The sequence below is a fragment of the Corynebacterium choanae genome (assembly GCF_003813965.1).
GTDB classification, from domain to species: domain Bacteria; phylum Actinomycetota; class Actinomycetes; order Mycobacteriales; family Mycobacteriaceae; genus Corynebacterium; species Corynebacterium choanae.
On sequence record NZ_CP033896.1, the window covers coordinates 230,687 to 288,357 of the forward strand.

General features: G+C 57.9%; 38 protein-coding genes, 1 tRNA gene and 1 pseudogene (1 of these 40 cut by a window edge). 19 read left to right on the top strand and 21 right to left on the bottom strand.

Annotated features, from left to right (window positions below):
- Positions 1-1,186, top strand: the 3' portion of a protein-coding gene (locus CCHOA_RS00815; RefSeq protein ID WP_123925804.1) for a VanW family protein. Its footprint begins 809 nt before the window's first position; only the last 1,186 of its 1,995 coding nucleotides appear in the window; its start codon lies off the left edge, out of view; its stop codon occupies positions 1,184-1,186.
- A gap of 245 nt (positions 1,187-1,431) precedes the next feature.
- Here the strand turns inward: CCHOA_RS00815 and CCHOA_RS00820 are convergent, their stop codons facing one another.
- From CCHOA_RS00820 to CCHOA_RS00835, 4 genes are all read right to left on the bottom strand, one after another.
- Complete coding sequence (locus tag CCHOA_RS00820) at positions 1,432-1,752, bottom strand: helix-turn-helix domain-containing protein (RefSeq protein WP_123925806.1); 321 nt, start codon at positions 1,750-1,752, stop codon at positions 1,432-1,434.
- A 1,364-nt stretch (positions 1,753-3,116) separates the two neighbouring features.
- Positions 3,117-3,190: transfer RNA gene (locus CCHOA_RS00825), tRNA-Gly, on the bottom strand.
- A 291-nt stretch (positions 3,191-3,481) separates the two neighbouring features.
- The gene (locus tag CCHOA_RS00830) at positions 3,482-5,545 is read right to left on the bottom strand and encodes a YhgE/Pip domain-containing protein (protein ID WP_123925808.1); all 2,064 of its coding nucleotides are present in this window, start codon (positions 5,543-5,545) and stop codon (positions 3,482-3,484) included.
- A 4-nt stretch (positions 5,546-5,549) separates the two neighbouring features.
- Positions 5,550-6,851, bottom strand: a complete 1,302-nt coding sequence (locus tag CCHOA_RS00835) for an ATP-binding cassette domain-containing protein (RefSeq protein ID WP_123925810.1) — start codon at positions 6,849-6,851, stop codon at positions 5,550-5,552.
- Positions 6,852-7,564: 713 nt separating this feature from the next.
- Here CCHOA_RS00835 and dcd point away from each other — a divergent pair.
- Complete coding sequence (dcd, locus tag CCHOA_RS00840; RefSeq protein ID WP_123925812.1) at positions 7,565-8,161, top strand: dCTP deaminase; 597 nt, start codon at positions 7,565-7,567, stop codon at positions 8,159-8,161.
- A 144-nt stretch (positions 8,162-8,305) separates the two neighbouring features.
- Positions 8,306-9,406, top strand: a complete 1,101-nt coding sequence (locus CCHOA_RS00845; RefSeq protein ID WP_123925814.1) for a glycine betaine ABC transporter substrate-binding protein — start codon at positions 8,306-8,308, stop codon at positions 9,404-9,406.
- 83 nt (positions 9,407-9,489) lie between these two features.
- Here the strand turns inward: CCHOA_RS00845 and CCHOA_RS00850 are convergent, their stop codons facing one another.
- The 5 genes and pseudogenes from CCHOA_RS00850 to CCHOA_RS00870 form a co-directional block, all read right to left on the bottom strand.
- Positions 9,490-10,965 (bottom strand): YibE/F family protein, encoded by a 1,476-nt coding sequence (locus tag CCHOA_RS00850; protein ID WP_245992157.1) that lies wholly within the window; start codon positions 10,963-10,965, stop codon positions 9,490-9,492.
- Positions 10,966-11,268: 303 nt separating this feature from the next.
- Positions 11,269-12,372: a DUF8175 domain-containg protein gene (locus tag CCHOA_RS00855; protein ID WP_123925816.1), complete on the bottom strand. Its 1,104-nt coding sequence runs from the start codon at positions 12,370-12,372 to the stop codon at positions 11,269-11,271.
- Between the two features lie 121 nt (positions 12,373-12,493).
- The gene (locus CCHOA_RS00860; RefSeq protein ID WP_123925818.1) at positions 12,494-13,387 is read right to left on the bottom strand and encodes a helix-turn-helix transcriptional regulator; all 894 of its coding nucleotides are present in this window, start codon (positions 13,385-13,387) and stop codon (positions 12,494-12,496) included.
- A gap of 6 nt (positions 13,388-13,393) precedes the next feature.
- Entirely contained in the window at positions 13,394-14,596 is a 1,203-nt protein-coding gene (locus CCHOA_RS00865) for a pyridoxal phosphate-dependent aminotransferase (RefSeq protein WP_245992209.1), read from the bottom strand.
- A gap of 1,055 nt (positions 14,597-15,651) precedes the next feature.
- Positions 15,652-18,225: pseudogene (locus tag CCHOA_RS00870) on the bottom strand ((Fe-S)-binding protein); the annotation flags it as partial.
- A 309-nt stretch (positions 18,226-18,534) separates the two neighbouring features.
- Here CCHOA_RS00870 and CCHOA_RS00875 point away from each other — a divergent pair.
- A complete protein-coding gene (locus tag CCHOA_RS00875; RefSeq protein ID WP_123925824.1) occupies positions 18,535-19,185 on the top strand; it encodes a nucleosidase in 651 nt (216 codons plus the stop codon).
- A 125-nt stretch (positions 19,186-19,310) separates the two neighbouring features.
- Positions 19,311-19,727: an iron chaperone gene (locus CCHOA_RS00880; protein ID WP_281273294.1), complete on the top strand. Its 417-nt coding sequence runs from the start codon at positions 19,311-19,313 to the stop codon at positions 19,725-19,727.
- A 44-nt stretch (positions 19,728-19,771) separates the two neighbouring features.
- On the opposite strand, the gene CCHOA_RS00885 is transcribed toward CCHOA_RS00880, so the two are convergent.
- The 3 genes from CCHOA_RS00885 to CCHOA_RS00895 form a co-directional block, all read right to left on the bottom strand.
- Positions 19,772-21,562, bottom strand: coding sequence for a helicase HerA-like domain-containing protein (locus CCHOA_RS00885; protein ID WP_123925826.1), 1,791 nt, complete (start codon positions 21,560-21,562; stop codon positions 19,772-19,774).
- 249 nt (positions 21,563-21,811) lie between these two features.
- Positions 21,812-23,185, bottom strand: a complete 1,374-nt coding sequence (locus CCHOA_RS00890; RefSeq protein ID WP_123925828.1) for an AI-2E family transporter — start codon at positions 23,183-23,185, stop codon at positions 21,812-21,814.
- A gap of 444 nt (positions 23,186-23,629) precedes the next feature.
- Positions 23,630-27,115, bottom strand: a complete 3,486-nt coding sequence (locus tag CCHOA_RS00895) for a proline dehydrogenase family protein (RefSeq protein WP_123925830.1) — start codon at positions 27,113-27,115, stop codon at positions 23,630-23,632.
- A 906-nt stretch (positions 27,116-28,021) separates the two neighbouring features.
- Here CCHOA_RS00895 and CCHOA_RS00900 point away from each other — a divergent pair.
- The 6 genes from CCHOA_RS00900 (at position 28,022) to CCHOA_RS00925 (ending at position 34,743) form a co-directional block, all read left to right on the top strand.
- Positions 28,022-28,522 carry a hypothetical protein gene (locus CCHOA_RS00900; protein ID WP_123925832.1) on the top strand — a complete coding sequence of 167 codons (501 nt, stop codon included), beginning with the start codon at positions 28,022-28,024 and terminating at the stop codon, positions 28,520-28,522.
- Positions 28,523-28,991: 469 nt separating this feature from the next.
- On the top strand, positions 28,992-29,531 hold the full coding sequence (locus CCHOA_RS00905; protein ID WP_123925834.1) for a hypothetical protein: 540 nt from the start codon (positions 28,992-28,994) through the stop codon (positions 29,529-29,531).
- 724 nt (positions 29,532-30,255) lie between these two features.
- A complete protein-coding gene (gene dnaK / locus CCHOA_RS00910) occupies positions 30,256-32,088 on the top strand; it encodes a molecular chaperone DnaK (protein WP_123925836.1) in 1,833 nt (610 codons plus the stop codon).
- Positions 32,089-32,091: 3 nt separating this feature from the next.
- Positions 32,092-32,799: a nucleotide exchange factor GrpE gene (gene grpE / locus CCHOA_RS00915; protein ID WP_123925838.1), complete on the top strand. Its 708-nt coding sequence runs from the start codon at positions 32,092-32,094 to the stop codon at positions 32,797-32,799.
- A gap of 196 nt (positions 32,800-32,995) precedes the next feature.
- Positions 32,996-34,189, top strand: a complete 1,194-nt coding sequence (locus CCHOA_RS00920) for a DnaJ C-terminal domain-containing protein (RefSeq protein WP_123925839.1) — start codon at positions 32,996-32,998, stop codon at positions 34,187-34,189.
- A gap of 140 nt (positions 34,190-34,329) precedes the next feature.
- On the top strand, positions 34,330-34,743 hold the full coding sequence (locus CCHOA_RS00925) for a heat shock protein transcriptional repressor HspR (protein ID WP_123925841.1): 414 nt from the start codon (positions 34,330-34,332) through the stop codon (positions 34,741-34,743).
- A 168-nt stretch (positions 34,744-34,911) separates the two neighbouring features.
- Here the strand turns inward: CCHOA_RS00925 and CCHOA_RS00930 are convergent, their stop codons facing one another.
- The gene (locus CCHOA_RS00930) at positions 34,912-36,336 is read right to left on the bottom strand and encodes an alpha/beta hydrolase (RefSeq protein ID WP_123925843.1); all 1,425 of its coding nucleotides are present in this window, start codon (positions 36,334-36,336) and stop codon (positions 34,912-34,914) included.
- A 2-nt stretch (positions 36,337-36,338) separates the two neighbouring features.
- Positions 36,339-36,755 (bottom strand): hypothetical protein, encoded by a 417-nt coding sequence (locus CCHOA_RS00935; RefSeq protein ID WP_123925845.1) that lies wholly within the window; start codon positions 36,753-36,755, stop codon positions 36,339-36,341.
- Positions 36,756-37,117: 362 nt separating this feature from the next.
- Between CCHOA_RS00935 and CCHOA_RS00940 the strand changes: the two genes are divergently transcribed.
- Complete coding sequence (locus tag CCHOA_RS00940; protein ID WP_123925847.1) at positions 37,118-37,990, top strand: carbon-nitrogen hydrolase family protein; 873 nt, start codon at positions 37,118-37,120, stop codon at positions 37,988-37,990.
- 60 nt (positions 37,991-38,050) lie between these two features.
- Here the strand turns inward: CCHOA_RS00940 and CCHOA_RS00945 are convergent, their stop codons facing one another.
- Entirely contained in the window at positions 38,051-39,211 is a 1,161-nt protein-coding gene (locus tag CCHOA_RS00945) for a ferredoxin reductase domain-containing protein (protein ID WP_123925849.1), read from the bottom strand.
- A gap of 343 nt (positions 39,212-39,554) precedes the next feature.
- Entirely contained in the window at positions 39,555-40,334 is a 780-nt protein-coding gene (locus tag CCHOA_RS00950) for an L-threonylcarbamoyladenylate synthase (RefSeq protein ID WP_123925851.1), read from the bottom strand.
- A 429-nt stretch (positions 40,335-40,763) separates the two neighbouring features.
- Here CCHOA_RS00950 and clpB point away from each other — a divergent pair, with 429 nt between their 5' ends.
- Positions 40,764-43,316 (top strand): ATP-dependent chaperone ClpB, encoded by a 2,553-nt coding sequence (gene clpB, locus CCHOA_RS00955; protein WP_123925853.1) that lies wholly within the window; start codon positions 40,764-40,766, stop codon positions 43,314-43,316.
- A 234-nt stretch (positions 43,317-43,550) separates the two neighbouring features.
- Here clpB and CCHOA_RS00960 read toward each other — a convergent pair whose 3' ends face one another.
- The gene (locus CCHOA_RS00960; RefSeq protein ID WP_123925855.1) at positions 43,551-44,612 is read right to left on the bottom strand and encodes a hypothetical protein; all 1,062 of its coding nucleotides are present in this window, start codon (positions 44,610-44,612) and stop codon (positions 43,551-43,553) included.
- Between the two features lie 101 nt (positions 44,613-44,713).
- The gene (locus CCHOA_RS00965; protein ID WP_123925856.1) at positions 44,714-45,676 is read right to left on the bottom strand and encodes a DUF3824 domain-containing protein; all 963 of its coding nucleotides are present in this window, start codon (positions 45,674-45,676) and stop codon (positions 44,714-44,716) included.
- 503 nt (positions 45,677-46,179) lie between these two features.
- Between CCHOA_RS00965 and CCHOA_RS00970 the strand changes: the two genes are divergently transcribed.
- The 5 genes from CCHOA_RS00970 (at position 46,180) to CCHOA_RS00990 (ending at position 53,533) form a co-directional block, all read left to right on the top strand.
- A complete protein-coding gene (locus CCHOA_RS00970; RefSeq protein WP_123925858.1) occupies positions 46,180-47,016 on the top strand; it encodes a sulfurtransferase in 837 nt (278 codons plus the stop codon).
- Positions 47,017-47,239: 223 nt separating this feature from the next.
- A complete protein-coding gene (locus CCHOA_RS00975) occupies positions 47,240-49,495 on the top strand; it encodes a hypothetical protein (protein WP_123925860.1) in 2,256 nt (751 codons plus the stop codon).
- A 561-nt stretch (positions 49,496-50,056) separates the two neighbouring features.
- Positions 50,057-50,614, top strand: a complete 558-nt coding sequence (gene pyrE / locus CCHOA_RS00980; RefSeq protein ID WP_123925862.1) for an orotate phosphoribosyltransferase — start codon at positions 50,057-50,059, stop codon at positions 50,612-50,614.
- A 193-nt stretch (positions 50,615-50,807) separates the two neighbouring features.
- Positions 50,808-51,518, top strand: coding sequence for a TrmH family RNA methyltransferase (locus CCHOA_RS00985; RefSeq protein WP_123925864.1), 711 nt, complete (start codon positions 50,808-50,810; stop codon positions 51,516-51,518).
- A gap of 647 nt (positions 51,519-52,165) precedes the next feature.
- A complete protein-coding gene (locus CCHOA_RS00990) occupies positions 52,166-53,533 on the top strand; it encodes a glycoside hydrolase family 76 protein (protein WP_123925866.1) in 1,368 nt (455 codons plus the stop codon).
- Between the two features lie 397 nt (positions 53,534-53,930).
- On the opposite strand, the gene CCHOA_RS00995 is transcribed toward CCHOA_RS00990, so the two are convergent.
- From CCHOA_RS00995 to CCHOA_RS01005, 3 genes are all read right to left on the bottom strand, one after another.
- Positions 53,931-54,254, bottom strand: a complete 324-nt coding sequence (locus CCHOA_RS00995; protein WP_123925868.1) for a zinc ribbon domain-containing protein YjdM — start codon at positions 54,252-54,254, stop codon at positions 53,931-53,933.
- Positions 54,255-54,341: 87 nt separating this feature from the next.
- Complete coding sequence (locus CCHOA_RS11145) at positions 54,342-54,683, bottom strand: integrase core domain-containing protein (RefSeq protein ID WP_123925870.1); 342 nt, start codon at positions 54,681-54,683, stop codon at positions 54,342-54,344.
- Positions 54,684-54,808: 125 nt separating this feature from the next.
- Positions 54,809-55,459, bottom strand: a complete 651-nt coding sequence (locus tag CCHOA_RS01005; protein ID WP_206425831.1) for a VTT domain-containing protein — start codon at positions 55,457-55,459, stop codon at positions 54,809-54,811.
- A 971-nt stretch (positions 55,460-56,430) separates the two neighbouring features.
- Here CCHOA_RS01005 and fbaA point away from each other — a divergent pair.
- Positions 56,431-57,465: a class II fructose-bisphosphate aldolase gene (fbaA, locus tag CCHOA_RS01010; RefSeq protein WP_123925872.1), complete on the top strand. Its 1,035-nt coding sequence runs from the start codon at positions 56,431-56,433 to the stop codon at positions 57,463-57,465.
- Positions 57,466-57,671: the final 206 nt, after the last annotated feature.

Sequence of the window (57,671 nt, forward strand, 5' to 3'; positions counted from 1 at the left end):
GTTACGCACGCAATGGCTGGCCGATCCGGCTGCCCCGCAGGAAGTAACTATTGATGCGGCAATTACCCAGCCGGCGATCGCCGAAGATCAAGTTGATACGGCTTATCAGCTTGCAACTGCTGCAACCAGCGGGGAACTTGTTGCCCACGGCCAAGGTGCCGATGGCACAATCACCCCAGTGGAAGTGGGGGATATTTTGTCCTTTACCGCTACTGGTAACCGGCTTGATCCAGTGATTGACTTGCAGCTCGCCGGTGCGATTTTGGGTCAAGGGTTAGACGCCACCGCCCAGCCGCCGGTGGATGCCCACTTTGCCACGGTCGATAGTCGTCTCACCACGGTGGCTTCCGCACCGGGGCGGCGGATCGACTGGGAGGAGGTGTTTCACGATTTTGATAAACGACTCTTCGCTGAAGCGCCCCGTGAATGGGAAGTGACCTATCAGGAGGAAGAACCGGCGATTACCGACGAAGCGATCGCCGATATTGATGCAAGCAAAGTGTTGGCGCAGGCAAGTATTCGTCTTCCCGACGAGCCGATGGTCGCCCAGGCGAATCTTTTAGTCGCCGAGTTAGATGGCAGGATTTTGCGGTCAGGGGAGAAATTTTCGCTGGAAGCTGCTGCGGGTGATTCAGCCGTGCAGGCACCGGCCTCCCATCAGTCCGCTGGCCAGAATGCGTGGAATAGTGTGGCGTCGGCATTGTTTAATGCAGCGCTAGCTGGGGGGATGCAGGATATTCAGCGGACAGCGAATATTTATGCCTTCGATGGCCTGCCGCTGGGTAAGGATGCTGACTGGGTGCCGGGAAGTGTGGATTTTGGGTTCTCTAACCCGTATCCGTATCCGGTGGTGGTGTCTTTGAGTGTTGAAGGTGGTCGTCTGCGGGCGGGACTATTCGCACAGGAAAAAGTGGATACCACTGTGAAAGTCGTGAAACGTTCTCGGACTGATCGTGCCCCTCGCATCGTGGAACGAGATGAGCAGTGCGTTCCGGCTGCTGGGCAGGATGGGATGCGGATTGTTGTTGAGCGGCGAACCAGGAATCGTGCCGGTGATCTGATAGCAAATGACAAGTTCGAGTCGGTGTATGCTGCCCGCCCGGTTGTGACCTGTATTGCCCCTGAGCCGGTAGAGCCGGATGAAACCCCGTCAGATCCCCTCGATGAGCTGCTGCAGCGCCGCTAGCGGTGCCAGGCAAATTGGCGAAGGACAACAAGTAAGGATTGGAAAAAACAACGCCGACAGCGGGTCGCTGTCGGCGTTGCCAAGCATCCTTTGGTGTTACTGATCCAGTTTCCATCAGGTGAAGTACTGTGTCCCCGGTAGTAACGATGGGTGCTTTATATTTTCGTTTCGTAAGGTTTGGCCGATAGATACAAGCTCTTGATCGCCTAACTACCAGCGTCAATGCGCGGAACAATGATCGATAGTTACGACCGGCCAGTCATCATCCGCTGCGTTGCGCCATAGGCTTCCACGCCAGGAATCTGGCGGTGACGGGCGGCCACCGTTTCAATAGCTTTTGTGAAGACCTCCTGTGGGGGGATGTCCATCGCGATACAGATTTCGATGAACTCGTCCACCGTTGGCGACTTCTCACCGCGGAAATATTGACTTAACTGGCTTGTCGAAATCGACGTGAGTTCCGCAACGCGACGCTGGCGCAGATTGTGCGCAGCGAGAACGCTGCGCATTTGTGCGGCGATCTCGAGCCCATATGTATCGGGTTTGCGTCTTGGATGTCCAGCCATGACTCTTATTCTACCGATTAGCTAACTGAACCAAACCATCATAAGTGGCCTTGAACTCAATTGAGGATTGCAGATGGTAATGATAATTTCATTTGCTTTGCTGTTGTGGCCACACCCGTTGGGTGTGAGCGAACCAATGGTGACCAGGAATGATAGCCGCGCGGCAAGATGGAATGGTCATTCTTTACTTAAAGGGATGATGTTTTGTGATGGCTTGGCTGATCATTGCGTAAACACTGTGTTGGTGAAGCCTCGTTTTTATTGTTTTGGGCGAGTATTTACCAGATATATTCGTAGTACTTTTCCCTGGGGTTTGGTGTAATGCATTGAGCCTGACTTGCTGAATAGTCGCACCTTTAACAACTGTTTCCCATGTTTTACGACGTGGGTAATCTTGTTTTTTCGCAGGACAGCCGGATGGTTGTATCAATCGCCCGTTTCTTACAGGGGATATCCAATTTTTATTTACGGATCGACTGGGGGTAGGGCAGTCCTTTTCTACGGCCAGCGGCGCTGTGCCGGTGGTGGAGTCGGCGTTGGAGTGTTTCGTATAGAAATGATCAAAGCCGCTGTGAAGGATTTTCTGCGAACTCTTTCGTCGACGCGTCATCGGGGGTGACTCGCGGCGGCAAGGGGAGTGCTGAGGGGCGAAATGGTGGCCTTATTTAGGGAATGGCGGGGGTGGTGACTGGGGGTAGTAATTGCGTATATTTCTGACGCTGGGAAGGCAAATTTGCTAGGGATTGCCGCCCGATGCAGCCGCCGGAATGGGAACTCCCGCGCAGGGACGTGGCGGATGCGAACCACCTGTCCATGCGACGCCAATCGGTATTGCTTGGGATATGCGGTGAGCTCGCACGGGAGAGACATCAGCATAAAGACTGCCTGTTCCCGTCATCCTGTGATCACTGGTGGGGTGTGGCGATGGCAAGAATATCGGCATGGATTCACCGCCGTGCAACACACAAGGCTGCTCTGATTGTTGGGATTACGCGCGCAAGGTTCACCCCCGGTGAAACATAGCTGTTTACAAAGGTTTGGCAGCGCGCCCCTGCCGGGCGATCTCGGCGTTATGCGGCGACGTCACGGGTCGGCCAAGCCGCTAGGCTGCGATGGTAGACCTGGTTGTCGATGATGTAGGGAGTTCACCCCTTTGGCGAAGCCCAGGGGCTGCGATATTGGGGCGCCGGCTACCGCAACCGCTCGTTTTACCCCGATGTGTGAAACATCCTCACGAGGCTGCTGGATGTTTTGTCCATGGTGGTTGCGCACTGCTTTACGCAACGTGCACATGATTTCCCTCGGGTTCTGCGAGTGAAAACGCAGAGAAACCAAAAAACGCCGTATTACATACGGCGTCGAATTGGAGCCGATGACGGGAATCGAACCCGCGCCGTCTGCTTGGGAAGCAGAAGTTCTACCATTGAACTACATCGGCAGTGTGCTTTGCACTCGATCGATTATAGCAAGCGTCTTTTGGATACACAACCGATTTTTTCCTCGCCTAGTTACCGCAATGTTGCACGGGTGCCTAGTTCCTGGGGAGTACGAAGGTGACTCGGTGTCGCTGCGTTCTTGCAGCTTGCTGAGCTGATTCGTCGCTAGCTGTCCGTGTAGATGGTGGCAAAAAGGGAGCAATGCCAAAGCCCCACCGGCACCTCCCTGGTTGCAGGGTTTGTGCCGATGGGGCCTCGAGTGTGATGGTGTGTGGTGTTGGCCGGGTGCAGTATTAGAGCTTGATTGGCGGATGGAGCCGTTTCATCGTCCAGGTGCGGTCACGCCACGCACCAAAAGCGGTGAGCGTGAGCGACAGGGCGATGATGATCAGTACTGCGGTGATCGACTGCGGGGCGCGATGGTCGAGATTGCCGTAGATGAATTGGCGGAAGCCATCGACCGAATAGGTCATCGGATTGATCGGATGGAGCCACTGGAACAGCGCTGGTTCGGTCTCTACGGGGTAGAGGCCGCCAGAGGCGAGAATCTGCAACATGAGCAGTGCCATTGCAGCCACCTTGCCAGGTCCTGGGCCAAGCAGGACGTTGAGGAACTGGTTGACAGCCACAAACATCACACTGACCAGCACAGAGAAGCACCACAATCCTAGGGGGTAGGCGGCATTGAGCCCGACCCCGTAGAGGGTGACTGCAACAATGATGGTCGCCTGCAGGGTGCCGATCAGCGCACCAGGCAGGAATCCGTCAATGGCGGCACGCAGCGGGCTTGCCCCGCTGGCAACTGCCCGGTTTTGCATGGGTTGCAGCAGCAGGAAGATGATCAGTCCGCCGATAAACATTGCCAAGGAGAAGAAGAACGGGGCAAGACCGGCGCCGAAGGTGTTCTCCCCGGCCTCGTTGGTAGTTTCGAGTTTCACTGGTGCACCGATGGTTTGGGCGAGATGTTCGCGCATCTCAGTGTCCATGGCGGGCACCTTGTCGGCACCTTCACCGAGTTTCGTAGCCAGCTCGTCGAGGCCGATAACCAGCTCCCCAGATCCGGAATATAGTTTGCCGATGCCGTCGTCGAGATCGTTGGCGCCGGTGGTTAACTGGGCGGTGCCTTCGCTCTTTAACTGGCTAGCACCGGCAGCAAGCGTTTGGGCGCCACTGTTGAGCTGATTGACGCCGTCGACAAGTTGCCCAAGCTGGCCGGGCAGTTGACCAGTTCCTTGCTGAAGCTGGTTAAACCCGCCGCGGAAGGGGGCGTTCGGGTCGGCGAGTTGATACGCCAGTTGGCTGGTACCGCCAGCAAGCCGATTCACCTGGTTTGTGAGCGGGGAAGCAGGTCCTAATGCGGTGGTTTCCATATTGGTGGCGGCCTGCTCAACTTGGGCAGCCAGATTGTGTGCCCCCGGGTCGGGGATAGCGCGCAGCTGGGCGGCGATTTGCCGCAGGTTTCGGGCCATATCCGCTTGCGTGGCGGTGATTTGATCACTGGTGGACTTCAGCTGCTGAACCCCGTTGTTCAACTCGGTGGCACCCTGTCCTAGCTGGTCAAGGCCACTGCCGAGCTGGTTGACTCCGCGGGTTAAGTCGGTGAGTTTGCCGGTGGCGGTATCGACTTTGGTGGCCAGCAGGCTGGTGCCGTCAGCTAACTGTTGTGCGCCTTGAGAAAGTTCCCCCATTTTTTCGTCGAGGGTTTGGGCGCCCGTGGCGAGTTTGTCGGAGCCATCTTTCGCGCTGCCGAGCCCGTCTTGCAGGGTGTGTCCACCGTCGGCGAGCTGTTGCGCACCGTCGGCGGCCTGGTGCAGTCCTTGGCCGGCGTCTTGCACCCCGACGAGGACTTTATCGACGGCTTGAATGCCGATCTTGTTGGAGATCACCGGCACCATGGTGCGCATCACGTTCTGTCCGATGAGGGTGGACAGGTAGCCGTTGGTGTCGTTGTAGGTGGTGTGAATCACCGCCTTGTGAGGGCTGTCAGTAGTCGGGGAGGTCACCGCTTGGGAGAAGTCTTCCGGCAGCGACACCACAAAGTAGTAGGTGCCGTCTTTCACGCCTTCTTGCGCGGTGTGTTCATCGACAAAGTCGAAGCTGACCTGCGGTTCCTCTTTTAGTTCGGCGACGACTTCGTCGCCGGCGTTAAACGGTTCCCCGGCGACGACAGTGCCTTTATCGTTGTTGACGAACGCGATCGGCAGCCGGTTCACCTGTCCGAAGGGATCCCAAAATGCCCACAGGTAGAGGGCAGAGTACATCAGGGGAATAAGGGTGATCGCGAGGATAGCGATGCGCCCCAACGTGGAGCGGCGGAAGCGGCGGAGTTCGGTGCCGAGGGAAAATCCTGCAAACATGGGGTTACTCCTCGCGGGTGGTGTCGGTGACAGGATGGTCAGATTGGGCAGCCGCGGTCTGCCGGGGAAGACTGTCGCCGTCGGTAAACAGTCCTGGTGTTTCCTGGACGGGTGCCACCCCGGTGGGGGCGGCAAGGGTGGGATCTTCGCCTGGGGCTAGCTCGGCGGGGGCTATCGCCTGGGCGGTGTCGGTGACCAAGTCAGTTGCCTGCTTCGGTGCGTGGATAGTCTCCACCGGTGGTGTCGGCGGCGGTGCCGCAGGGCTGGTGCCCCGGTCAGGTTTGGTCGCCGGTGTGGCGCTACTAGCGGCAAGACGGCTACCAGTTTCGGTGGAATGTGGTTGGCCGTCCCCGGTATGGTCGCGCCCTGCCCGGGCAAGATGGGCTTGCACACCTGCTTGCAGCAGGGCGGATTCGCTGAGGAGGAAACTGGGCAGATGTTTTGGTCGACCGTCGTGCTCTGGGCTGAGGTGACCTGCATCGGTGAAAAGTTCAATGAGGGTGTAGTTCGCGACAAGCTGCTGAGGCAGCGGGTTGACGGCGTTGACCACCACCGGGAATCGTTCGGCCAGGCGCGCCAGGGTGTTGACCAAAATGATGCGGTCGCTAAATTCGTGCACCTGCTCCAGATCGTCCATAACCAGCATGCCGATCTCGTGGCCGCCGACTGGGGCGAGTGCGAGCGCGATGCGGATCAGATACCGGTCGAGTGCAGAGATTTGGGAAACATAGGCGTCAAGTGGGGGAAGATCACGGTCGCCGAAAATATCTCCGCACAGGCTGCGGTAATAGTCGTCGTCGGCGCGGGTAATCCACCGCAGGAATCCGCTTGACCAGGCGCGATGTTCGGTGATGACGGTTTTCAGTTTCACATCCCGGTCGATGGCGTCAATTTCGTCGACGCCGGCGATCGCGACGCGTTTGCGGATTGCGGAGCGTTTCGTCTCCCCGAGGACGGTGAGTTCCCCTTCGGCGATTTTCATCCGCCCCGAGAGGGTTAACGCCAAGGCGGTTCGCCCGGAGCCGCCGCGCCCGGTGAGAATAGTCAGCCCCACCCCGGGGATTTCCACGTTGAGCGGCCCATAGACCACTCCTTCCCCGCCATAGACTGCGATGCCGTTGGCGACGACTGCCGGCGGAACGTCGGTAGTGGCGCCGTGGTTGGATTGTGCCGCTGCAGGGGTGATTTGTCGGGCAGTGTTGACTGCCCCGACCGGTTCACCGGCGTGGGCGAAGGAGTCGCCAAAGGCGGTGACGTCTGCTGTTTGCTGCGGGAGGTCAGTACGGTCGGCCTTCATGGTGTTCACGCTGCCACTTCACTTTGTTGGTTGCGGTCGATGATGAGCTGGGGTGTGCTGCCGGCAGACACTGTCCGCCGGGGCAGGGCACCGTGGCTGTTAGAAAAAAGGATAGGAATCCAGAAAAAATGTTGGGGGCAACACGGGGCTGTCGCGGTGGGGGATTGGGCGCCGGTGGCACCGCTGAACAATGATCGTGGCCTTGTTGTTGCAGTGGTGCGACGACGAGGCAGTTCAACAGTGCACGCTGCTCGCCCAGGTTGGCGGATCGCGACGGTTGCTGTGTGGCTTAAGCCTAGGCTGGTTTGGCGCTGCGGGAAATAGCAGGTGTGCCAGTTGTGGTGGGCTTCCCGACGTGCATAGTGCTCGGACGGGGCAGCTCACCAGCGTTGCCGGTCTTAGGCGCAGCAAGCGTGGCATGCGATCTGCTGGTCGCAGCATCCGCCACGGCCAGCTGCCCCAAGCTGGGACGACACGTCCCGCCGGAGCGGCGATACAATATCCTAGCCTAACCGGAGGTTGAACTTCCACTTAAGCTTGTTTTCGCTGGTAAACCCCACTTGTTAAGCGATAGCGATGTGGTAGTGTTCCTTCCCAATACGCCTTGTTGTTCCCCCGCAAACCGCCACTGGCAAGGCTTTATCGCTGATCCTCCAAACCCCATCCGGGTGCAGTGGCACGGCAACTCCCGCCACAGCCAACAAGCCCACTAGACTACAACTGTGCTGCTTTCAGATTGTGATATTCGCCAAGCCATCGACACCCAGCAACTGGTCATTGACCCGTTTGATGCGTCGCTGATCCAGCCCTCCAGTATCGATGTGCGGCTCGACCGATATTTCCGGGTGTTCAATAATTCCCGCTATACCCACATTGATCCGCGGGAAAACCAGGCCGAACTTACCTCCCTGGTGGAAGTCCCTGCCGGGGAAGCTTTCGTCCTGCACCCAGGCGAGTTTGTGCTCGGATCAACCTATGAATCCTTCACTTTGCCCGCCCATCTTGCCGGCCGCCTGGAAGGGAAATCCTCCCTGGGACGACTCGGGCTGCTCACCCACTCCACTGCCGGGTTTATCGATCCGGGCTTTACCGGCTACATCACCTTAGAGCTCTCGAACACCGCAAACCTGCCGATTGTGCTCTACCCCGGGATGAAAGTCGGCCAGCTTGCCCTGTTCAACATGACCTCCCCTGCGCAACACCCCTACGGCAGCGACCGGTTGGGCAGCAAATATCAAGGCCAACGCGGCCCCACCCCGTCTAAGGCGTATCTCAACTTTCGCCCCGACAGCGACCGTGACCACACCGGGAACCACTAACAGCCAGCAGCTTATTTATCCATCTCACTGATCACCGCTGCGGCCACCCGCACCGCCGATGTGTGCCTGGTTGTTTGCCGCGGGATGTTGAAAAACCACCACATGTCCACTCCCGTCTGTTGCTTGCTACCGTGAGGGATCCACATGCCACACCAGCGAACCCGGCGCCGATATGGTCGACTTGTTGTTGCAGGATGTTTCACGGCCACGCTGGTTGCCTGCACCAGTGACCCCACCACCGGGGTGGATGCCACTTCATCATCTACCGCTGTGGCGGCCAGTGACGTGCCCGCCACCGGCGACCCGTACACCCCCCGACAGCCGGCGCGGGAACAAGCCACGAAAACGCCGCAACGCACCAATCTTGACCAGCTTGATCCGCGGGTCACCACCAATCCGGACGACGCCGATATTGTGCTTGGCTACTGTGGCGGCAGCGAATTAGCGTTCGTCAACCATCTGTGGGCGATAGTGTTCGCTAACAACGGCTACACGGTGGCCGATCGGGGGCTGATTGGTCCGGTTCGCGCTGACTGTGTCAATGCCCTGCAGGCCGGTGAAATCTCTATCATGCCGGACTATTCCGAAGCGCTCGCCCAATTCTTCTACACCAGGGAACTTGGCCGGGAAGTTCCCCTCGGAGCCACAAATCAGCAATCGATGTCGGCGTTGAAAACAGCACTACCGGCCGGGCTGGCCTTGGGGAAACCAGTGGTCGCCGACACTGCCACTACCGTGTACGCAAACCGGGGTCGTGTCACCCCACTTGCAGTGACATCACTGGCCGACCTGTACCGCTTTGGGGCGATTCGGGTTGTTGTCGGGGCACACACGATCGCCGACAGCCGGAATATCAGTGAACTCTTTAGCGCCTATCAGGCCGGTGATGTGCCACTGTTGGGGGTTGCTGATTCGCCCGTCAGTGATGCTGCCGCCCTGCAGGCTGTGGCGGACGGGGACGCGGATCTTGCGTTTGTGTCGGCGACAACACCGATCCCTGCCGCCCTGCAGCCACAGCTTGTGCAGCTCGGCGACCCGGATCATCGCCTGCCGGCGAGTAAAATTTTGGCATTGATGAGCGGCAAAGCAGTCGACGGTGACGCCCGGGTAGGGATTCGGGCAATCAATAAATTCCTCACCACCGAAGCGTTGGCAACGGTCCAATCCCGCCACGCGGATGGGGAGTCCATTATCCGGCTTGCCCGCGAATTCGCGGCTGCCCACCCGGTTAGCACCACCAACTAGCGAACACTGGGAAGCAGCATCCTTGTTCGCCACAACCATCGCGTGGCATTCCGGTAACACTGCCACCTGCCAGCTTGTTTGCCCTACTTCCCAATCATCCCCGGGTGAGCGGGGGCATTGGCAGTATCCGCCGGCTGCCGGGTCGTCGTCAACGCGGCTATCAATGTGGTCAGGGGAACCGCTAAACACAGCGCCAATGCGCCGATCGCGCTGCGCAGAATCTCCGTGGCCAGCACATCAGAGGTCAACACTTGACTCAATGGCCGACCAGCTGCGGTGAGCAACAGCAGCAGCGGCAATGCCGCCCCGGTATAGCCCAACACTAGCGTGTACATAATCGAAGCAATATGGTCACGCCCCACCCGGATCGCGGCCGTAAACAGCCGCCACGGCCGCGCAGAAGGATCAGCATTCGCCAATTCGTTGACCGTCGACGCCTGCGAGATCGTCACATCGTTGAGCACCCCCAACGAGCCGATAATAAACCCGGCCAGCATCAACCCTTGCACGGTCACATCCGGCAAATATAGTTGGATCAGCAGATTGTCCTCACTGCCCAACCCCCGCAGATGAATCGACTCAATCCCAAACCGTGCCAGCCCGGTGGCACACACCAGCGCCAACAAGGTGCCGGCCAGCGCGGACGATGTTTTCCACGTCACCCCGTGCACAATATAGAGCGCCAAAAACAGGGCGGTCGCCCCACACACCAGCGCCAACAGCAGCGGATCCTCGCCATGCAATAGCCCCGGAAGCAGCACAGTTGCCACAACACCCAGGGTGATGGCTAAGCCAAACAGGGAACGCAACCCCACCAGGCCACCAATACCGGCCACAGCTAAAGCGGTGAGCAGCACCCACATCGTTAACCCGATCGAACGCTGATAGTCGAGGAAGGTGTAGCCTGGTTCCCCTTCCACAGTGGGGGTTTCGCTTAACAGGATGTTCTCCCCGACCTGCAGATCAGGATCGCCGGGGGTGTTCGACACCATCAACAGGGTATGCAGCCCGGCATAGCTGCCGTCGGTCAATTCCACCACCGCCAGCTGGCAGGCATCCGGTGCACCAGGTTCCCCCGGGGCAGGATCAGTCTCGAAGAGTCGACCCACTGACGGCGAAGAACAGGTTCCCGCCTGCCGGGAAATCACGGTGCCGCTTACCGCCTCGTGGGAGAACTGTGAATTACCCTGCAACGCTCCTTCCGTGCGGATTGGGGAATCGTCGGGAAACAGCAGCACCAGCCCCACCCCGGTCAGGATTGCTGCACAGGCCAGCAAACCAGCCAGGATTTTCTGTGCCCGGCTCCACGGGCCGCGGGAAGTGCTGCGCGGCATCTTCGTTCCATCGGGGCGATAGCCGTGTGCTGCTAAATGTGCTGCCGCCGACAGTCCCGCCCCATGGCTGTGCCCCGCATGGGTTTCCTGGGGCTGGCTGTGTACCGGATCTGGTGAGCTTTGCGGAGCTGCGGTGTCGCCCACCGGTGCTGGTGAGGTGTGCGGCGGAGCAATTCCTGCCGCACTGTCTCGCTGATCATCATCGGGGCGTGAATGCCGACCCATAATGCTCCTTACCTCTGCAGATTCTGCAGCGAACATGGTTGTCAAAACCCAGTTGCCACTAGGGATATGTGTCAGTGACCCGCCGTGGACACGGTGCCGGCAAGGACTCTTGTGCGCTCACTATACCGTCGACCCACAGGCCGGGTATTGCCGCAAGCTGGAAGAATACTTACCAGATACTTACCAGCAGCATTACAGTTGCCAGGACCTGTTTGCCCAATGGTCACCCGCCGGCCGCAGGCTGCGGCCGGCTGAAGCAATATCGATCCTGGTGGATGTGGGGGGTGATGGCCGGATTGTCCGCTACCAGCGGGTAAAAGTGGCCAGTTCACTGGGGGTAAGCGGGGCAACCTTCGCCTTGATCGGCGCCTGCAGATGCCAATCACCATCTTGGAAGATCACCGGCACAGTAAACACCCGCGGATGGGTTTGGTCACCAACAGCAAACGCAATCGTCGCCGCATCAGGGGTGAACTCTTGCACCGCAAACCCCAGTGCACTGCCAACATTGTCACCGGCCGGCCACTGAGGCGCATCAGGATTGGCCACCAAACTGATTGCACGTTCCCGCACTTGGCTGTCAGCCACATACATCGCTACCGCCCGGGAAGCAGTCACCCCGCCGGCACCAATCACCTGATACATGCACCAGGCGGCGACCGCCGCCCCCACCGGGGTGCGGGCAAACCCGACCGGCACCCCGTCAATCACATGCAGCGGCCCTTGGCTAGCAGAAAACGCCACATCCCAATTGCCTTGTTGTTTCGCCGCAGGCACCAGCCGCTGCCATTCCACTGCCACCTGTGCCGGTAACGCTAGCGTGCCGTCCGCCTGCAAACCGGTTACTGTCCGCGGATCAGTGGAAAGCAACGCCGAATCAACCACCCCAGGGGCAAGCTGGACGACATCACCACCAGGATGCACTGGCAGCATCACCGGGCGGCCAAGCATATCGTGCACCGTGGTACGCCCCATAGCCTCCCCCGGATAGCGGGTAGTAAACCGTGCCGTTGCCGCGGTGTGCAGTCGCTGCAAATCCGCCGCCAACTGTGCACTGGCCGCATCCCCACCGGATATGACCACATCATCTGCCGGGGACACCGGTGAAACCAGCACCGCCCCATCGCGGGTTGCCGCCCCACCATCAGCCCCACTGGCGGACGCTGCAACACCAGCATCACCCGAACCGGTCACCGCCCCAGCAGCAGCATCACTGGCATCATCGGCCACCTCCTCGTCGGCGGCAAGTGCTGCCTGCACATCACCAATACGCGCCAATTGGCGACCAAGGCCCTCCGGGGCAGGCCGGGCAGTCACATACAAATAGCCCCCAAGCAGCGCTAACAACACCACACATGCCACAACCGTGCCCCGGCTTGGCATCCCCACCCGCAACGAACGCTCCACTTTGGACACACCTTCCGTGCTACTACACAACCATCCACAGCATTAGAGAAATCCACCCATTTGGTGGGAAAACATAGCAAACCACAAGCACCGCTAGTGGCCGCAACTCGGAACGCACACCCTACTGCACCGGTTGGGTGCGTGCTAGCAAACTCAAACGGTGCGACGAACCGGTACGCGCCATCAACTCGGCCATCACCGCCGTAACCTCCCGGGTCGAACACGACAACGCCCGCGCAATTTTGCGATCCGTCAACCCGGCGGCAGCTAATCGAAACACCAACTCTTGCTCACCGGACATCATCACCGACACCGGCGCCGGAAACACTCCCCGCTGTCGATCAGCGCGCGACCACACCGCACACCGGGAAGCAGCCAACATTGCCGCCGGCGGCCACACCAGCCGGGCATGATCCGACACCACCGGCGGAAGCCGCCACACCACAGGAGCATCCACAGCCCCCGCCGCGGAAGCTGACCTATCAGCAGCCACATCGCTTTCCGGCGAAACACCGATCACAATAACCTCCACCCCAAGGCGACGCATCCGCGGCACCTCCACGGTGGCAAGCAACTGTCGCAACTCGCGAGCCCCCGCCGGCTGCGACATCCGATGCGGTGAACACACCCACTGCAACGCGGCCGGCGACAACAACCCATCCGGAATCCCCACCACCACAGTGACCGCCAACCCCAACTCGTCACTAGCTAGCTCCTCCCACAACGGCACCCCACCGTGGCCGCGCACAAACGCATCCACCACCACCCCCGCGGGACGAACCTGCCCAATCATCGCCGGCAGCAACCCCGGACTCCACACCGGCGACACCCCCGAATTTGCCGTTTCACCAGCACAATACCGGCAATCAGCCAACCCGCACGGCGACAGCGAACTCAGCAGATCCCCCACCACCGATCCGCAACACATCACCGGCAAACGCCGTGACGTGGCCGACGATGACGCAGCAACCATCGCTGCATCATCGCCGCCATGCCACAGTCGAGAAAAATTCACCACATATCACCGCACATGATGGGACAAGAAATCCCCCAGCCGATCAATCGCCTCAGACAACACATCCACCCGCGGCAAAAACACCACCCGGAAATGATCCGGCCGATCCCAGTTAAACCCGGTGCCCTGCACCAGCAAAATATGCTGCTGCCGCAGCAACTCCAGCATCAACGCCGAATCATCCGTGATGTCGTAATAATCCAAATCAAGCTTCGGGAAACAGTACAACGCACCCATCGGCTTCACACACGACACCCCCGGGATCTCGTTGAGCTTCTGCCAAGCCAATTCGCGTTGCTCATAGATCCGCCCCGTCTTCGCAGTCAACTGGAAAATAGACTGCTTGCCACCGAGCGCCGCCTGAATCGCATGCTGTGCGGGAACATTCGGACACAGCCGCATCCCCGACAACAAATTCACCCCGGCGACAAACCCCTCCTTCATCCGCTTCGGGCCGGTGACAATCATCCAACCTGCCCGATAGCCACACACCCGATACGCCTTCGACAAGCCATTAAATGTTACCGTCACCAAATCCGGTGCCAACGCCGCCAATGAATAATGCACCGCATCATCAAACAGAATCCGGTCATAAATCTCGTCGGCAAACACCATCAACTCGTGCTCGCGCGCCACCTGCACAATCTTCTTTAAAACATCCTTCGAATACACCGCCCCCGTCGGGTTATTCGGATTAATCACCACAATGGCACGAGTCTTCTCCGACACCTTCGCCCGAATATCTTCGATGTCCGGATTCCACTCATTGTCCTCGTCGCAGCGATAATGCACCGCCTTGCCGCCAGCCAGCGTGGTTGCCGCAGTCCACAGCGGATAATCCGGCATCGGAATGAGTACCTCATCGCCGTCATTGAGCAGCGCCTGACAGCAGATCTGAATAAGCTCAGACACCCCGTTGCCAACCCACACATCCTCGACATCAATATCGGGGAACCCCTCAACCAGCTCATAGCGGGTCACAATGGCACGTCGCGCCGACAAAATACCCTTCGAATTTGAATAGCCTTGCGCATGCGGCAGAGCAGCGATCATATCCCGCATGATCACATCAGGCGCCTCAAACCCAAACACTGCGGGATTCCCCGTGTTCAGCTTCAAGATTTTATGCCCGTCATAGGCGAGTTTCTCTGCCTCTTGGCTAATCGGTCCGCGGATCTCGTATTGCACACCACTGAGCTTGTCGGCCATCGTAAACGCGCGCCGACGGCGACGACGAACCTCACCTGTGGCGGGATCTTTCACCGTCGTGGTAACAATCGGGCCATCCCCAGGGATTTGGGAATCATCAACTGGTTGCACGGTTTCCTGCGAACTCATGGTGCTATCGTGCCACGAATACGGCCGTTGGAAAAGAGAAAAGCGGACGAAACCTGGATACGCCTTGCCCTCACACCAACAAAACCTCAAACAACAGCACCAGCCGGGCAGGGGAACAACGCCGATGAGTGAGCAGTCGGTGATTTGGTGCGGGCGATGCTACCGCCGAACCGACAGCCAACTGTATCGGCGCCACAGAGCCGCCGAATCTGCTGCTTGGGGCGCTAGTCTTCTTGATTCTCTACAGTCTTCTTCGGCTGTGCAGTATCGGATCCAGCATCATCATGACTCACCATCGGCCGTGCACCACCGGGGGCTAGAGGCCGTGTGCCACCGGGTGCCTTCGGTTTGGCAGTACCAGGAGTTACTGGTGCGGCTTTACCAGGGGCTAGTGGTGCAACAGGGGCAGCGTTACCTGGAACAACCGGGGCAGCCTTGCCAGGAGCCACAGGTGTGGCCTTTCCCGGGGTAACTGGTTGTGACGCCGATGAAGCCACCGGCGACACACCACCAGGAGCAGGAGGTGTGGCTCCGCCCGGGGCGGAGGGACGAACCCCGCCAGGTGCCAAAACTGGTGTACCACTTGGCGAAGAAGGTTGAACCCCACCCGGCGGTTTCGGTGCAGCCGACCCAGGAGGCGTTGGTTGTGCCCGACCGGGTGTCGGCGGGGTAACGCCCCCCGGGGTGACCGGCTGTGCAACAGAAGAAACTGCAGGTTGTGCAGCACCCGGCGCAGGGCGCGCGCTACCTGGTGCACTTGGTTGTGCAGGGGTAACAGTCGTTGCCTCAGTAGGAGCGCCACTACCAGGGGTAGGCCGTGCACCACCAGGGGCAAGGGGTGCTATACCACCGCCAGCAGGCATTGGGGTGTTACCGCCAGCAGAAGCAGTTTGTGGAGCAGCGTTCCCTGCCAGTGCGCCACCCGGTGCAGGAGGGGTAACTCCGCCGGGCGCGCCGGGTAGCCCAGCTGTCGCAGGTGTTCCCCCTGGTCGTGGGGTTGACACACCGCCCGGTGGAGGCGGAGTTGCAGTACCTGGACGTGGTGGAACACTGCCGGGCGCAGGCGGCTGGGCACTACCTGGAATAGCTGCACCTGGTGCTAAATCCTGCGGCGACTGCCGCGGTGCAACAGGTTGCGACTCTACTGGTTGTGCCTCTGGCTGCTGCGAAACAGCTGCTTGGCCGGTTTGGTTAGCGGTTTGCCCGCTCCGCTCCGGGAGAGTCGGATCAGTCACCGGGTCGGTGTTTCGTTTCGGAACAATCGACAGTTGTGTCCGTGCAGGATCAACAAATGCTTTCGGGAGTGCTTCCGGCAAACGCCCATCAGTACTGATTGCATCGCGAAGCATCACCGCCACATCCGCGACATTTGGCGCCGCTGATTGCGGATCACCGGTCGCCGAGTCGACAGCGTGTTGCGCTTTCACCCCGGATGAAAGCATGACATGGCAAAACGGGCAGCCAACTGCCACGGTCGCCGCGCCGGTATCGATCGCTTCTGCAGCACGCGCATCCGCAATTCGGGTCCCCAAATGTTCTTCCATAAACATCCGGGCACCACCGGCGCCACAACAAAATCCAGTGTTTTTGTTTCGGGGCATTTCGGTGAGGGAAGCCCCTGTTGCCTCCACAAGTTCCCGCGGCGGGTCAAACACTTTATTGTGGCGCCCAAGGAAGCACGGATCGTGGAAGGTTACCGGTTTGCGTTGATCCGGGGTACGCGGAATCGGCACCAGTCGTTTGTCGCGCACCAGACGATTTAACAGTTGGGTGTGATGGAAGACGTCATAGTTACCGTCAAACTCAGGGTATTCGTTGCGCAGCGTGTTAAAACAGTGCGGGCAGGACGTAATAATTTTTCGTCCACCACGGGCAACACCGTCGAACACGTCGTTGAGGGTAGCGATGTTGTCGTTTGCCAACATTTGGAATAGCAGCTCATTGCCAGCGCGCCGCGCCGGATCCCCGGTGCAGCGTTCCCCGTCGCCGAGCACCGCAAATTTGACCCCGGCAACGTGGAGACATTCCACGATTGCCATCGTCGTTTTTTGCCCTTGCTCATCAAACGCACCGGCACAGCCCACCCAGAACAAATATTCACAGTCGCTAAAATCGGTGACATCCTCGCCGAAAATCGGCACTTCCAAGCCTTGTTCACGGGCTTTGTCCACCCAAGTGCGGCGTTCTTTCGCTGCCCGCCCCCACGGGTTGGCTTTTCGTTCCAGGTTGGTGAACATGCCGGTCAGTTCGCTGGGGAAGTCACTTTCGACGAGCACACTGTAGCGGCGCAGATTGGTGACATGGTCAAGATGCTCAATATCGACTGGGCATTGCTCCACACAGGCGCCACAGTTCGTGCAGGAAAACAGCACGTCCTGGGTGATTGCGCCGCCTTCGCCGGCGAGTTTTAACACATCAACACCAGCATGGCTGTCGTCGTATTCCAGCGCTGAGGGATCGATCCAAGCGGGGAACGTTCCCATCGCACCGTCACGCAGGTCGGTGATGACTTTTTTCGGCGAAAGCGGTTTGCCCGTGTTCCAGGCAGGACAAAGTTCCTGGCAACGTCCACATTCGGTACATGCTGTGGTGTCGAGCAACATTTTCCAAGATGCGTCGGTGATAAACCCGGTTCCCAGTGTTGCCGGGGAATCTTCCAGTTCATCGAAGTGAATGGGTTTGCCGGAATCATCGACCAGCGGGGCGAGGGCACCCAGTGCTTTGCGGCCATCAGCATGGGTGCGGAAGAAGATAGTGAAAAACGCGGTGAAGCGGTGCCATGCCACCCCCCAGGTGAGCTGGCGGCCGACAATAGCTAGCCACACCAACCCGGAAAGGAGTTTGATCAGTGCAAACACACTGACGAGTTCAGGGGAGGCGGGCAGGAGTTTCGCCAGCTGCATGGTGACAAAGTCAGTGGCAAGATGCGGCTGATAGTTCGGGTAGGTGGCAATTTTTGCGGCTTTCACCAGCAGCATGCCGGCACCTTCGATAAACACCACCGCTTCGACGAAATATGCGGCACGTGCGTTGGAGCCGTAAAACCTGCTTAGGCGCTGTTTACCGGCAGCGGTTTGGCGGATAATGATCAAGGTAATGATGCCAACAACGGTGCCGATCCCCAACAGTTCGTCGCAGAGGTGATACCAGGGTTGGGTGGAGATCCAAGGCCAGCCGCCCGCCGGATTGAAGGTTTGAATATAGGCTTCAAACCACAACACAAACCCCAGCAGGAACCCGACCATGACACACCAGTGGGCGACGGCGACGAGTGGTTTCCGGGCAAGCTGGGTGTGGCCGACGACTTGTTTGAGTACTTCGGCAGCCCGGCGAACCGGCCGACTGGTGCGTTCCGGCAGCGGTTTACCGGCACGAACAAACCGCACCAGGGTTGCAACACCACGGAGGAAGATAGCCCAGGCGGGAATTGAAAGCAGCAGGCCAACTATCCCAACGATGAAGGAGAAGTCGGCAGCTAGTCCGGTGGATCCCATGAAAATCCTCTGTTCAGCAACGGGGCGGTTTGTGTTTGGCTGGTATCCCAGTCCGATTCCGGTGGCATAGCGGGTGATCGGTCTTTTTCTTCACGCATCCTATGTCCCTGGCGTGCGGACACAACCCGTTGAGTATATGGCACGGCTGTGGGGATGCTGACGCAGATGGCTGGCGCCAGCCGATGACACGACTCGTGAAACACCTGCACCGTTTAACCTATCGGCTTCCACGCCTCAGCGTGATATTAGGCCGGGCTAAATTCGATGTGGAGGTGGTGCAGCTGTGGCGGCCAGCTGTCCGCTAGGGTGGAGACCATGATTGATGCTGCTGACGCTATTGTTGCTGACCGTCCGCTGTTGGTTTCCGCGACGCCCGGGGAGATTGAACATGTGCACACGGATCTGCCACGGATTGTGGTGGGGGTTGGGGGGATGAACGCCGCGATTCACTTAACTGCCGCGTTGACTGCTGCGAAAGCGAAGGGTATTCAGCCGAGTTGTTTAATCAATGTTGGTACCGCGGGGGCGTTGAAAGCATCGGTCAGTGGGGTGTTTGAAATCGGTCACGTGTACAAGCATGACTTCAACGATGACGTGCTAGAAGCTATCGACGGCAAACCTGCTCTCAATGATCTGCTGTTGGAAACTTCGGGGGTGTTGCCGACGGCGACGCTTGCCACCGGCGATAGCTTTGTTGCGGATTCGGCTACGCGGGAACGGTTGGCTGGGAAAGCTGATCTTGTCGAAATGGAAGGCTATGTGATTGCCCGGATCGGGTTCGAGTTCGGTATTCCGGTGGTGTTGATAAAACAAACTTCTGACATGGCCGATGAGTCAGCGATCGGCCAATGGGCTGATGCGGTTGATGGTTCTTCCCGGCATTTGGATCGGGCGCTGGCAGCCTACTGTGATTCTGGGCATGTGGCAGCGGTGCCAACCCCGCAGCGTGCCGAGTTTCGCCGGTAGTTTGCCCATTGTGCTGCTGTAGCTGTGGCGGGCGTCGGCTATGCCACAGCCGACCTGTCGCCCGGCAGTTTTGGGCGTAACGCTCGTGGGTACCGGTGGCCAATCACACAGGATCCGACGTGGCGATGCTTGTTGTTGTCGGCCGCTATACTTCCGGGGTTATGGCGATCAACACGGTAGATGACTATTTAGCAACCTTAACCGATCAGCAACGGCCGGTGGTCGAAGCGATGCTGGAATGGGTGGGTAACCAGTATCCAATGTTGGAGCTGCGGATCGCCTGGAATCAGCCAATGTTTACCGATCATGGCACGTTTATCATCGGTTTTTCTGCCGCCAAGGGACATTTGGCGATTGCCCCGGAAGAGCACACTGTCGCCCATTTTGCCGCAGAACTCGACAGGCGAGGTGTGCGGCATACAAAAATGCTGATCCGTCAGCCGTGGGATGAGCCGCTCGACACGGCACTGGTTGGCGAACTTATTGACTATCAGCGGGAAACTAAGCGCGACGTGACGAGTTTTTGGCGGCCGAAATCCTAAGCGGCGGCACCGCCTGCAGGGGTGCCGCCGGAAGGGGTTGCCTGTTATTTTCGCCGCCGGGAGGTGCCGAAAATTGAGCGGGTGATCTCCCGGCCGAGTTGTCCGCCGACGCTACGAACCACACTGTCGATAAGTTTGTTGCGTTGTCTTGCGGCACGTTCTTGTTCACGCTGCCGCTCCTGCTCCTGCCGGCGCAGTGCTTTGGCTTCCTGCTCTAGGCGGCGGGCTTGCGCAAGTTGTTCTTTTTCCAACTGTTTGCGACGTTCAGCTTCGGCTTTCGCCTGGGCTTCGGCGGCGGCTGCGGCTTGCTGCTGTTGTAAGTGTTCCGCTTTGCGGGCGGCCAGTTTTTCAAAGGCGCTATAGGGGTTCATCGGTGCGCCGTATTTGATAGCCAGTCTGCTGCTTTCGTGAAGCTGCTGCAGTGTTGCTTGGTTTGCAGGTCCCATGACTGACTGTGGGGCATAGAGTTTGGTGGGGGCGACCGGGGTGGGGATGCCGCGGCCGTCGAGCACACTGATAAGTGCTTCACCGGTACCAAGTTCAGTGATGCGTTTGCTGAGATCAAGTGGGGAAACCGGGAGTGAATCGACTGTTGCCCGGAGTTGTTTTTGCTCTTTCGGGGTGAATGCGCGCAGCGCATGCTGGATTTTTGCCCCGAGTTGGCCGAGGACTGCCTCGGGCAGGTCGGTGGGGTGTTGGGTGATAAAGATAATGCCCACCCCTTTCGACCGGATGAGTCGGACGGTGTGAATGACTTGGTCGATAAATGCTTTGCTGGCATCGGCAAACAGCAGGTGTGCCTCATCGAAGAAAATGGTGAGGCGGGGTTTGTCGGTGTCCCCAACTTCGTCGAGGCCGCTGAACAGGTCGGCGATCAGCCACATGATCAGGGTGGTGGCTAGGCGTGGATTGGTGGCCAACTGTGGCAGGGAGAGTAAGGAGATGATCCCTTGGCCATTGTTGCTGGTGCGCAGCAGATCCCGGGTGGCAAAGTCAGGTACGCCGAAGAAGTCGTCGCCGCCTTGGGCTTGCAGCGTCGCGATTTCCCGCAGAATCACACCGGCGGTGGCGCTGGAGATGCCGCCGAGGGTTTTCAATATGGGTTTCCCTTCGTCGCTGAGCAGATAGTCGATGACTTCCCGCAGGTCGGTGAGGTCGATGAGTTCGAGGTGTTCTTTATCCGCCCAGTGGAAGATGAGGGTGAGTGCGGATTCTTGGGTGTCGTTGAGACCTAAGACCCGGGCGAGTAGGAGTGGTCCGAAGGCGGTGACCGTGGTGCGCAGGGCAGTTGCGGCAGGCTGGTTGTTGACGGTGAAGTATTCGATATTGAATGCTTGTGGCTGCCAGTGTTGCCCGAGTTCGCTGGTGCGGGCGAGGAGTTTTTCGGTTGGTGTTCCTGCTTCGGCGATGCCGGTGAGATCCCCTTTGACGTCGGTGACGAGGCTGGGTACACCGGCACGGGCGAGTTGTTCGGCGAGCAGCTGCAGGGTGCGGGTTTTCCCGGTGCCGGTAGCACCACTGATGAGTCCGTGCCGGTTTAAGGTGGCCAGCGGAACACTGATTGGTACTTGCGCCAAGGCGGAGCCATCCTCGTCGATCATTGCGCCGATGGTGATGCTGGGATTGGTGTCGGCGATGTGCCGATAGCTGGCTTGTACTTCCGCCGGATAGCCGGAGAGCGGGGTGCTGGCGGCGGGTTTGTGCAGGTTTGGTGATTCGGCGGCTGCGGTTGCTGCAGCAAGAGCTGCGGCGGCAGCTTCAGCTTCGAGGCGGGCGGCTTTCGCGGCAGCGGCAGCGGCAGCGGCTTGCAGGCGGGCAATCTCAGCGTCAGTCATGGTTAGTACTGTAGTCGGCTTCGATCACCGTGCTTGGGTATCGGTGGGGTGTCTGTCGGGTTGGGTGTTGTTCGTTGGTGGCGCTGGAGTAGCGCGTCGTGAACTTCACGGGATCCTTGGGGGTTGGTGGCAACATTCACAATGCGATCACAGCCTATTGACACCGAAGAAGCGCACGCCGCTGTGGTGCGGGTGCGCTTCGCTAGGGTGGCAGCAGTTGCGCTGCGGCTAGGTTATCGGATGGGAAGGCTACTGCTTGAGGTCTTTTTCTTGTACCTGAGCTGGTTCCCGAGTGCCTTCGGCGGTTGCATGCCGATGAGCGGGCATGAGTTTGGTGAGACGGCCACGGACTTTCTGCAGGCCACGCTTCGGATTGAAGTGTGGATCCCCTTCAGCGGTGACGATTTCAATCTCGTCGACAGTGATCTCCCCGGTGCGCAGGCTCACCAAGTCGGCGTGATAGCGCAACCAGACGGCGACTGTTGCCGCAACAGGAACGGCCAGGAATGCGCCGACGATGCCGAAGAGGCCACCGCCGACAGCCACCGACAGCAGCACAATCGCCGGGTGCAGGTTCATTGCCTTCGACTGCAGCATCGGGCTAAAGACGTTGCCTTCGAGCTGTTGGACAATAAGGATCAGGGCGGTGACGATCAGTGCCGAGGTCACCCCGTTGGAAACCAGTGCAACCAATACGGACAGCACACCGGCCGACACGGCGCCGACGATTGGAATGAATGCGGCGAAGAATGTGATCACTGCCAGTACGAATGCCAGCGGCACCCCAAGGAAGAACAGGCCAAGCCCGATGAGTACGGCATCGATCAAACCGACAGCTGCCTGGGCACGAATATATCCGGCAAGCGTATTCCAGGTGCGGGTGAGCAGCTCAGTGAGATGCCAGCCAACATTGTTGCCCGCGTTGCGGCGCACCCAGGGGAGGAATTTGTCGCCATCTTTTAAGAAGAAGAAGGTGAGCACCAGCATTAATGCGCTGGTTACGGCGACTGACGATGCGGTGGACAGTCCTGCCGCCACCCCGGAGGCAATATTTGCGGCCTGTTCCTGGGCTTTCGCTAACGCCTCATTGGCGACCTCGTTGAGCTGGTTGGCGTTGATCTGAAGCGGACCGTCTTTCAGCCATACTTCGAGTCGTGCCACGCCTTCGAGTGCTTGCTTGTACAGCTGGGTGGACTGATCCGCTACGCGCGGCGCCATCGCGGCAAATAGTGCACCTAGCAGGCTAAACCCACCGACGAGCACAATCAGTGCAGCAAGGGCGGCAGGAACCTTGTGTGCTCGCATCCACCGCACCGGGGGCCAGAACACGGTGGTCACTAAAATCGCGAGCAGCACCGGCAGCAGCCCCGACCAGATGGTCGACAGCACATTCCATAACAGGTAAGCGGCAACGCCGATCACCAGCAGACGTAGTGACCAGCCGGCTAACCAGCGGCCGTCCATGCCGATAATCTCACCCCGGTCGATTGGCTTGTCGCGGGAAGCTTCAATTGTTGGTGACGGATCTTCCGTCACTTCGGCATCCCCCTCAACCATAGAGACAACCTTCTCTGGAAGGTCGTTGGTGGCATCAAGCTCACCAGGATAGGTATTTTCACTCATAGTCGCATTATTGTTCCATATAACCTGTTATAAACCAGTAAATACCTTTTGCGCTGCGGAAACTATGGCGGTAGCGGGTGAGGTGCGGGCAGGGTTTACAGCAGTTTTCCCGTCTCGACCACACCCCAATTGGCCGTAGTGGTGGGCAAGGGTGGGCTTGGGGCTGGCCGGTAAAGGATGAGCTGTGTGGCGCAGCGGGTTGTCGTGTGCAGCGGTGGGTTGTTGTGCGGTGTTCTGGGTGGCCAGTTGGGTGTCGTGTGGATGGTTCCTGCGCTTGGCGCAGGTGGGCACTGGGGGTGCGTCATCTTCCCTGCGAAAAAAGCAACGCACCCTGCGGCATGTGTTGCTTTTCTCAGGCAGTTGGAGTGTGCCTGAGAAACAACGGACGCTGCAGGGTGCGTGAGTGCAACGAGCGGGAGGTTGATCCCGCTCGGCGGGGTGAGCCTAGTCGGCGGCTTGCTTGATGTAACCGAAGCGGTGGCGGGTCATCGAGACGGCCTGCTCTAAGTAGTAGGGCAGAAGTTCCCGACGGCCGGAGGCAACCGGGGTGCGGTCGATGATCACTGAACCGGATTCGGCAGCAGCCTCGTAGAGCACTGGTGCGACTTCGCCGATGGCACGCACCCGCATACCGCTGTTGCGACGGATCCGGCGGGCGAGCACATCGTCGGCGACGATCTCAACAAGGTCAGCAATAGGGCCTAGTGGTTCGAGGAGGCTGGCGTTGCCGGCGGTGAGCACAATCTTGGTGCCGGTGGCTTCCGCCGCGAGCAGCTGCCGCAGGACGTCTTTGACCTCATAGTTGTGGCCAAGACGAATGACGAGCGGTTCGAGAAGGTTCTTGTAGCGGAACACGTTCGATTCGACAACCAGACCGGTTTTGTCGTGTTCGACACCGAACTCGACGGCAATAGCATGCGCATCGGATTCGGCTGCAGCCCGCAGCCACGCCAAATCATCGGCAGTGAGTTCATCGCGGAACAGGCGACCGAATTCTTTGAGCATCACTGCGACGTTGCGGCTGACCGAGCCGCGTGGCAGCGCATCGACGTCGTCGTCGGCCCAGGTGCCCAGGTGTGCCACATAGTTTGGGCCACCAGCTTTAGCACCTTCACCAACAGCAGAGTCTTTCCAGCCGCCGAAGGACTGGCGCTCCACGATGGCGCCGGTGATGCCACGGTTGATGTAGGCGTTGCCGACTTCCACGTTTTCCCGCCAGTGGGCGATCTCCCCTTCGTCAAGGGAGTGCAGACCACCGGTAAGACCGAAGCCGGTGGTGTTTTGCATCCGGATGGCGTCGTCGAGGGTATCGGCCCGCATAATGCCAAGCACTGGGCCGAAGCATTCGTGGGTGTGATACCAGGAGCCTTCTTTGACACCGTCGCGCAAACCAGGTGACCACAGGGTGCCTTCAGCGTTCAGCTTTTCTGGTTTCACCAGCCAGGATTCGCCCGGTTCCAGCTGGGTGAGTCCGCGCAGCAGTTTCTCCGATGGTGGCTCGATGATGCCGTTCATGGTGGTTGAAATGTCGGTGCCAGGACCCACCTTTAAGGTTTCCACAGCGTCGACAAGCTGGCCTAGGAAGCGCTGCGAGCTGCCCACTGAGCCGACCAGGATGACCAGGGAGGCGGCGGAGCATTTCTGACCGGCGTGGCCGAATGCTGACTTGTAGACGTCAGCAACTGCCAGGTCGGGGTCAGCCGACGGGGTGACAATGATGGCGTTTTTGCCAGAGGTTTCCGCAGATAGTGGTTTGGTCGGATCCCAAGAGCGGAACAGTTTCGCAGTCTCTGAAGCACCGGTGAGGATGACATGGTCTACCTGCGGGTGGGAAACCAGATGTTTCCCGGCGTCTGCCTCGTCGGCGTTGACTAGCTGCAGTACTTCGCGTGGAATACCAGCCTCGTGCAGGATGTCGATGGCCACCTCGGCGCAGCGCAGCACCTGTGGGGCGGGTTTGATAATGACTGCGGCACCAGCTGCCAAAGCAGCAAATACACCACCGAGCGGGATCGCGACAGGGAAGTTCCACGGCGGGGTAACCAGGACTACCTTGTGCGGGGTGAAGGTTGCCCCCTGGACACGATCCAGGTCGCGGGCACACTGGCCGTAGTAGCGGGCAAAGTCGATGGCTTCGGAGACTTCCGGATCGGCTTCGCCGACGGTCTTACCAGCTTCGTGGGTCATCACGGTGATGAGTTCGCCACGGCTATTGGCGAGCGCGTCAGCTGCCCGGTCGAGCAGGGCGGCACGTTCTTCACCGCTGAGCTCTGCCCAGGCTTGACTTGCCTCATGGGCGGTGGCTACTGCCTTATCGATAGCAGCAACATCGGTGACCTGTGCAGATTTGCGTGGACCTGGGTCGGCGGCCAGCACCTGCAGTGCCCAGTCGCGGTTGACCTGGAGGGAAGGATCGGTGTCTGGTTCACCCACAAAGTGGCCGGGGCGAGCCTCCGACAGGCAGCCAACTTCATTGGCTGCTTCTTCACTACGGTTTTGGGTGCGCCGGGGACCTGCGAAGGTTTCCCACCGCTGGTTGACCGCATCGAGGAAGCGCTGCTTTTGCTCCTGCAGCGGGGTGAGCCCGTCAGGTCCGGTGACCTCTGGGGCGAACAGGGCGTAGAGGAAGTTTTCCTTCTCCCCGTTTTCTTCTAGACGCCGCACCAGATAAGACACGGCAACGTCGAAGTCTTCATCCTTGACCACTGGGGTGTACAGAATCAGGTCGCCGACCACATCACGGACGGCACGCGCCTGGGATGGAGCCATGCCTTGCAGCATTTCGATGTCGAGCTGCCGCTGCACGCCACGGGCAACCGACAGCTCGTGTGCCATCGCCACGGTGTACAGGTTGTGCGAGGCGACACCGATTCGAACATGGTCGGCATGTTCTGGCTGCAGCACCCAGTCCATGAGGCGGAAGTAGTTAGCATCAACCTCAGCCTTGGTGAGATATGGTGCCTGCTCCCAATCGTGCACCTCAGCCTCAACCCGTTCCATCGACAGGTTCGCACCCTTGACAAGGCGGATCTTGATGGGTGCGCCGCCCTTGGCGGTGCGCTCATGTGCGAACTCGGTGAGTTCCTGCAAGGCAGCAAAGGTATCTGGCAGGTAGGCCTGCAGCACGATACCAGCTTCAAGGCCTAAGAATTCGTCCTCGCTGAGCAGTTCCTTGAACAGGCGGATCGTTAAGTTGAGATCCTTATACTCTTCCATATCCATATTGATGAATGGATGTGGACTGCGGGCGACAGCTGCCCGATACAAGGGGCGCAGTCGGTTCTTCAAGCGTTCAATATTGCCGTCAATATCCCACGGGTTGAGCTGGGCGCACACCGAGGACGCTTTGATCGACACATAGGTCACCCGCGGATTCTGCAGGAGTTTAATGGTCGAGTTCAGACGCTTGGTGGCTTCTTTCTCGCCGAGCACCGCTTCGCCCAGCAGGTTAAGGTTCAACCGGAAGCCCTGTTCGGCGGAACGGTCAAGCAATTCGTTGAGGGCTTTACCATCGGCGTCGAGGACGAGGTGACCAACTAGCTGGCGCAGCCGTTTGCGAGCAATTGGCATCACGACACCCGGCAGCAGTGGGGCGGCGATCGACCCGAGGGTGACCAGTGATTTGTCGACGGTGCCAACAAAGTCTGGGATGAGCGACTTGCCGGCAAAGGGGCTAGCCAGGCGGGCAAGTTCGCGGGCGGCAACCGTGTTATCTTCCGGCCGGGCAACCCGGTCGACGAAGCTCATGGTGAAGTCGATGCCGCGAGCATCGTGGACAAGCGCTGCCAGCTGCTCGGTGGACTTGGCTTCCTGCTTTGATTCGCCGGTGCCGGTGGCATCCAGCCAACGGCGCGCTAACGTGATTGCCTTTTCGACAACCTGATCCATGTCACTGCTATTTGGCAACGGGGTATGTGCGGGAGTGTTCATCGCTTGAGAAACCACCAACTTCACTTTCTCGGGCGAACCAGTAGAAGGCGCCCGGACGGGTTACGGACAGTTGTGCAATAACACTTTCCCCACGCCCTGCTGCAGTAGGCTGCAGCCTGCGCCCGACCACCCCCTCACAACGTGAGTATTAGCCGGATTTAACTGTCATTAGCGCAGCTTATGGCACAGTTTTGGCAGCGTGGGAAAAATTGACAGTCCCCATAGTAGGGGAGAGAACCCCAAATTGTCAGGGCGGCAACATTGCTCATGGTTTGTGACAGTGCCCACAACCGGGTGTATGGCGACCCTGCGTGTCTGAAACGCGCAGCGCACTGCCACAAAGGGGGCTATCATCCCCGCTCACCCCTGCTATACCCCCGATAGTCTCAGTGGTCACGAATTTTCTGCACGCTTGCCCGAGAAAAGATAACACCAGTGTGTCTAGCGACCGGTTCTATTGCCGCAGCAGTTTGTAGCGAGGTGGCAATGCCCAAAGTCGAAGGTGGCAAGTGGGTCATGGGGAAGGGGGTGCGGGGGCACTGCAGTCAACAACCAGGTATGAAAGCTGCAGCTGCCAACCCGCCGCGGGGGATGTGGCTAACTGCGAGAGAAAACTGTGAACGCGATAGCGGGTGGGATTGGTGGGGTTTTTCAAGCCGGTAACTCGATCGGAATTATGGCCACTAGCTGGGTGATGCGGTGGTTACGCCGGGGGTGCAGGCGAGCGCTATGGCATAGATCACTGGGCTAAAACCTTAACTCAAGCTTAGGGATTGCTACTATCGAATGAAGGCTCAGGTTATGGCTATTGCCGACCGCAAGGCCTAGGTATCTGCATGGGAAGGAATATTTCAGATGCCGCTGCTTACGATTATTTCACTGTACTTACCAAGCTGGGAGTTTCTCATGCACAAGCGCCTTCTTTCCATTGTTGTCACTGCAGGTATTGCAGTGTCTGCCACCATTGCACCTGCCTCCGCACTCACCGTCGATAAAGGCACCGTGCAACAGCAGGTGCAGCGCGCCCTGGAAGCCAAGTGTGAAGCGCTGCCAAATGCGCCGTATGTTGGCGCCCTCATCAAGTGGATTATGCCTGGTGAAGGCGAAGAGAAGAAGACCGTCGATGAACTGAAGGCCATACTGGATACTAAGTTCGACGAGAAAGCTGCGTACAAAAAGCTCATCACCGATCGTAAAAATGCGCGAGTACAGATCAAGGAAGAAGACGTTCCTGGTCTGCGGGAATTCATGATCGCCAGCGTGTTGGTTCGCGCCGTGGAATGTGGCTGGGTTGCTGATCCAGAAAACAAGATTCCGACCATCAAGCAAGAACTGGACAAGCAAGTCGAAAAGAACAACAGCTGGTCGAGTATCTTTGAATCCTTCTCTTCAGGGCTGTCCTCCTAGCCGAATCGCCGGCAAAGCGTCAGCGGTGAGCTCCTTGCCTAGTGCACCTGCTCTGCGTTAAGCGTCGAGTCTCAAGCAATCCCCTGCGAAGGTTCCAAGTGAACTTTCGCAGGGGATTGTTGTGCTGTGCACCCTGGGGGTATGCAAGGTTTAGCTGCATACTCGGCACGCTGCGGTTGGGCAGTGTGCTGCTGCCTGGTCGTGGGCGGTAAGGGGGCAGCTGTGCTGGCCAGATTCCACCCCTGTCTTCACTTGCGCACGTTTTATGGTGATAACCATTACCTTTTGTATTGCAAAGGGGTATCGCTGCGCTAGATTAAGAGCAGAGTGTTGTGCTTTTGTGTGACAGTGCAGGAGCAGATGCTCACCGCCTCCTGTCGACCGTTTCCTGCTCGATGTTGTTCAGACAATGCACAGGGTCGTTGATGTATCGGCGGCGGCGTGACCCAGTAAACGCTAAAGGAATACCATGACCACGCAGACACTTCGACGAAATCGGCGCGCAATGGTGGCAAGTTTGTGCACCGTGGTGGCGGGGATTGCCTCGATTGTGACGGTGAACCCGGCGGTGAGTGAGGAACGAGCCACTGCCCACCGTTTGACGATCGAAGAATTTAAACAGCAGCAGCAGTCATGGTTGACGGCCAGCTGCGATACTGTACGTCTTGCGGTTGGCAGTAATGGTTGCCACCTTGATCAAGTTTCCCGTGAAAGCGCTTATCAACTTGTCCGCCACGGGGACAACTTTATTAATACGGTGGCATTCCCCACTGGGACTCCCTATGACGTGCGGAAAGAAACCATTGAGGAGCTGCGGGAATATCAAACTGGTCTGATTTTGGATGCTGCTGAAAAGTGTGGTGCATTCAAGGGGCTACAGCCGATTGTCACTGAGGCTAGTACTGAGGCGTGTGTCATGCGTGGCAAGCTGCGACCTTCCGGCGGTATGCCCGGCCCTTCGATGCCTATCAGCAACGGGCTTTCTTCCGCATTGTTTGGTTCCTCGTAAATGGTGGTGTCCCGGTAAACCTTTTTCAGGGCACTGACGTGCCTGCTTTGCCCCACCTGATGGTGTTTGCACATCGACAGGTGGGGTGTTTGTCTGTGCTCTTGGGGAAGGATCAGCGACCGTTCGTGTGGCCTCCATGGAGTTCTGGTTGCACGTTCGTGCGGTGCCCATCCACTATGGGGAAACCGAGGTGTGGCCACTATTTGGGGGCGCACGAATGCTGCAGCGATGGTCGGGAAGGGTCGGGTCTGTGCTGCTCGTACTGTGCCGTGCTGTGGTGAACAGTGCACCGATCAATCGGCATCGGCAAGGGTGAAAGTTGAGTCAGGGGTGCGCAAGTTTAGTAGGGGGAAACGGCCTGCTTGCGCCAAGTTGATGGCACTTCGACGTTGGAAGCGACGGACTGTTTAGTAGGAAAACGGCGCTTTACCAGCGTAAATAGCTGATGTGATCTAGAACACAGTAAAAAGTTGAGTCATTATGGAACAACTTTGCGGGAAGCTCCGTTGTGATGGGTGTAAGACATTGAGTGACATACACTCAAGAACCTTGTATAGTGGCTCACGTTGCTAAAACTTGAGTCACCGGGAATCAAGTTCTGTGGGTTTGGGACGGCTTGCTTTCCATCCCCATCCGCGGGACTCCCGGCAAGAGTCAACACAAACGATTCCCTGCCGCAGGCGGGGAAGTGAAAAACAAAACTTGTTAAGGAGAACACACAATTATGGGACGTGCAGTAGGTATTGACCTTGGTACTACGAACTCTGTTGTCGCCGCACTCGAAGGTGGCGAACCGGTAGTTATCGCTAACGCTGAGGGATCCCGCACCACGCCATCGGTTGTCGCTTTCGCCAAAAACGGTGAAGTGCTCGTAGGTCAGTCGGCAAAGAACCAGGCGGTCACCAACGTTGACCGCACCATCCGCTCCGTGAAGCGGCACATGGGTGGCGACTGGACGGTCGCTATCGATGACAAGAACTACACCCCGCAGGAAATTTCTGCCCGCACACTCATGAAGCTCAAGCGCGACGCTGAAGCTTATCTTGGTGAAGAAGTTACCGATGCAGTGATTACTGTTCCGGCTTACTTCGAAGACGCACAGCGTCAGGCCACTAAGGAAGCAGGCCAGATCGCTGGGCTGAACGTGCTGCGTATCGTGAACGAGCCAACTGCTGCGGCATTGGCTTACGGCCTGGAAAAGGGCGACAAAGAACAAACCATTCTCGTCTTTGACTTGGGTGGCGGCACCTTCGACGTTTCCCTGCTGGAGATTGGGGACGGTGTTGTCGAGGTTAACGCTACCTCCGGCGACAACGAACTCGGTGGTGACGACTGGGATCAGCGCATCGTCGACTGGTTGGTAGAGAAGTTCAAGTCGCAGCATGGCATCGACCTCACCAAGGACAAGATGGCCTTGCAGCGTCTGCGGGAAGCTGCAGAGAAGGCAAAGATCGAACTGTCTTCCTCTCAGCAGGCTTCCATCAACCTGCCATATATCACCGTTGACTCCGAGAAGAACCCACTGTTCTTGGACGAAACCCTGTCCCGTGCAGAGTTCCAGCGCATCACCGCTGATCTGCTTGAACGCTGCAAGAAGCCGTTCAACCAGGTCATCAAGGATGCTGACATCTCCGTCAACGATGTTGACCATGTGGTGCTCGTCGGTGGTTCCACCCGTATGCCTGCGGTGCAGGAACTCGTGAAGGAACTCACCGGTCGTGAAGCAAACAAGGGCGTCAACCCTGATGAGGTTGTCGCTGTTGGTGCTGCACTGCAGGCTGGCGTGCTGCGCGGTGAAGTGAAAGATGTGCTGCTGCTGGATGTCACCCCACTGTCGCTGGGTATCGAAACCAAGGGTGGCGTGATGACCAAGCTCATCGAACGCAACACCACTATTCCGACCAAGCGCTCGGAGGTGTTCACCACCGCTGACGACAACCAGCCTTCGGTTCAGATCCAGGTCTTCCAGGGTGAGCGTGAAATGGCGGCGATGAACAAGCGGCTCGGCTCCTTCGAGCTCGGCGGTATTGCACCGGCACCGCGTGGTGTTCCACAGATCGAGGTGACCTTCGACATCGACGCCAACGGCATCGTGCACGTCACCGCAAAGGACAAGGGTACCGGTAAGGAAAACACCATCAAGATCCAAGATGGTTCGGGGCTTTCTCAAGAAGAGATCGACCGGATGATCAAGGATGCGGAAACCCACGCTGAAGAGGACAAGAAGCGCCGCGAGGAGCAGGAAGTCCGCAACTCGGCGGAGGCTATGGCCTACCAGACCCGCAAGTTCGTCGAAGACAACGCTGACAAGGTCTCGGAAGATCTCAAGGCAAAGGTTGAGGCTGCGGCGAAGGAAGTTGACGAAGCACTCAAGGGCTCCGATATCGAAGCCATCAAGAATGCTGTTGACAACCTGTCGAAGGAATCCCAAGAAATGGGCAAAGCTATCTACGAAGCTGAAGCAGCCCAGGGTGCCACTGAAGCAGCCGATGCTGAACCAACCGATCCAAACGTTGTCGACGCTGAAGTCATCGACGACGAGGAAGAGAAGAAGTAACCCATGACCAACCCTGATCAACCGGCAGCTGGCGCCGCCGACGTACCCCCGGAGAACGCCGCAACCAACGGTGAGCAGGGTGCCGACGTTGCCGCTGACCGCACCACCGGTGCGGCAGCGGACAGCACGGGCAATGCTTCTACCGACCAGCAGGCCACTGAGAAGTCCACTTCAGAGGAAGAACTCCTCGCCGCACTCGAACAAGACCTCGAATCGGCAACCGATGACGTGGACGAGTCCGCAGCGCTGGCCAACCAACTGCAAGAACGCACCGAAGATCTCCAACGGGTCACCGCCGAATACGCCAATTTTCGGCGCCGCACCGACCGGGATCGGCAAGCACTCATCGCCTCCACTAAATCATCGGTGGTAGCTAGCTTCCTGCCTGTACTCGACGATCTTGACCTGGCAAACCAGCATGGGGATCTCACCGGTCCTATCAAAGCAGTCGCTGACAAACTCGAGTCGGTATTCACCGGACTGGAAGTGCGTCGCTTCGGTACCCCGGGAGATAGCTTCGATCCAGAAATTCACGAAGCTGTGCAGGATCTCTCCGCAGGAGAAACCAAGGTGCTCGGCACGGTGCTGCGCCCCGGCTATATGATCGGCGACAAGCTTATTCGCACCGCCATGGTGATCATCGACGATCCAGCAGCAGAGGACACGAACCCATCTGCAGCTCACAGCGACGAAGATCGCAGCGGCGAATAACGCTCCGCTTTCGTGAGGCGTTCTTGACGCCATAGCTACAACGCGCCTGCACAGGTGATGCACATCGTCACCGGCAGGCGCGTTGCTACTACGCGGCGCAAACAGCATCCACAACCTGGACATTGTTTACGCTGTATCAATCAGCAGAACACTGCTTGAACACATATTCTTCATCCAAGAAAGGGGGATGAGGCCCGTGACTTCGCGGGAATGGGCGGAGAAAGACTACTACGCGGATTTGGGGGTCTCCTCCTCCGCAACTGCCCAAGAAATCAAAAAGGCGTATCGGAAGATCGCCCGGGAAAACCATCCGGATACCAAACCCGGTGACAAGGTAGCGGAAGAGCGCTTCAAAAAAGCTGCCGAAGCCTATGATGTCATCGGCGACGAGACGAAACGCAAAGAATACGACGAGCTGAAAACCATGCTGAAAAACGGCGGCGGATTCCGTGGATTCGGTGCCGGGCAAGGGGGCTCGGGTTTTCCCGGCGGGTTTCGATCGGCGACGGAAAACATCAACCTCAACGACCTCTTCGGACAGTCCGGGGCTGGATTCGGTGCAGAAGGCTTTGCTGGGGATTTCCTCGGTGGCCTTTTCAACGGCGGCGGTCATTCTCGTCGATCAGCTGCGCCGGCGCGGGGGGCGAACGTAGAAACCGAAGTCACCATCGACTTTGCGGAAGCTGTTCTCGGCTCTACGATCACCCTGGATCTGCGGAAAAAAGAACGCTGCCAAGACTGTCAAGGTAGCGGATCGAAAAACGGCAAAACGAGCGTCTGTCCGGACTGTCATGGGCAAGGGGTCATTCGCAACGATGCTGGCCACTTTGGTATGGCCAGCCCATGTCCGAAGTGTCAAGGCACCGGCACCTATATTCCCGATCCCTGTCCACACTGCCGGGGCACCGGGACGCAAATGCGGACGAAAACAGTGACCGTCCGTGTTCCGGAAGGATTCGCCGGGAAACGACTTCGTGTTCCTGGGGAAGGTGAAGCAGGGCCGAATGGGAAACCTGCCGGTGATCTCATGGTGCGGGTGCATGTTCGCCCCGATCCAGTGTTCACCCGCGACGGCAACAATTTGCACGTCACCGTGCCAGTGTCCTTCGACGAATTAGCCCTTGGTGCCACGATCACGGTACCGACTTTAGGGAAACCAGTCCGGATGAAAATCGCCCCAGGCACCCCAAATGGCCGTACCTTGCGGGTCAAAGGTCGCGGTGTGCCAAATAAGCGCAACACTGACGGGGATTTGATGGTTACCCTCGACGTACAGGTGCCAACAAATCTCAGCGTTGAAGCGTCGAACCTGCTGCGGCAGTATGCGCAAGCAGCCAACAGCAGCGGTGCTGATCCGCGGGCTGATTGGGCGGGTAATCGCCGGCTCTAAGCCGGGCGGAACTAACACTGCTATCACCGGCTTTGCGAGTTATCCGCCGTGAACCATCATCCAGTCAAGCCCACCGGATGATGGTTCACGGTGCCGGAGCAAAGCTGTGCAGACACCACCGAAGGAGGTGACAACACACAATGGCTCATCGTGAACCAGCCGACCACTACGCCGAATACTATGTGATTTCTGTGGCAGCCGAATTGGCTGGCATGCATGCCCAAACTTTGCGCACTTATGACCGAATGGGGCTGGTCACTCCGAAACGCACCCGCGGGGGCGGACGGCGGTATTCGCCACGCGATATTGAATTGCTTCGCCGGATTCAAACCCTCAGCCAAGATGACGGGGTAAACCTGGCCGGTATTAAAGAAATCCTGGCTCTTACCCGTGCCAATGAGCAGCTTCGACAAGAAAATGAGGCGCTTCGCCAGCAGCTGCAGGCTAAGGAACATGCTGCGTCACGAAACACTGGCGAACTTGTGCATGTGCCACGTTCCACAGCGGTAGTGATGTGGCAGCCACGTCGCCGCCGAAATGCCGAATCCTCTTAATCTCGAACTGCGCCGTTGGTCGCCGGCGGATACGTGAGTCTCCGGCGGATACGATGGCGCTGTAGCGTGTGACAATGGCACACCGCTTCACTAGTAGCCTGCTTTTTGAGGCTCTTTGCGCCATGCTGGGTAACGGTATTGTGCCAATGGGTTGTCTCCCATCAAGGACTAGCCAAACCAGCGGTGCGTGCAGCGGTCATGTTCCGGGCTTGGGAATGGTTCGCCGCGCGCGAATGCCTGCAATGCGGCAACAAGTTCAGGACTTGCAAAATAGTCGCTATGCCCGCCACAAATTGTGTGTGCGTCGGCACCGAAGTTGGGATCGGCTGGATCGGCACCATAAATACCGCTGGTTTCACTCGTTAAAATATCGATCGGATCACGCGAACCGATACCCACCCACACTGGCACATCCCGGCTGTGCCCACTGCTCGAGAGCAGTGAAAACTCGGCAACATTGGACACCCCTGTCCCTGGAGAACCGATCAACAGCAGGGCGTCACAGTACAGTGGCAACGATTCGGTCGCGGCCCGCCCAGCGGTCAGTGAACCATAGGAGTGCGCCACGATCGCTAAACGTTGTTGGGGATTGTGGATCGTTTTCCGCTTTGCTAGCTGATGTTGAAAATGGTGTAACGCGACACCCCCGTCGTCGCTTGGTTTGCTCCGCAGGGCGCCAGCCACGCTGGTCGGCGGATCGTAGCCCATCCACGCAATGGTGGCACTACCGGTGCGCGCTGAAAGCTCGGATGCCCGGGCCAGATGCGAATCCCACTGGGCGACCCCGGCACTGCCGACTCCGGACACATTGGTTACCAGCGTTGGGGCAGTGTCCAGATCGCCGAACACGGCCGCAATATGGGTTTGATCAATACCGATAATCTGCATCTGCGGGTAGCGTGCCACCAACGGCGCAAGGCGCTGCGCATACACCGGGTTATGCACAATATCGTCATGGATTTGCTGGGCTGAAACTTGTTCATATCCCGGAAAACCAATACCAATCGGCATGACCGGTGCGCTGGTGGTAATCGGGGACGGTTGGGCAGGCGCGAGCAGCGCCCCACCAACATCGTGCGGCAATATGGTCGGTTCACTCGGTAGTGCGGCCGTGTCGTCAACGAAACGCCAGCCGGCGGGAAACAGACGTGGAATATCAGCGGCGAGCTGCTGCAAGAGCCCATGAATTGCTGTCGCCACAGAGGTGTCGATTGCTTCCCGGGTAGCGGTGATCTCCCGGAGGAGTGCAGGTGTTTTCGCCGACAGCTCATTGGCGCCGACAAGTTGTGATTGCGCCATTTGTAGTGTCTCCAGCAGATGCCGATAACCATTGCCGGCTTGGATAAGCAGTGCCGCACAGGTACGAAACAGGGAGATGAGTAGGACAAGATAGCGATGGATTTCGGTGCTGCGATGGGCAGCTGCCTGAATTGCAACCCCCTGATCTGTACCGATCGCAATGCGCCACCAACGGTGATAGTTATCGCTGGTGTGTTGCATAATCTGCGACTGGTGATGAAACTGCTCACCGGAGTGTTTCGTCTCTTTGGCTAGTTGGCTGATCTCGGCGAGTGCTTGGGCGAAGGTGGTCATGGTTAGCCTCGCAGACAGCCCCGCAGCTCGCTGGCAAACTTGGCATCTGTTGCCGCCACATCCTGTTGAAAATGCTGATAACTTCGGCAGTGGGCGGTGGCTGTTGCATACAGCTTGTGTAGCACTTCATCGGTGATCTCGACGAGACTGTCTAACGCTGCGGCGGTCGCCGGATCACCAACCGGTTTCGGCAGCGTAACCTCCCCCAGGGTAGGCAGGGTTTGCTGGGCTGACTGCGGGTCGGCCATCACCACCATCGCCGAAGCTAAGGCACTGCGTTTCTGCTCGGCTTGCGAAGCGGTGCCACCCAATCGGGACGGGTAGAGTGCCGCGGGGTTGCCCGGTAGAGCCACCACATGTTGTGTGGCGCTTAAGGCGTGGTGTGCAACGTCTGTTTCGGCGTGGTCAATATGCAACATGTGCGGTAATCCATCGTTGTTGGAGCGGTGCAACACCCATCATTGGACAGACTGCAAGCATCTGCTGGGGGAGTGCTGCTGCTGTTGTGGACAACCCGGTAAGTGCGGTTTGATTCTCCACAGAAAGTTCAGATGCGAAGCTTGGAGGGGTGCCACGGTTGCCTGCTGGCCGCGACGGTGATGCCGGCTGCTGCAGGATTGATAGGAACACAGTCTGCTGTGTGCCAAGTCATCAAGCTCGTGCAATGTATTCCGCAAGGGGTGGGCGCCGGGTGGTGTTGCTGCAAACACGCCGCCTGGCATGGTCAACTAAGACAGATGATGACCATCAGCAGGAGCACAACCCGCTACAATGCGGGGGCATGAAGATCGCTCTTGCACAACTCCAGGCAGTTTCCGACTGGGAGGAAAACTGCGACCGAATTGTTGACACGATTGCTACCGCCGCGGCTGACGGTGCCGAACTTGTTGTGTTTCCCGAAGCGATGATGCGAAACTTTGCTGCCGGCAAATTAGCTGACCACGCGCAGCCTATCGATGGCCCATTTGCGTCCCGTATTCGCCAAGCAGCTGCAGCCGCCAACATTACTGCGGTGGTGGGGATGTTCACTCCGGCGCCAACCCGCCGGGAAGCTGGCGAAGCTGCAAGTGGCGACAATGATGCTGATCGGCCACGGGTGTATAACGTTGCGTTGGTGACCGGACCGGATGTGCACGAGATGTATCGAAAGATTTATCGCTACGATGCGCATGGGTTTACCGAGTCGGCTACTGTTGCCGCAGGCAGTACACCGTTGTCGTTTTCGGTTGGTGGTGTCACGGTGGGGGTAGCGATCTGCTATGACCTGCGGTTTCCGGAGTTGTTTGTGCATCTTGCTCAACAACAGGGATGTCAGATTATTGTTGTTCCGGCATCGTTTTCTGACGGGCCGGGCAAGGTTGATCAGTATCGACTGTTGCATCAGGCCCGGGCACTAGATAGTACTTGTGTGCTAGTTGGCTGTGATCAGCCACGCCCCGGCGGGAAACAAGCGCTCGGTCAAGCCGATGGACCAACAGGGGTGGGGCATTCGCTCGTGGTGGCTCCCGACGGGCGGATTCTTGCGGAGTTAGGGGCGGATGAAACCGTCGATATTGTGGACGTCCCAGTGGAGTCGGTTGCCACACTGCGGGAGTCGCTTCCGGTGCTACAGCTGCAGCGGGCACCGTTTGTTCCCCCGGTGGGTCAAGGATAGTAATCCTTTGTCCCGGTACGGTCAGTGCCGCTGCGCCGGCTGGTCGCCTGGTGGGGTGGGTTAGCCTTGGTCGGTGAAAATATTGCCGGCAGGGGTGCCGCCGTCGATGAGTGCGGTGACGATTTTGTCGGTGTTTTCCGGGGATGCGCACACGGTGATGGTGCGATCTTCCCACGTGCCATAGGAGGACACTATGTCGCCGATTTCGCCGTGTTGCATGAGGTGGAGTCCGCGGGGTGCTGTGCAGTCCAGGGTGGGTTTGACCCAAAACTCGTCGGTTTCGTGGAGCGCAACTGGGGTGACAGCGAGCCATGGGTTGCTTGCCGCAAGCTGCCACAGGCCGCGAAGATCATAGAGTTCACCTGGATAGTCGGCGCCGAAAAATAGATGTGCCCGTCTGCCGGCTGCACCTTGGGTGGCCATTGCGATGAGTTGTGCTTTGATGGGGGCAAGGCCGGTGGTGTGGGCGATAAACAGTCGATCGCTGGTGTCGGTGTCGTCGTAGACGACTGTGCCATAGGCGCGGCTGATGGTGAGTTGTTCGCCGGCGGTGATGCCCGCCAGACGGCCGGTCACGGAAAGTGGGCTGTCGGCTTTAATGTGGAATTCGATTTCCCCGGCTGGGTTTGCGGGAAGTGCCGGCGAAAGATAGCGGAAGTGTCCTTGGATCCGGTTGGCGGTGACTGCAACATATTGTCCCGGTTCCCATGTCCAGGGGCGATCAACGATAGCGCGGACAACCGTGATGCGGCGGCAGCGGCGAACGGTTTCGACGACGGTGGCGGTGGCACCGGCGGCGTAGCCGGCGGCTGCTTCCGCCCGGGCTGCGGCGGCTGCCTGGGCGAATGCTGCCGCAATAACGGTAGTTGCCTGGGTGATGTAGCCCCCGGGAATTCCTTGACAGTGGTTGGCGACCGCAGCGCTCACGCATTCACCCAGTATGGGGTAGTGATCCGGGTCGATTCCAAGGAGTCGAATTTGGCAGCCGAAGTCCGCCACAATCTGCAGAATATCGGTGGGGATTTCTCCGCTGGTGGGGGTGGCGCTGAGCAGCCAGGCGAGCATCTCCGGGAGATGGGTGAACATTGCTTGGGTGCGCACCGGCAGCAGCAGACGATCCTCGGGGCAGCGGCGAATATAGGCCTCCGTGATTTCGGCACGCAGTGGCTCAGCATGGGCGCTCACTCGAGCAGCAACGAATCCAAGCTTGTGTGCCTTCATGGCGTATAAGTGTATCTGGCTTTTCCCCGCCGCGGCCACGCTGCCATAGCACCGGTATATATCGCAGGGTGGTTCACTGCTGCGCTAGCAGGGACGGTATCGGGAAAATGACTCGGCACGGGCATGCTTCAACGCGGGGTGACAATCATGTGGTGGATTGTTGCATGGCGTGTATCCAGGCGGAGGTGCCGACCTGTCAGCTGCCAGGATTGCAGTCGTGATGCTTCCCCGGGGCGTGGAGAACGACCACACCCCACCGTGGCACGGCCTGGGGTACAGACATGATGCGTGGTGGGGTGTGCAGGGTTTTCACGGGTGGGTGTAGCAGTTCGAAGGGATGGGTTTAGTAGTACTGGCCGTGCCGGTAGTCCCAGCTTAAGAAGATTTCACTCAAGTTGCTCATGATTGGGTCAACGTCCAATCCGGCGCGGATGAGTACCGGTGCGGGGGTTACTTCCCGCTTGCCGTGCTGTGCCGGGATGAGGTTGCCGTCGGCATCGACCATGGAAACCATGACGCCTTGTTCTTTGCGGGTGTCTTCGGTTTCATTGGGCTGAATCGAGTGGACATAGTCGTCGGCGGCCACAATAAAGTCGGCTTCGTTTTCGATGCGTTGCCCAATATTGGCGACTTTGCCGCGGTTACCAACCCCAGAGGGGTTCGCTGACGAGGCGAAAGTGAGCTTGCCTTCTTCCCACCGTTTGGCGACGATCTGTTCAGCGGGGCGGCCGAAGCGGATCACGAAACAGGAGGTGCCGCGTGGATCGCGGACTAATTCCCGGACGGTGTCGTCGGCTAAACGGTCGACGGCTTCTTGCTTCCACGGCAGAATGCAGCCCAACAGAATGTCTTGATCCCAGTGGCGCTGGTAGAACTCGATAATTTCATCGTTGACTTCGGCTAAGGCTTGCAGCTCGTCGATGTCTGCGCACAGCACGACTGCAGGCTTTTCCCGTTTGCGCTGTTTGGCGTCAAATTTCCGTTCCAAACCAGGGCCGTCACCGGTCATGATGATGTAGCCAACTTTGGTGGCGCAGACAATCAGGCCACCCGGGGCGTTGATAGCGGCCAGGGCGTTGTCGTCGATTTCGCCGTTCCATTGGATGCGGGGGGTGTTGGTCATGGGGACTCCTTGGATCAGTGGGGTGCTGGTGGGTGGAAACCCTACCAAGCAAGTTTCATTATGTGGAATTATTTTCTTAGCATATGGGACAGTGGAGGGAATTGCAAGCCCTGCCATGGGAAAATGCCTTGAGTGAGGGGGACTCAAGAAAAAGTTGAAAAAAGTTGAAAAAAATTAGCCTTGAGTGGAACAGACTCAACTTGTTGTGCGTTGAGAGAAGTGAATGACATCAACACAGCAACAATGCAGGAGCAATAGCGGTGAACCACAGCGCTTTTTGCAGCGCCCCTTTTCGCCGCGCGGAGCCCCTGTAGCCCGGAACAAGTAACCGTCACCTGCCCGTTGAGAAAGCAACGATCCGGTGACACCAGTGACTTGCACACTGCAAACAACTCACAAGAACAACACAGAAGGAAAGAACACACTCTCATGAGCCAATTCACACCAACCACAAAAACTGCAGAAGCACTGCAAGACGCCCTTCAGATGGCGTCGCAGGCAGGCAACCCAGAAATCAAAGCCGGCCATTTACTGCTGGCGCTGCTCAACGCCCAAGACAGCATTGCCCGTCCGGTATTGACTGCGGCAGGCGTTGATCCGGCTGCCCTCCAGTCGAAGGCGAAAGCTTTGGTTGCTGGCTATCCCACCGCCTCTGGGGCGAATATGGGCAAACCACAATTCGACCGAGATGGGTTAAATACGCTCACTGCTGCGCAAGAATTAGCCGGCGAACTCGGCGACGACTACGTCTCCACTGAGGTGCTGCTCGCCGCACTAGCCCGGGGTGATCACGACGCAGGCAAACTGCTCTCTGAAGCTGGAGCGACCTATGATGCGATTCGGGCAGCCTTTGCCACTGTCCGTGGTTCGAAGCGGGTGACCACTGAAGATCCGGAAGGCCAATTCCAAGCGCTGGAAAAGTATTCCACCGATCTCACCGCCCGTGCCCGGGAAGGCAAACTCGATCCAGTCATCGGCCGTGACGAAGAGATTCGTCGCGTCGTCCAGGTGCTCAGCCGCCGCACGAAAAACAATCCGGTGTTAATCGGTGAACCCGGTGTCGGGAAAACCGCCATTGTGGAAGGGCTTGCCCGCCGTATTGTCGCCGGTGACGTGCCAGAATCGCTGCGCGGAAAAACCCTGATCAGTCTGGATTTAGGGTCGATGGTCGCCGGGGCGAAATATCGCGGCGAGTTTGAGGAGCGCTTGAAGGCTGTCCTCGACGAGATTAAGGAAGCCGACGGACAGATCATCACTTTCATCGATGAGATCCACACCATTGTTGGGGCGGGTGCCACCGGTGAATCGGCGATGGATGCCGGCAATATGATCAAACCGCTACTTGCCCGCGGTGAGCTGCGGCTCGTCGGTGCTACCACGTTGGATGAATACCGCAAATACATTGAAAAAGATGCCGCCCTTGAGCGGCGGTTCCAGCAAGTGTTTGTCGGTGAACCCAGTGTGGAAGATTCCATCGGTATTCTGCGCGGTTTGAAAGAACGCTACGAGGTACACCACGGAGTGCGGATCACCGACTCGGCTCTGGTTGCGGCAGCAACCCTCTCCGATCGGTATATCACCTCCCGGTTCTTGCCCGATAAGGCAATCGACTTGGTCGATGAGGCAGCTTCCCGCCTGCGGATGGAGATCGACTCCTCCCCGCAAGAGATCGATGCACTTGAGCGCATTGTGCGCCGCCTCGAGATCGAGGAAGTGGCGTTGGAGAAGGAAACCGATGCTGCGTCGAAAGATCGGCTAGAAACCCTCCGCAAGGAACTTGCCGACGAGCGGGAAACCCTCGCCGAGTTGAAAGCCCGCTGGACAAATGAAAAGCAGGCTATCGACGAAGTGCGGCAAGCCAAGGAAGAACTCGAGAAGCTGCGGGGCGAGTCGGAGATCGCCGAACGTGACGGTGACTATGCCAAAGTCGCCGAGCTGCGCTACGGACGTATCCCGGAATTGGAAAAACAGGTTGCGGAAGCTGAAGGTAACCTCGCCGAATCCGGCGGTGATGCCATGCTCACCGAGGAAGTCACCCCCGACACGATCGCGGAAGTGGTCTCCTCGTGGACTGGGATTCCGGCTGGCAAAATGATGCAGGGTGAAACCGAGAAACTCCTCAACATGGAAACTGTGCTCGGTGGACGGGTAGTCGGCCAGACTGCCGCGGTGCAAGCTGTCTCTGACGCGGTGCGCCGCACCCGGGCAGGGGTTGCCGACCCGAATCGACCAACCGGCTCCTTCCTCTTCTTAGGTCCTACCGGTGTCGGTAAAACCGAGCTGGCAAAAACCTTGGCCGAATTCCTCTTCGACGATGAACGAGCCATGGTGCGCATCGACATGAGCGAATACGGGGAGAAACACTCCGTTGCCCGGCTGGTTGGTGCCCCTCCCGGATATGTTGGCTACGATGCGGGCGGACAGCTCACCGAAGCAGTACGTCGCCGCCCTTACACGGTGGTGCTCTTCGACGAAATTGAAAAAGCCCACGCCGACGTTTTCGATGTGCTGCTGCAAGTCTTGGACGAAGGACGCCTCACCGACGGGCAAGGTCGCACCGTCGACTTTAGGAACACCATCATCATCCTCACCTCAAACCTGGGGGCTGGTGGTACCGAAGAGTCGATGATGGCCGCGGTGAAAGCTGCGTTCAAACCGGAATTTATCAACCGGCTCGATGATGTGGTGATCTTCCAGCCACTCAGTGAGGAAGAACTCGCCGGTATCGTCCATATTCAGCTGCGCCAGTTGGCTGACCGTTTGAAGGCTCGCCGGCTCACGCTGGATGTTGACGAAGCTGCAACCAACTGGTTGGCTGCCCGCGGCTACGATCCTGCCTATGGGGCGCGCCCGCTGCGTCGCCTTATTCAACAGGCAATCGGTGATCAGCTGGCTAAGAAACTCCTCGCCGGACAGATCGTGGACGGGGCACAAGTGCACGTCACCTATCACGACGGCGATGACACCCTCACGGTGAGCTAACGCTTTGCCCACCGGTTGCCGCTACCAGTGGGTGCTACCACCGCCTTGGGGCAGGTAGTAGCACCTGCCGGTGGGCACACAGGGGTTGATAGAACAACACACCACCGCCCGGGGAATGGATCATCCTCCCCGGGCGGTGGTGGTATTTCCAGGCTTACCAGGCACGCGACTCGATCGCCGCCGCCGGTTTGTGCTCCTACCTGTTCGGCAACATGAACTGTGGAACAGTAGCGGCTACGCCGGTGGAGCAGTTCTCAATAAGGATTCGTACACCCCACCGGTTGCCTGCCGATAGACCAGTGCCGCGAGAATAAACCAGAACGGCACTGCGACGACGCCCAGCACCAGAGTAAATATCGAAAACAGTGCCATCGGCAGCAGCATCACCGTAAGCAGGATGAAGCTGGTGAGATGTTCTTTCGCAATGTGCAGCCCGGCCGGTAAAGCGGTGTCAATCAAGGCAGTTTCGTCAACGGTGTACAGCATGGCTGCTGTCAACACGGGTGTGGCTACCAGCATGAAGATTGAAATCAGGGCGCTGAGGATCCCCGTGTTGGAAAGATTTTCAATCAGCTGCTGCAACACTAACGGAACCCCGAAGAGCAACCACAGGGTGAACACTGTTTTCGGCGATGTTGTGGCGTTGCTCAACATGTCGCTAACGCTGAATTTTTCACCCGCTACGGTGCGCAGCGAACCACGAATTAACTTCGCTGCGAGCCAGGCCGTAATCGCTGTGAGTGCCACATCGCACACCAGCAGGAAAATGATGTCACGTGCTTCGACAGGGATGTCTGCGTATTTGGCGGCTGCAACGCGATTCAGGCGACCTGACGCAACTATGCCGTCCACAGCTATTGCCACGCCTAGCAGCACCATGATGGTGACCATTGGCCACAGATTCCGGCCTAGCAGCTTGACAGCTTTTGCAATCGATGCACCAAATTCGACCGTACCGGTGCCGTAGAGCATCTGATATTGCGGGTCGGCAGGACTTGCCAGATATCCCTGCTGCGGCCGAATGGGCTCCTGGGGCGGCATGTTCATTGATGAACCCGCGTTGGGCGGTATTTCCGCCCCGGCCGGTGGGGTTGCCACCACGTGAGAGCTGCCTTGTTGAGGATCCACTGGTAGCCCTGCTGGCTGGGACGGTTCAGGTTCTTCCGATGGCTGAGCACTGTGTTTCAGCGCCTCATCCCACAGCGGTGTGCTGCCTTGCGGTGGAAGTGATGACTCATCCAAAGGCTTGGCAAGCTCACCCCAGGTGGGCTGCTTCTCGGGATCAGGTGTGGTCATAGTAATCCGGGTGATCTTTCGATATGAGAGATGGGCACGGCCGTGGGAAGTTTTCAGCCGTGTCCAAGTATTGCAGATATCGGCAGCGAAACGGGTGGTTCTTACCGAGTCGGCAGCAGCTCATGGGTGCCGCCGACTGCCTGACGATAGGCCAAGGCGATGAGAATGTAGGTTACCGGGTAAAGAATGAATCCGCCGAGCCCTAAGGTGAGCACGATTCCGATGGACAACAGGATCTGGAGACCGACGATGGCCAGCCATGCACCATAGTTGCGTTTGCCGAGTTCGATGGACAGCGCCAGGGTTTGACCGAGGGACTGATCAGAGTCGAGCAGTGCTGGAATCCAGGAATACAGCAGTGGTGCGATGAATATTGTTGCCATCGTGGCGAGAGAAAAACTGCCGAGCAATACGGGATTGTTGGAATCTAACTCCATAATCACCTGTACGAACCCCATCGGAAGCATCAACAGAAAACTTGCCAAATAGCCACGACCTATCCCGAACGGGTTGGTGAAGAATCCGCCAAAGGTGAGATTTTCTCCGGCTGCGGTTTTGATCGCCCCGTTGGTGGTAAACACCATGAGCAGTGCTCCCATGGCCGTCGAGACTAATACCACCACTAATACCATTGGCAGTGGCATCTGCGGATTTTCAGGGTCGAATGATGTCCCTGCAGTAGCGATGGCAAAACCAGTGATGATTCCCACCAAAATACTGAGCCCTACCAGGAAGGCGCCGGTGGCCAGCAAACCTAAAAACCAGGGGAGGAAGTTCCGAAACAGCTGACTGAAAGCCACCTTCAACGAGGCAAGGACTGCGATGCGGCCATTGCCTTGCACAACCGGAACACCAGCCGCAGTGACACTGGTTGGGCGGTAACCCTCCGGCAGGGGCATTGCAGGATACATGCCCGGTTGCTGCGGATAGCCAGCCGGCTGTTGCGGGTAGCCGTTGTTGTCCTGTGGATTGCTGTAACTGTTCTGTGGATTGCCTGCTACCGCGTCCTCCCAGGAGTGACGTGGCTCTTCCGGGGTTGGTTGGGGTGGATAGTTATTCGTCATGGGTGGGTGACACCTCTCTTTTCCTTGATATCGCCTGTGCCGATGCTTCACCTTGCTAGGTGGGTGAAGTGTGGGCTGTGCGATCGCTTCTCTCATTATGGTTGCGAGCGGGGCTTTTGACGATACCCTAACCTTCTTTGCTCTGCGTGGAGTAGTACAACAGCCAGAGGCTGCGCAGTGTGGACGCGACATTGCTTTTCCGTGCGGCATTGCCCGTGACAGCCGCAGGTTCCAATCGCAGGACAGTGGGCTTCCCTGATCGCGCTGCGGGAGTGTCCGGTTGCAGTAGGGCAGCGGGGACCGCATCCTTTTCGGGCGGGTACTGCCTGTTCCCCGCCAATAAGCAGCTATTCCTACTTGTCTGATGTATGCGGGTTTTTACTAGGGATCCCTGGTGGATTTTTAGCAGCGTGTGCCCTTCAGCCTTGCTGCATACAGCATTTTGGGGGTGGGCAAGTTGTCTGTTGGCACCGGGGTTGTGTTGCGCGCTACGCTTTTTAGCCATGAGCCTTTTGATCAGTGCTGATGAGCTAGCTGAATCTATTCGTCACGGTGAAAAACTCACCATTCTTGCCTGTTTGTGGCGCCCCGGCGAAGGGGCAAGTGAACGCCAATTCAAAGGCGACCATATCCCCAATTCGTTGTTCTGTGATCCTGCCCGACATTTAGCGATGGCGCCGTCCTCCCGGCAAGGCCGCAACCCGCTGCCTTCCCGGCAAACGCTGCGGCTCGCATTTCATGAACTCGGACTCGATCTTGCCCACCAGATTGTGGTCTATGACGACAACAAGTCACTGATGGCTGCCCGCGCCTGGTGGGTGCTCACCTGGGCTGGGGTGCCAGGGGTCAAAATGCTTGACGGCGGCTACCAGGCGTGGCTGCAATCGGGGCGGCAGGGTGCGGGCGGACCTGGCAATTTGGCGCACCGTAACCAGCTGGTGCCAAACCCTGGTCAACTTCCCACGGTCACCATGGATGACATGTATGCGCTGCCTGATGATGTCGTGGTGATCGACGCCCGGGAGCGGAACCGGTTTATCGGGCGGAAAGAACGCCTCGATTTGAAAGCTGGCCACATTCCAGGTGCTGTGAACCTGCCGTTGGAAGAACTTGTCCACCCTAACGGCACCTTCCTGCCGGCGGCTGAGCTACGCCAAAAATTCGAGCACGTCGGTGTGGAAGATCCGGCAAAAGTTGTGGTTTATTCCGGCTCCGGGCTGCACTCGGCGGCAACTATTTTTGCCATGCACCACTGTGGTCTGCCGGGTGCCGCGCACTATGTGGGCGGCTGGTCCCAATGGTGTGCCACCCCCACCAATGCGGTGCAGCGTTCGCTGTAAACACCGTGGTGTGTCGTGAACCTATGTAAGGCGAGCATCACTGCCACGCCGGTCACTGCAGCGACACGGGCAGTCGCAGCAAGCGCAGGAAACATTCGTTGTAGCCGTGCCCGTTGAAGGGTTTTCGTGGGCGGGTCGGTGCACCAGGTTGGCCGTCGGATAGGGGCGATATTGCGCGCGCCTACCGGCGGTTTTGTTTCCAACTGCCTAGACTTTGTAAATCGTGAATGCTCCCATTGCTTTGTTGGTGCTGGCCCTTGTGGCGTTTGCTGTGGCCGGCTACCTGCTCCTGCTTGATGCTCGGCGCCGCAATGGGATGCAACCTGGGCAAACCCCAGCATTATCGGCGCCGCAACCGGCACACAGTGACGCGGCGGAAACCGCTACCACAGCATCCGCCCCGGAACGTGGCGACACTGTCGCGGCCACTGGGAAAAATAATCCACCACAGGCAACGCCCCAGTCGGGGCACCCTGCCGATGAGGAACAGACCGACCACCATCACGTAGCCTGTCCGGCGTCCCCCCTTGGAAGCACGACAACATCGTCGGCAGCATCACCTTCGTCGTCGGCGTCACCATCATTGCCGCCGGTTACCACCAAAGATCCCGCAGCGTCAGCGAATGCAACCCCGACAGTTGACGACCAGGCTGAAACAGCGAACACTGTGCCCACTGGTGGGGCGGATCCACACCACAGTGCCGCTGTCAATAGCAGCAACACCGGGGCGGACACGACTGCCCAATCAGCCGACAAGGACACCGCTACTGATCTATCGCACAAGCCACCAACAGGCGACGATCTGCCAGCGGTAAACCCTCAACCGGTGACCGATCTATCTTCCCAGGATTCGGCAGCACCAGCAGCGCAAACAATCACTACATCTGCGCAAACAACGCCGGAATCTGCGCAAACAACGCCGGAACCTGCGCAAACAACACCGGAATCTGCGAACACTACCACTGCCGAATCCTGGCGAGGCGAGCAAGCAAGCAGTGCCAGAACCAACCCGGACGACCACCCCGGCGAGGTGTCCGCGGAACACCCTTCCGGGAACAACCACCTAGCGGCAACATCGACACCCCACAGGTCCCCATCAGCACCACCGCCCACCACCAGTGACGACACTGCACATCCCACCAGGAACCGTGTCACCGCCGGAATCGCCCAGCTCGCCGCACACACATCCCGCAAACTCCGTCGGATGCTTACCATCACTGGCAGTAAACGGCGCCGCTTCGCCACCCAACACGGACTGCACTACGGGCGAAAAGACCAATATCTTGCCGGGGAATTCGACTTTCCCTTCGCCGCCTTCGACGAACCAGCCCGACATGTGGTCAGCGGTATCCTTGCGGACAGGGAAACGCATCTCGCCGACTTTGGTGCCTTTACCGTCGTCGCACTTCGCCAACTACGTCCACCCGCCGCTGTCCTACGGATCACCCGCACGAATACGCCGCTCGCCGGCGAACAACCAGTCGCGGTAGCAACAGCCGGAAAATGGACAGTGTGGGCTGGTGAACCGGAAGCAGCCGGCATGATCGCCGATGATCGATTCAACACAGCACTCACGCGTATCGACAGCCACATCGAACAGATCGTCATCGCCGGATACTGGGTGGCTGCCATTGTGGACAGCACCACTAGCGAACAGGAGCTTTACACCCTAGCGCGCCAACTCGGCGCCATTGCTGACTGCGCCCGGGTACTCCCCGAACGCCACCCAACCCAGTTACCAAGCCAACCATCGGCCATCCCAACTCGCCCGGGAACCCACCTTGCAGCCGGCTGTGCACCACAAACCACAGCGCCACCATCGGCACACCAGTTTGCTGTTGGTGAAGAATCAACACCCCCAACTGAACAAGCTCACACTAGTGAGCATCGCGGTAAGCCACCGGCACAGGATGCTCACCAAACCCCGGCAGCGGCGAGTGCAACAGCAAACCCGGCTCAAAACACCACCCAGCCTGACAAGACACCGGGTGATGCGACACCGACAACAGCTGCTGCACCAACCGAACCTGCAGCACCTTTCGCCGCTGAGAATTCTGCTGCAGCAGCCCACATCGTAGGCGCGCCAGGGATGTCGACCACCGCGGAAAACAGTGATCACACCGTCGCCCCTGCCAACGTCGCAGGGCACGAAGAGAGCGAATCGCACACCAACCAGCACACGACTCATTCGCTCGATGCTGCCGGTTTAGCGGCGGCAACACCGGTGGACTATCCCACCCGTGCCAACCCGCGCACCTATGGGATTGTGCCGCTAACCCCACTCGGTGGTGACTATATTGATCCCATCGCCGATTCGCTGGATCCTGCCCCAACCGATGGCCGTCTCGTGATTCCCCGGAAGCTTGATAAACCCCATATTTTCACCGATACCACCGCTGAAGATCCCACCGATCCACATCTTGGTACACCTCCCAAGCCGCGCCGGGCAAAGCCACAACACGACGACGACACGAACTAGCGATGAGTGTTGCACCGATGAACACTCAGCCACTGGAAGGGTGATGTGTACGCCCAGGGGTGGGGCGCGCTTTGTTGCAGAGCGTTGCACTTTGACTTACTTCGTGGGCTGCAATGTTGTGCAGTATTCTTCCCAGTTTTCAGCGCCAACACGCACAAGGGTTGTGGGATAGACCGCAAACACTGCCGCAGCTTCGTGGCGCCGACTATCTTCGGTAACAACTACCCGCCGTCACCGGCTGAGTATCTGGGCGGACACACCTTGTTTCCTAGCACAGCCACCGGCAACTCATGCTGCACCGGTGTGCATGCAAGCAGCTTCGGGAAAGCTAACAATCGACACCGCTCTCTGGGCTGTTGCTGCACCTCGGGGTGACGATAATAGTTGGGTCATGTTGCCCAATGCGATCAGGTAGCTACTGTGCGGTGTGCCGCCCGGTAAGCTGGCTTTCCAGCAACAGGGTTGACGATATCGTTGCCGCACCGTTGCACAGAGCAAAATTCCATAGTGCCGCTGCCTGGTGCAGCAGCACTTTTCTCAGCAGTGAAGGACACCACCACTATGGCGAAACAACAGCTCGACCAAACCCAAAAAGCACGCCTCGCAGAGTTGGTGAAGTCGTTATGTGTCGTGCACGGCACGGTGACGTTGTCGTCGGGCAAGGTTGCCGACTATTACGTCGACTTGCGCCGGGGGACGTTGCATCATGAAGCCTCCCGTCTGATTGGTTCGTTGATGCGTCAGCTCACCGACGATTTAGCGTTTGATGCCGTCGGCGGGTTGACGCTGGGGGCGGATCCGGTGGCGACAGCCATCATGCATGCCGACGGTCGTCCAATTGATGCGTTTGTTGTTCGCAAAGCTGCGAAAACTCACGGGATGCAGCGGCAAATCGAAGGACCAGACATTCAAGGCAAAAAAGTGCTGGTTGTGGAAGACACCACCACTACTGGCCAGTCGCCGCTGGCAGCTGTGGAAGCAGTACGCAAAGCTGGTGCTGAAGTGGTGGCAGTTGCCACTGTCTGTGACCGGGCAACCGGCGCGGAAACCACCTTGGCGCATGCCGGGTTGGAATACCGTTACCTGCTTGACTTGGCGGATCTTGGGCTCGAACACTAGATCGTCGGGTGATGCGGGCGTTGGCACGAGACACGCCGGCAAGTCGCCTGGTCTCTTCCGTTTGCAAGATTCCCTGGTTTCTTTCCGTCTGCAAGGCACCCTGCTGCTAAACATGGATCTTGCCTGCCTAGGGTGGAAAATCCGCTAGCGCTGTTCGTGTGCCAGCTTTGCGGGCGGGTACGATGTGGTGATCATGAGGACAAACACCAACAAGCAAGCCGGAGGAGCCGCAGATCTGTCGACGGCCGATCAGCCAGGACCTACCGAGTGGGGTGCCGGGCGCGTTGGTGTTGGCCCGTGGCGGGAGGAACATCCCGATCAGCCTGTTCCGCAGGATGAGCGATATGATCCCACGCTGCTTGCTGAGGGTGACAGTCGGAATGTGGTGGACGCCTACCGCTATTGGACCCGGGAGGCGATTGTTGCCGACATCGACTCCCGTCGCCATTCGCTCCATATTGCGATTGAAAACTTTGAAAACGACGCCAACATTGGCACTGTGGTGCGTACCGCTAATGCTTTTGCGGTAGACACAGTCCATATTGTTGGCCGTCGTCGATGGAATCGACGCGGCGCCATGGTGACCGACCGCTATCAGCATCTGCAGCACCATGCCACCGTCGATGACTTGCTGGCCTACTGCCGTGAACAGGGTTTGACGGTCGTTGCTATCGACAACACTCCCGGGTGTGTGCCGCTGGAAACGGCTAAACTACCCCGAAACTGTCTGCTGCTGTTTGGTCAAGAAGGACCAGGCGTCAGCGAAGAGGCGCAAGATGCTGCGGTGATGACTTGTTCGATTGCCCAATTTGGTTCAACACGGTCGATCAACGCTGGCGTCGCAGCAGGTATTGCTATGCATACGTGGATCCGGCAGCATGCTGATCTTAACGATGCGTGGTAGCCACGGCGTTCGGGGCTGCAACCTTTTTCCGCCGGGATGGAAGCTTTTTCAGGGCTGTAGTGAAGGAAGTTGTTTTCAAGGGTATCGACTCGCGGTGCTTTGATCTTTATGTGAGGCGATAGTCGGTGGAATTCTTGAGCTTCCGGTGTTGCTGCCGGGTGCTGGTTTTCACCACTGTGCAGCAGTCTCAAAGACAGTGCAGCTTCCAGTCATGATTGCCATCTTGGAGGCTGACACACACCGCCCAATGGGCGCAAAGCTTGCCCAACGATCGCCTCTGCGAGCCTGATACCAGCGGCGTGTCGATGTTTTATTCTCCACCGGACAAGCGGCTGCCACCGGCCGGCCACCATCAGTGCAACCATGTGCGTCCGTTAATCCACCAGAAAACTTATAAGCCGAGTCGCAACACTCGCATGGGCACTGACCGGCTGACCATATCAGCCTCAGCGGCCCCTCATCGTTACTTGAAGAGTGGTGATTTGGCTGATTGTGTTCGAGAATTTTTCCTGGACGTGGCAGGGAATGTTGCCCTGGGGGTAACCTGTCACTTGCGTGAACGTCAACGCTGGTAGCGTCGTTGGACGAGCATACGATAACTCACAATGGCTGTACTTTTTCACTCAACTTGAAAGAACTCTTTTCCCGTGTTTGTGCAATGGGCGCATCGCGCCGACCTCGCTGAGTCAGCGATTACTGAACGCCATGCCAGCCGCGTGTGGGGTATTCCGGGAACCAACCTTCTCAAAGTGGCGTGGCCGCCACGGACACGGGACAACATCTTCTTTCACTGGCACTACTGGTGGCAGGCACATTATCTAGATTGTCTTGTTGACGCCGCATCGCGGCGTGCGACATCGCGCCGTGGCGCCATGATCGCGAAAACTATTCGTGGCATGCGGATCCGTAATCTTTTTCCATTAGTTCGCAACGATTACTACGACGACAAAGCGTGGATGGCATTAGCGCACGGGCGGGTCAATTCGTGTAGTGGTGTCCCTAATTCCCAGTACTACCGGGAGCTTGTCCGCAATGTGCGCCTCGGGCTCGACCCATTTGTGGGTGCTCTACCCTGGCGTCGGGAAGGTTACTTCTTCAACGTTCCCACCAATGGGCCGGCTGCTATTCTGGCTGCCCGGCAGGGCGAGATTAACACCACCCGGAATCTCGTCGATTGGATATATGAGCATCTCATCGATGACCGTGGGCTTGTCATGGACGGTATGCGCTGCACCATGAATGACTATGAGTTAGTCAGAGATATTCATCCCTATTGCCAGGGTGTCGTGATCGGCGCATTGGTGGAGCAAATTGTCCAGTACCGACAGCTGCTCGGCCTGGATGACACCACGCCGCTGAGTAGCATCGTCAATGATGAATGGATACCTCCTGGATCGGGAGAAAACGACCAAGTGTCCGGCAAGGCACCAGTCGAAGCCGGTGAAAAAGATCGCCGCGAGTCGGCTAGCGCTGCGACACCCAGAACGAGTGATTCACCAGTGTCAACGCCTCCAACTTCTTCTCCTGCACATGAGCTGTCAGCTGAGAGTGTGGCGCGAACAATCGATGCTTTGGCGACCGCTACGTTCCGCGTGGAAACCCTTATCCATGCTGTTGCTGCTCATCTTGCCGACGACAAGTCAGTGATCAATTGGCGAACAGGCGGCGGTGACGGGGGTCTGTTTAAAGGCATTCTGGTTCGCTACCTCGCTGATGCGGCAGTCCGACTTCCGGACGATACTCCGAATATGCGGAAGGTGAAAAGCATCGCGACACGTCTGGTGCTGCGCTCTGCTGAGTCTGTGTGGAATAACCGCCTAGAGATCGATGGGCTTCCCCTTTTCGCCTCCTACTGGCCCGAAGGAGCGCAGCTGCCGACCGAGCATTCATTTATTGGTACGCGCGTCAACGGTGCCACGAATGGTTCTGAGATCCCGGAGCGCGATTTGTCCACCCAACTATCAGGGTGGATGCTGATGGAAGCTGCTGCCCGCGTCACCCGGGATGACGTTTAGAAAAGCGAGAACCATATCTTCCACGAGGCTCTGCAACACGCAGCCGCAGTAGAAGACTTATCGCGCCCCGAATCCGATGCAATACCTCACAGGGCTCTGCAAACATCTTTATTTTTGTTACCCACAGTCCCGCGTCGGCGTGGGTGTTAAGCAATTGAAACTATTCAGTTTTGATTACCCCAAACCCGAAATGGCAAGCAGGGGCTGATTACTTCACTACGGTAATGGCATACCAGCTTGAAAAACACACGGTAGTCGTCTGTTGTATAGCGTATATCTCAGATAACGCGGGACAGGCTGATGAGCTCAGTCAATAAGAAAACCTGGCGAGCTCTTCACAGTAGAAGCAGTAGTGGCCGCGCCGGATTGAGCCGTTCGGCAGGTACCCAAGTAGTTGTTAGGCTTTCTTGACGATCGATGATTTGAGATACATCTTGCCGAAGCCGTCGATACGAGCTTCGATGTCGTGACCGTTCTCCGGTTCAATGAGCCGGATATTTTTCACCTTCGTGCCAGCCTTCAGTGGCGTTGCCGAGCCTTTGATCTTCATAGTCTTTACGATGGTGACGCTATCGCCGTCACTGAGGGGGTTTCCGACAGAATCAACAATCTGTTGGATTTCTGTCTCTTCGCCTGGAAACCATTCATGGGCGCATTCCGGGCATGTGTAGAGTCCCGAGACTTCGTAGGTGTATTCACAGTCACACTGAGGGCAGTTCATGTCCCGAAGTGTACTCGTCCTGTTTTCTGAGAACTATTGAGAACTATCTGGAGTCAAGACTTAGCTGCTGGATATCCGCTTGTCACGTCATGGGTAAGATCGATGTGTCCTGCTAATTGAAGATGATCGAGATTCGTTTTTCCTAACTGGTGGTGAGGTGCTCTGGATATTCGGCTCGGCAGACTTAAGTTGTCGGGCTGTTGTTTCTTGCCCAGCTTGAACTTGAGCTGCGAATTCACTCGGGGAAAGATACTCCAACGATGAATACGGGTGGCGCGGATTATATCGAACCCGCCAGCGTTTATGCAGAACACGCGCATGGCCGATACCTTCGATGTGATTGTCTTTCCACAGTTCATCCCGCATCCGGTTATGAAGCGACTCCACAAATCCGTTCTGCCACAGTTGACCAGGCGCAATGAACACCATCGATGTCTTAGCGTCAGGCTCTACAGTCCAATCAGCAAGAACATGAGCAATAAACTGCGAGCAGCGCAGAGCAGAACAGGCCGGGTGTGTGAATGTCGGGCGTAAACGCTGAAAGGTTGCAGGCTCTACTTCACCCGCGGGCTAGTAGTGTTCGCATCCGCCGTTTTCTTACTGCCCCACTTCGACTTTTTCCACGCGCCCCAAATACCTGGGGTGATAGAGAGCAACACGATAAAGAGGAAAATCGCCTCAATGTGGTCGCGGATGAACGAGAACTGTCCCAGCCATGCGCCGAGCATCACCAGACCCGTGCCCCACAGGATCGCGCCAATGATGTTGTAGATAGCGAACTGGCGGAAGCGCATACCTGACATTCCAGCAACAACGGAGGCGAAGGTACGCACAATCGGCACGAAGCGGCAGATAATCACCGTGATAGGGCCGTATTTTTCAAAAAAGTCGTGCGATTCGGTCAGCCACGCTTTTTTAAAGAAACGACTATCGGGCTTGTGAGAGAGTACTTCCCCAAACTTGTGTCCAAGGAAGTAGCCCACGAACCCGCCGAGTATACCGGCCATCGGGACGCTCACCGCGAGAAGCCAAAGAGGAGCGAAAGGATCAGGCTGGCTGGCGAGCATGCCGCCTGTGAATAGAAGCGAATCGCCGGGAAGAATCGGAAACAGCACGCCAGATTCGATAAAAACTATGAGGAGTATGCCGCCGAGAATCCAGTCGCCGAATGGTCCCGAACCCGACATGAGATACATCGGATCCATCCATCGCGGGCCGGCAGCTTGAACCGTCTCAGCCGCTGCAGTCACAAAGGTGGTGTCAATCACATGGCCTACCCTATCTGGTTACGGCGGAAAACCACAGTGACCAGCTATCAGGGTGACGCATACTGCCGCCACTTAACGGGGCTTTGGGAAAAGCTGTGGCACAGAAACCCGTTTCCGGTCTCAAGAGGTGATTGTGTAAAAAGCACGCCGCTGAGCCGTCGACGGAACCTTTTCACAAAGGGTTCTTCCAAGCCTCGAAACCTGCGGACTTGTGAAAAACTCCTGTTGCTAAAAGGGCTAGATCACCGTCAGCGACGACGTGCCCCACGCTGCTGAAACTGCAATGACTACCGTGTTTTCAGCCGGTTTGTCTTTTTTCATGTGGCACATGCTATCTGGTGATGCTCTCGGCAACTGCGAGTAGAAAGCCATTGCAACCGGCTGCAGTATTTGGCTTGGTACTGTCCGCGTTGCCCACTTTCGCCTAACGCCTAACATCATCGCTACGCCAACGGGACTTTGCTGCCGCCTACAGGGGTGATTGTTGTTCTCCCATCGGTTGCAGGAAAACACTACGCTGCGAGCATTATTGTGAATAGTTTCGCTTTCGATTTGGACGGTGAGCTATTTCACCACATGTGTTTGTTGTGTGGATGCCTACAATGCTGTGAGCTGCGGCGTAAGAGAGAAAAATCGTGTCAATCTCTCTGCCCCGCAGAGACCTTGGGTGGTGATATGAAACATAAAATCCGCCACCGAGTGCCGTCAACGCCTAAACTATCAGCATGTAGCGCCATGAGGGTTCGCGTGAGCAATGTCCGAGACGAAGATGCTCTGGCGCAGTGCTCACTCGGCTTTTCTGCTGCGGGGCACGCCCCATGTGTGGCCGCGTTCTACGCGGAGTCCACAATTTCATAGAACCCCGCGACGTTTTTCATCTTTAACCTACCCCAAGGAGAATCTTCTCTATGCCTATCGCAACACCTGAGGTTTATGCCGAGATGCTTGATCGCGCCAAGGAGAAGGGTTTTGCTTACCCCGCGATCAACTGCACCTCCTCTGAGACCATCAACGCCGCTTTGAAGGGTTTCGCTGAAGCTGAATCCGATGGCATCATCCAGTTCTCCACCGGCGGTGCTGAGTTCGGTTCCGGCTTGGCTGTGAAAAACAAGGTCAAGGGTGCTTGCGCGCTGGCTGCGTTTGCTCACGAAGCCGCCAAGAACTATGGCATCAACGTGGCACTGCACACTGACCACTGCCAGAAAGAAGTGCTCGACGAGTATGTTCGTCCGTTGATCGCTATCTCCCAGGAGCGTGTCGACCGCGGCGAGCTGCCTCTGTTCCAGTCCCACATGTGGGATGGTTCCGCTATCCCGATCGACGAGAACCTGGTGATTGCTCAGGAACTCCTGGAGAAGGCACGCAAGGCACACATTATTCTCGAATTCGAGATCGGTGTTGTCGGCGGTGAAGAAGACGGTGTTGAGGCTAAGGCTGGCGCCCAGCTGTACACCTCGGAAGAAGACTTCGCCAAGACCATCGACGCTGTCGGCTCCGGTGAAAACGGCCGCTATCTGCTGGCTGCTACCTTCGGTAACGTCCACGGCGTGTACAAGCCAGGTAACGTCAAGCTTCGCCCTGAGGTACTCAAGGCTGGTCAGCGTGTTGCTGCGAAGAAGCTCGGCCTGGATGAGGATGCACAGCCATTCGATTTCGTCTTCCACGGTGGCTCCGGCTCCGAGAAGGAAAAGATCGAAGAAGCACTGCGCTACGGTGTCATTAAGATGAATGTCGACACCGACACCCAGTATGCGTTCTCCCGTCCAGTGGTTGGCCACATGTTCGAAAACTATGACGGTGTGCTCAAGGTGGACGGCGAAGTCGGCAACAAGAAGGTCTACGATCCTCGCTCCTACATGAAGAAGGCTGAGCAGGGCATGAGCGAACGCATCATCGAAACCTGCCAGGATCTGCACTCGGTGGGCACCACCCTGTCGAAGTAAATGTCTTTCTTTTCCCTTTCAGCTAGCCGCTGATCGGTGAAATAGTTTGCGTGATGGTTGTGTGTCACGCATCTGTCAACGGATACGATGCTGCGCTCCCGGCTGCCGGGAGGGTGGGTCGTATCCGTTTTTTCATGCTTTGTTCTGCCGGGTGATCCTTACTGCCTGCCGCATGTTCCTTATTTTTTGTCCGTCACAAGTCCCTT

Bases quoted from the DNA above. Each gene is read 5' to 3' on its own strand.
- CCHOA_RS00865 (WP_245992209.1), bottom strand. From the start codon at position 14,596: ATGGCCGACAAGCTCAGTGGTGTGCAATACGAGATCCGCGGACCGATT.
- CCHOA_RS00850 (WP_245992157.1), bottom strand. From the start codon at position 10,965: ATGGGTCGGCATTCACGCCCCGATGATGATCAGCGAGACAGTGCGGCA.
- CCHOA_RS00985 (WP_123925864.1), top strand. From the start codon at position 50,808: ATGAGGACAAACACCAACAAGCAAGCCGGAGGAGCCGCAGATCTGTCG.
- CCHOA_RS00925 (WP_123925841.1), top strand. From the start codon at position 34,330: ATGGCTCATCGTGAACCAGCCGACCACTACGCCGAATACTATGTGATT.
- CCHOA_RS00960 (WP_123925855.1), bottom strand. From the start codon at position 44,612: ATGACCACACCTGATCCCGAGAAGCAGCCCACCTGGGGTGAGCTTGCC.
- CCHOA_RS00895 (WP_123925830.1), bottom strand. From the start codon at position 27,115: ATGAACACTCCCGCACATACCCCGTTGCCAAATAGCAGTGACATGGAT.
- CCHOA_RS00880 (WP_281273294.1), top strand. From the start codon at position 19,311: ATGCTTGTTGTTGTCGGCCGCTATACTTCCGGGGTTATGGCGATCAAC.
- CCHOA_RS00930 (WP_123925843.1), bottom strand. From the start codon at position 36,336: ATGACCACCTTCGCCCAAGCACTCGCCGAGATCAGCCAACTAGCCAAA.
- CCHOA_RS00830 (WP_123925808.1), bottom strand. From the start codon at position 5,545: ATGTTTGCAGGATTTTCCCTCGGCACCGAACTCCGCCGCTTCCGCCGC.
- CCHOA_RS01005 (WP_206425831.1), bottom strand. From the start codon at position 55,459: ATGGATCCGATGTATCTCATGTCGGGTTCGGGACCATTCGGCGACTGG.
- CCHOA_RS00820 (WP_123925806.1), bottom strand. From the start codon at position 1,752: ATGGCTGGACATCCAAGACGCAAACCCGATACATATGGGCTCGAGATC.
- pyrE (WP_123925862.1), top strand. From the start codon at position 50,057: ATGGCGAAACAACAGCTCGACCAAACCCAAAAAGCACGCCTCGCAGAG.
- CCHOA_RS00935 (WP_123925845.1), bottom strand. From the start codon at position 36,755: ATGTTGCATATTGACCACGCCGAAACAGACGTTGCACACCACGCCTTA.
- CCHOA_RS00965 (WP_123925856.1), bottom strand. From the start codon at position 45,676: ATGACGAATAACTATCCACCCCAACCAACCCCGGAAGAGCCACGTCAC.
- CCHOA_RS00995 (WP_123925868.1), bottom strand. From the start codon at position 54,254: ATGAACTGCCCTCAGTGTGACTGTGAATACACCTACGAAGTCTCGGGA.
- CCHOA_RS00905 (WP_123925834.1), top strand. From the start codon at position 28,992: ATGACCACGCAGACACTTCGACGAAATCGGCGCGCAATGGTGGCAAGT.
- dnaK (WP_123925836.1), top strand. From the start codon at position 30,256: ATGGGACGTGCAGTAGGTATTGACCTTGGTACTACGAACTCTGTTGTC.
- CCHOA_RS00875 (WP_123925824.1), top strand. From the start codon at position 18,535: ATGATTGATGCTGCTGACGCTATTGTTGCTGACCGTCCGCTGTTGGTT.
- clpB (WP_123925853.1), top strand. From the start codon at position 40,764: ATGAGCCAATTCACACCAACCACAAAAACTGCAGAAGCACTGCAAGAC.
- CCHOA_RS00970 (WP_123925858.1), top strand. From the start codon at position 46,180: ATGAGCCTTTTGATCAGTGCTGATGAGCTAGCTGAATCTATTCGTCAC.
- CCHOA_RS00950 (WP_123925851.1), bottom strand. From the start codon at position 40,334: ATGACCAACACCCCCCGCATCCAATGGAACGGCGAAATCGACGACAAC.
- CCHOA_RS00900 (WP_123925832.1), top strand. From the start codon at position 28,022: ATGCACAAGCGCCTTCTTTCCATTGTTGTCACTGCAGGTATTGCAGTG.
- CCHOA_RS00945 (WP_123925849.1), bottom strand. From the start codon at position 39,211: ATGAAGGCACACAAGCTTGGATTCGTTGCTGCTCGAGTGAGCGCCCAT.
- CCHOA_RS00890 (WP_123925828.1), bottom strand. From the start codon at position 23,185: ATGAGTGAAAATACCTATCCTGGTGAGCTTGATGCCACCAACGACCTT.
- CCHOA_RS00940 (WP_123925847.1), top strand. From the start codon at position 37,118: ATGAAGATCGCTCTTGCACAACTCCAGGCAGTTTCCGACTGGGAGGAA.
- fbaA (WP_123925872.1), top strand. From the start codon at position 56,431: ATGCCTATCGCAACACCTGAGGTTTATGCCGAGATGCTTGATCGCGCC.
- grpE (WP_123925838.1), top strand. From the start codon at position 32,092: ATGACCAACCCTGATCAACCGGCAGCTGGCGCCGCCGACGTACCCCCG.
- CCHOA_RS11145 (WP_123925870.1), bottom strand. From the start codon at position 54,683: ATGGTGTTCATTGCGCCTGGTCAACTGTGGCAGAACGGATTTGTGGAG.
- CCHOA_RS00885 (WP_123925826.1), bottom strand. From the start codon at position 21,562: ATGACTGACGCTGAGATTGCCCGCCTGCAAGCCGCTGCCGCTGCCGCT.
- CCHOA_RS00845 (WP_123925814.1), top strand. From the start codon at position 8,306: ATGCCACACCAGCGAACCCGGCGCCGATATGGTCGACTTGTTGTTGCA.